The organism is Streptomyces sp. NPDC002265 (assembly GCF_040296125.1).
Taxonomy (GTDB): domain Bacteria; phylum Actinomycetota; class Actinomycetes; order Streptomycetales; family Streptomycetaceae; genus Streptomyces.
The window spans coordinates 1-47,432 of sequence record NZ_JBEOWS010000028.1 but is presented as its reverse complement, the minus strand read 5'-3'; the positions used below and the strand labels follow the sequence as shown (position 1 = coordinate 47,432).

Genomic DNA, 47,432 nt, shown 5'->3' with positions numbered 1-47,432 from the left:
GCCAGCCTCCCCCTCCCCCCGGGCCCCCCCACCCGCGCCCCCCCGGGTTGCCGCCCCCGCCGGACCGCACCTCACGCCCCCCCCGCGAGAGCCGCGGGGGCGGCTTCTGGTGCAGCCGCGTGCATGTCGCCGACATCTGAACTAGCGTGGTTGACGGAGAACTTTCATGCGCTGCAATCTCTGCGGAAACGAAACCCTGGCTGGCACCGCCTACTGCAACACGTGTCGGACGGAACTGACTCGTCTGTGTGAGATCTGCGGCGCGTCGATGCCGGCCACCGCCGTCAAATGCGAACGGTGCGGCACAAAAGCAAGTGCGCCTCCATCGGGCATCACCCCGCCACCTCACAGGATGCCTGAAAGAGAACCGCCTCAAAATGAGTCACCCCCTGTCGGGAGCCAGCAAGGAACGGTGTACGGAACACCGCGGGGGAACACCGAAAACGAATACACTGGCACAGTAACAGGATTTCAGGAGCGGCAAGAGTACTGGTCCAACGGTGCGTCAGAAGACATATGGAATTTCCGGGTCGAGCGTCACGATGGGAGCGGGAAAGCGCTCAAGCCGATAGCGGTGGAGATGCGTGGATTTTCCATTGCCGGCTCAGTTGCCAACGGAGACCTGGTACGACTCCGCGGACGTTGGCACAATGGAACATTGCGTGCCGATGAACTGATGAACCTCACGACACATGCCCGTGTGGGAACCAAGGCCTACCGAGGCCTTCGCATACTGGCCGTGGTCCTCATTGTCATCATCGGCTTGGCGATCCTCGTAGGATTCGTGAGCCTGGGGATATCCGCCTGCAACGATACGGGGGGACCACCACCGGGATGGCCGCCTGAGCCCTGAGCCGGACGGCTCTGCCGGTGCGGACACGGTCGCCCAACCCCACACCGCCTCTCCTCAGGAGTTCGCTCCCTCTTGCGGCAGGAAGCATGGTCTCGTCACAAGGAGCGGACAACCGTTTCGCGCATCCACACCCACGGCCACCTCGGAAAGCGCCACCCGACCGAACGAAACGGGAGGTTTCTCCGTGTCCGCCCGACATGAGGAGGTGATGGAGTGAGCAGGGGTGTTTCACGCCCGGAGGCGCCGTCCCGGCGCCCAGAAAGAGCAGTCCGTACGGTTTCATGGCGGCCGACGACACCCGCTCGACCGCAGTCCGGCTGTGCCGCGGGGCGGTCCTGCGCCTGCCTCGGCGCCGGGTCATCGCGGCGGTCTGACCCTCGTACCGGTGCGGCACCAGGCATGGACTTCACGCGGGTTGACACCCACGGCGGCAGATCCGGTACCGCGGCGCTCGCCTCGCGAAGCCCAGTGGCGCCCAGCGGCGGCGTGGGAGTGCAGGTGCTCCGGAGTCCGCCGCCGAGTTCCCTTTCCGCGCCGGGGACCGCCGCGCCACCCGTCGTGGCAGAGGTGCTGGCGTCGGCCGGACAGCCTTTGGAGGGAGGCGTCCGGGCGCGGATGGAGGAAGGATTCGCTCACGATTTCAGCGGTGTCCGGGTCCACACCGACGTCAAGGCCACGGATTCGGCGCGCGCGCTGGGCGCACTCGCCTACACGGTCGGCCGGCACATCGTCTTCGCCGCCGACCGGTACGAGCCTGGCAAGCGCGGCGGAGAGCTGGTCCTCGCCCACGAGCTGGCCCACGTGGTCCAACAGCAGACCGGTTCCGGCGAGGTCCAGGAGCTGACACCTCAGGTCGTCACTGCCGACCCGCTGGAACGGGAGGCGCACGCCGGCGCCGTCGCAGTCTCACTCGGCGGCCGGGCCAGAATCTCCGGCCGCATGAAGCCGGCGGCCCAGCGGCAGACACAACCACCGGTCGACAAAGGCGTGATAGGTGATCTCGGAGAGCAGTACCTCGCGCAGGCTCTGGATCGCAAGGGCTACATCGTCTTCCAGGACTGGGCCAAGAACGTGCACGGAAACGGCTTCGACCTTGTGGTGTGGGATCCAGGCTCGCGGCAGGTGTGGCTGATGGACAACAAAGCCTGGACACGAGGGATCGACGAGGCGCCGGCACTGACGGGCCCCCAGTTCTCGACCAACTTGAACCAGGTCAAAGCGTTCCTGAAGTCCAACTGGTCCAGCAGGGAAGCCGCCGTGGCCTACCGCGCGCTGGAGTCCGGCAAGTACCTCAAGGTCGTCTCGAACTTCAACGCGGAGGGAGCCAGACGTTTCACCCCGGCACTGTTCGACAGCGGGGTGTCTGTCTTCGACGTCCGCATGATGCGGCTGTTCAGCAACCGCGCCGAATGGCTGACGGCGTTCCGGCTGGTGCCCATCCAACGAGGCGTCCGGCTGACCGGTGCGCGCGGCGCCGCGACCGTCGGGACGCTGCTGATCGTGGTGGCACTCATTGCGGGATCGGTGTACCTCTACCGCAGCGAGGGTGCCAGACGGATCACCAGTCAGATCGTCGCCGAGGCCCTGCTCGGCGGAGCGCTCATCCGTATCGCCGGACGATCCGTCGGCAGCATCGCCTCGTTGACGCTCAGCCTGGGCACCTGCGAGCCGGAGTCGGTCGTCGAGCGCCGCGAGCAGATCGACATGATCATCGCTGGGATTCCTGAGCTGGACTACGGCCTGCTCAACGAGAAGGAACAGCAGGACGTCCGCAGGGACATCGGAGTGCTCGTCGACAATCCGCTGGAGGTTCCGTCTCCGCAGCCACCGACCTACCCGGCGGCACCGGCCCCGGGAGCCTCCCGGCCCAATCCCAACCCTCCTCCGCCCCCACCCCCGCATGCGACAGCAGCTCCGTGAACGGGGCTTGCCGTCCGAAGGGCCCGGGTGTGTCCTGGAAACAGAGGCGCTTTGGCAGGAGAGGCGAGTACAGAGGAGCCGATTCGCATGGAAACACAGCCAAAGTGCCAGAACTGCGGTAGCGGTGAACCTCCCCAGGACGGCAGATGCAGTCGCTGTGGCAGCCGTTTCTTCCTCTCGGACTCCTTTGACGATACCGAGCCGGTAAGGTCAGACCCTCCACCGCGCTTGGAGAGGGAAGAACCTCGCACTGATCCCGAAGTTTTCGAAGACAGGGTGACCATTCCCGCGACACGCGATGTCGTGGAGGGAATCGTGCGCGACCTGCAGACCCGGACCGAGGGACGTAGAGATGCGGCGTCCACGGTCGTCATGAATTTCCGGGTGGAGGAGTCCGGTGATTCCGGACATCGCAGAGTGCTCGTTCCGGTGGAAATGCGTGGTTATTCCTTCGAGGGGGCGGTCACCAACGGTGACCTAATTCATGCACGTGGCCGCCTTCGGTCCGGGACGCTGCGCGTGAAGCAGGTGCACAACCTGTCGACCGGAGCGGTCGTCTCCGTAAAACAGACACCGAAGATCGTCATCGCCCTTGTCGTCATGTTTTTCGTGGGCTGGTTCATTTTTCTACTCGTTCTGGGTCTGAAGGGCTGAGCCGGCCGAGGGACTGCTGCCGAGGAAGCGGGCTCAGGAACGATTGCGAAGATGAGGGATGGGCTGCCGCACGTCCACCATCTGGTATTCGTGGGGACCGTCCGGCACGACCACGGCCAACGGCGCGTAGTGGTAGTTGACTCCCTGGGGAGGTTTCGACTGCGGTCGGCCATCGGGTTCGCAGGGCCACAGGACGTCGCCGGTGACGACCCGCACGGGGATCAGCCAATAATCACCACGGCGGTACTGCGGCGGCCGCTCGTCGTCCCCCTCGAACCAGACTTCGAGGCCCTCTTCGAGAGGCAGCCATGCATCTTCCATAACGGGCTGTGTACCCTCCGCGCCCGGCACGTCGAACCCACGAGGGTCGGCACCAGGCTTCGCTCCGCCGTGGTCCCAGCGCCGTAGCAAAGGGTGGCGCCCGACATCCGTTCCCACGGTCGGCTGGTACGGGTCGTCGGCTGGTGCGGAGTCCAGAACGACGCGGTTCCCCGTGTAGTCGATGTCTGTGATGGTGTAGAGGCGAGGGCAACCCTCCTCCAGGGTGTCGGAGGCGGCTCGGCAGACGATCAGGTCGTCGACGAGCTCGACGATGTCACCGATCTCGACACCGAGACGGTCGTCCCGCCCCAAGGTCTCCACCATGACGGAGGTACCGGCGATCGCCCTGACAGGGAGCGTCACCGAGCCGTTCTCCCGTGACCACTTGAAGGTTGCCGTCTCCGCGGTGCCGCCGCGGTGGATCTCGACCCGGTAGAGCTGGTTCTCCGGTCCCCGATAGCCGGAGTCGGGCGGGAGGTCGCAGGGCTCGGCGTCGGTTTCGGGATGCCGGACGCGGGCCGAGAGCAGGGCGCGAGGTCTGAACCTCCCGCTGATCCGGTCACGCAGGAACTTCGGCGCCGTCTGCATGTCGGGAGCGACGGGTTCAGACCCCAGGGGCAACCAGCAGAGCTGCCAGACCACTTGGGTCCGCACCGTGGTGTCGGGGCCATGCAGGCCCAGGGCGACCTCGCGGATGCCGGGTGCCTCGATGGCCGTGACCAAACGTTCCCAGACCCGCAGATAAACCATGAACGGGCTCGTCGGCAGCCTGTCGCGCTCCTGTTCCCGGTCCAGGAATCCATGGGACTGGCTCCAGTAGTCGGTGCCGTCGCATTCGCAGAGGATGCCGTCGACGTAGATCCGCCCGGGTGTCACGGTGAAGTTGTCGCCGTCGAATGTGTCGACGCAGAAACCACCGACGCTGTGTCCACCCGCGCCAGGGGGAAAAGCCGCCGGTCCGAGTAGGTCGGCGGCCAGAGTGCGCACATAGTGCAGGAGGATAGCCGTCTGTTCGTTGATCTCGGAGTCGAGCTGTACCCGGCCCTGCTGGGACAGGACGGCTGAGAATCGTTGGGACGGGTCGAAGGTGACCCGCGAGAAATCGCCTTGCATGATCGTACGCTCCCTGTTGAACCACGAGTGGAACGAATTCCGAACGGTGCGGGAAGACCTGTTCGCCGCTCGAGCGGCGGGTCAGGTGGCGAAGAAAACCCCGGCGTCGCATCCAGCCGGAATGTATTCGGTGAGGCGAGTGCGCAGATTGTCCTCCCGCTGCGGAGAGAACAGGTGGTGCATCGCCCCCGGCTCCGACCCGTCGCCGGCGCCACGACGGATCTCGTCGGCGCAGGTGTCGGCGAGTCGGGCGTAGTCGGGTGTGCCGTACCGGGTGCTGGCGAACCTGAGCCTGACACGGTCAGGGGCACCGGAATGCTCCGGCTCGCAGTGGAATCGGCGCGGGGTGCTCGAACCAGGGGGCAACCAGCAGAACCTCACTTGGCCTTCGGCGCGCCGAAGGACCTGAACCTCTCCGTCCAGCAGACAGTTCTCCAACAGGTCCACGGCACGGGTGTGCACCGATCCGATGACGGTCGTACGCCGCGCGGTCAGGACCGCGTGGGCGTGCCGGCCCTGTGGGCCGGTCAGGGCCGCGGTTTCGCGGTGGGTGGCGTCGAGCACGGTGTCGGACAGGTCGAGCCGGTTCGGTTCGGTGGCGGACTCGTCCTGAAGGACCAGAATGCTGCCCAGGATGCTGTGCTCGACTCTCACCCGAACCGATGTGTGGACGAGTTCGAGTGCCGGTGCGCCGGGTGCCTGGGGCAGGCATCGTGCGTCGAGCCCCCTGCCGGGGAGGAGGGTGCAATGGCGGATCGTGAGGTGCCCCACGGCACCGCACACCTGGACGCTGCGCCCGGTGAGCGTGAGGCCGTCGAGCACGAGGCGCGGCGGGGGCCCCTCTCCTCTCGCGGTGCCGGTGACGCGCAAGGACTCCGGGCGGTCGGCGGACCAGTCGTCCATGCGCAGTACCGGTCGCGCTCCGTCCGCCGCACGCAGGGTCAGGTTGTCCCCTGGGCCAAGAGGGATGCTGGTCAGGTCCTCGTAGACGTCGGTCCCCGTGATCTCGACGATCGCCTCGGCGCCGGCGTGCCCGGACGCCTTCTCGGTGCGCCAGCGTTTGATCGCGTCGGTGATCCGGTGCTGTTCCTCGCGCGGGCCCACGCGGTAGTGAGCAGCGTCGGGACCGTCGGAAGCGGTCTGGAGGCGCGGGTACTCACCGCCGCCGAAGTCACCGGCGAACGCGTGGTGATAGGTAACCCGGACACCCTGTTGCGGCGCGGTGCGCTCCGAGAAGGCGATACGTCCGAGGACCGGGTCGAGGGCGACCTGCCCGGGACGTGGACGGTAGGCCCACCCGGACAGATCCGCGGACACGATCCGGTCGATGGCCACCGCATCGTGACCGGCGTCGGTCTCGGTCCACAGACAGACGCTTTTGAGGGGGCCGTAGTAGTCGTGCATCCGCTCGGTGAACGCCCTCCTTCTGATCGGGGCAGGGACGTTCATCTCATCCGCGACATGGCTGGCGGACGGTTCGGGAACCGGTCTGGTGAACAGCCTTGTGTCGTTGCCCAGAAGACTGATGGAGTAGCGCGACCGAGCGGCGTCGAGGCAGAGCGCCGGGGCTCGGGTCACCCGGTGGATTCTCAGCCGCCACACGTGGAGGCCGACGCTCGGGATGTTGTAGCGGCCGGCGCGGCCGGAGCCGGGCCGGGCCACTTCGACGGTGCGCGCCAGCTCGTCGAACGGCCCGTCGATCCGGTCCAGGATGTCGGCGCGGCGCAGGTCGGCCAGACGGCCGTGATTCTGTCGCCGGCGCATCTCCTGGTCCTGCGCGGAGTAACGCCGGATGGGCTGGGTGACGGCCAGAAGGCGGCGGTACTCGACCGCCCTGCTGGGCCAGTCCGCCACGTCGGCGGCCAGATCTTCGAGCAGGGGGAGAGTTCCCTTGCGGCGACGGTTGGCGATGCAGTCCGCGACCTCCCTGCGGGGCGCGACGGCGGCGAGCAGGCCGCGGGTCGGCGACTCGCAGGCCGACAGCGCCGCGGCGGCCCCGGGCGGCAGGCTGTAGCCGACGAGGTCGCCGAGGTAGGGCACGACCCAGTCCTCGCACGTCTCGATGAACCAGTTGTCGTACAGCTGCTTGATGTCGTCCTGGACAATGTCTGCCTGTTCGGCGATGACCGAGAGCAACGCGTAGAGCTGGCCGCCGTTCTGCGCGTCGAGCCTGCGGTGCACGGACGGCAGGAGCGCGTACAACTGATCGGGAGTCATGACATCCTCCGCAGGATGAGGGTCTCGGGCAGCGCGGCATCGAGGAAGGCGAGCTGGGCGGGCCGTAGCGCCCCCCGCACCGCCGTCGTGGGACCGGGCTTCGATGAGCGCCCGCCAGTACTTGCGTTCACCGCGACAGCGCCGGTTGTCATGTCCGTGTTACTGATGGGCCCTGTCTCGCGGTACCCGGCAGGCAGGACGGCCACGAACGGGGAGGGGCCGAGCTGTTGCGCGATGCGGACGATCCCGGCCGCGTCGGTGTCGTTCGGGACTCCGCCGAAGGCGTCGACATCCACGTAGTCGACGCCTGGGACAGCCTGCGCGGCGGCGATGGCGACGCTGAGGAAGACGGGCCGCGCGATCTCTGACGCGGCGAAACCCAGCCTGGCCGACAGGGCTTGCTGCACCGCCCTTTCGACCTTGTCCCGCGCATGGTCGGTCAGTGTCCGGACACCGATGGACAGGACGAGCCGTACTCGTTCGCAGACCTCGACGCGAACCGGCAGGGCCGGGTCTCCGTACCGGCCGAGAGCCGCCTGAAGGGCCGCGACAAGCGGGGATGCCGACTCCAGGGGGGTCTCTCCGGCAGCATCGATGGTGACATGTACGAGCTGGCGGGACCCTTCGCGACAACGGCGAGCGACCGCCTTCCCGACGCCCGCGAACGCCAGGGCGAAGTCCTGATAGTCACGGACCGAGACAAGCCGGTCGAGTGCGCTGAGCCGCAGCGGGACACCACGCCGGGTCCCGGCAAGCCCGTCGGCGTCGGTGCCGCCGGTGGCCGGCAGCGGATTGGTGACGCTTTTGACCCCGAAGGGCCTGCTGACCACCTGGTTGATCTGATCGGATCTGACATTGCCTGCGCTACCGCCGCCGACACGGTAGGTGACCGAGACATTCTCCACACCCGTGCTGAGCCGTGCACCGTGCCTGCCGTCGCCGAACTCGACAGCCGCTCCTCCGTCGTCGCGGACTCGCATCTGGTAGGCACGAGCGTTCGGACCGGTTTCCGAGAGGTCGTCGGTCGGGGACCAGATGCTGTCGTCCACCTGCACGGTGAACGTTTCCCTGACGCCATCATGAGTGCGGGCGGGAAGCCAGGCGAGCGGTCCCTGACGCAGCGAGAAGACTTGCCCGCCCCGGGTGGCGTCACCGTTGCCGAGAATCTCACGGTGGGTCTCACCCGCGGTGGCGAAGACGACGTTGCCATGGATCACAAGCGTGTCGCGGCGGTACCGGTAGGCGAGTCCGGTTGTCAGGAGGAGTGTGCTCCGTACCCGGTCATCAAAGGGACCGCCGTCGAATTCCTGTCGCACGCCCGCCAGCATGACGAGTTCGGTGCCCAAAACCCCGGAGACATTCGGGATGTCGGTGCGTTCTCCGGAGACGATCAGCCAGCGGCCGGGAATCAGTCCCTCATAGGTTCCAGCAAGCTGGATCTTGTCGCCGGTGACTTCGGAAGCGTCGGGCGGAGCGGCGAGAGCAAGCGCCTGCCCTGCGGCCCAGACCGTGGTGGCGCGCCGCCGGGGGATGTCGTGGGGATCGTCCGTCCACGGACCGGCGAGTCGCAGGCTTGTGACACGGACGGCGTAGCTCTCATCGGCGACTGCCAGTTGCGTGACGCCGGTCACCTGAATGATCCGAGGCCCGGCCTCGTCCGACTGCTGCACGGCGATCCAACTGCCGGGCAGGATCGTGTCGTACACCGCGTCCAGCAGAAGAACGTCGGTCTCCGAGGCACCGCCGGCCCTCCGTGCGCGGCGGGCTGAACCGACCTCTCGGAGCAGTGCCGCCACGCGTCGGTCGTCGGGGATGGTGGCTCCGAAAGGAGCCGCCTTGACCCGCAGGCACTGCACTCCAGGCGACGCCCCGGCACTGACGGAGAAGGTGCCCAGAGCCTGGTAGAAGGATGCGCCGTGACGCGGGCTGTTCGCGGCGAGCAGCCGGGAGACCGAATCCGACTCCGCGCTGAACAGGTCGGCAACAGAAGCGGCGGCATCACTGGGGTTACGCGGAGGCCGTGACGGCGGCCGGTTGATCACATGCAGGAGCGGGCCGAGGGCCTGCAGAGGCTGCCTGCCGGAGCCGCGTCGATCGGTGACCGGCTCGCTTCCGAAGGGCGAACCCGTACCCGGCTCGGGCTCCGCTTCGTCGGCGACCCGCCGGGCCGCGTCCTGGACCGCGGTGACCCGGGCGGTGACATGGCCGAGAATATCGGCGGCGTGGGCGGGGTCCGTCTCTCCTTCGGAGATCCGCTCGCGGAATCTACGTACCTTGTCGTCGAGAGCGGCCGCCAGCAAATCCGGGTCGCGCAGGACGTCGGCACTGTGCAGCACTTCACGCAGCACGTGCAGCAGGTCTTCGAACGGGGTGTCCGACGGAGTTTTCCGTGACGCTCTGTCCACGTCGTCGCGCAAGACCTGGACGGCCTGGTCGAGCTGCTCAGTCGGTTGGGGGACCTTCAGAAAGACAGTGGTCCGGCCGTGGTGCGGATCCGGGACCACGCTCTCCACGATGCGCACGACGTTGAGGACGGGGTCGCCGAAAGTGAAGAGAAGACAGCTCCCGGCGCCGAGGCTGGGCTGCATTCCTTCCAGGTCGACCGAAGGCACGTGCCCGGCGGCGTCAGAAGTGATCGATGCAGGACCGTGCAGACAAACCGGGAGCTGGTTCCATTCGGCCCGAGCGCTCAGATCCTCCGAAGTCTCGAAGGTCTGGGGCATTCCGCCAGGTGATGGCGTGCTTTTCACCTGAGAGCCTGCGGGAATGAGGGTGCGCGTCCCCGGATCGAGGGTGTACGCGAGGAAGGCGCCGGCCGCCAGGGCCGGACGCGGCCGGTGTCCGACCAGCCGGCCCAACCGGACGAGGGACTCCTGCTCGGTCGCGGTACGCAGATATCCCTCGTTGGCGATGCGCTCCTGATAGAAGGTCAGGATGTCGGCGACCACAGCCCAGGCATCCAGCAGGGCCAGGGACGGATCGTCCGGCTCACGGCTGGTCAGCGCTGCCAGCGGCGCGTGTTCGGTGCCGGACAGCCGGGCGAGCATGGCGGCCAGGAACTGGTCGTGGGTACCGGCGCGGTACTCCAGTGCGGGCAGGGCGGGGCGGTTCCAGACCCGGCTCGGGGTGGGTGCCCCGTGAGCGGTACAGCAGTCACAACGGGAGGGCGGCGGGCTCATCGCCCTCCTCTCAGGTCGAGGGTCAGCCAGCCGTGTTCCGGGCGGGTGGAGTCGCCGTCGAGCCGGGCGATCTCCCAAGGCCGCAGCCTGAGCACCCCGGAGGGTGGCAGGTCTCGGGCCGTGCTCGCGTCGCTGATCGGCAAGCGGTGCAGTCTGCGCAGCCGGGTCACCTCGGCGTGCCGGACGCCGGGAACCGCGATCACCGCGGCGATCAGGGCACTCACTCGTACCGGTGTGCCGAAGGTGAGGACGTCGGGATCGAAGAAGCCTCGTCCGCCGCCGGGTTGCGGACCGGGCCTCAAGGTCCGCAGCAGAGCCCGCCGGACATGACCGGCGAGATGGTCGGGTTCGACGAGGACCGTGAGCGCCACGTCCAGTGGGACCTGAACAGCGGGCCCGGTGACGACATCGTGGCCGATGCGGCGGTACCGGTCCAGGGCCAGCCTGACGTCATCGGCGACCTTGCGCGGCACGTCGGACGTGCCGACCGTGTCCAGTGCGACAGCCGCCTCGTACCAGCTTCCCGTCCAGCGCAGGGCCGCGGCGGCACGCTGCACCTGGGGATGGCCGGCGGCGAGGGTCTGATAGTCCTCGGCGGTGACGGCTCGCCGCAGTGTGCGCAACAGCTGGCGCGGTGCGGCGATGCGTACGTCGGCGACGGGTTCGGGGTCCGTGCCACCGGTGGCGGGCAGCGGATTGCGGACCCGCTGCACGGCGTCCAGCCGGGTGGTGAGGGACGCGATCCGGTTGATGGCTTCGCTGCCGACGTTGCCGGCCCGGCCGTTGCCGGTGCGGTAGGCGGCCAGCAGCTCGACTCCGGGTGGTGGAGCGGTGCCGCACCGGCCGTCTCCGAACCTGAGATTGAGTGCTGCCTGCTCGTCGCTCTCTCCCACCATGTGGCGATCGCGGGGTCCACTGGCCAGCAGGTCGCGGCGGGCCGTCCAGTCGTCCGTTCCGCTTTCGGTGCCGAACGCCCAGACTCGTACGGCGGGAAGGGCCTCGCGCGGGTCGGGGTGCAGAGCTGCGGACGCCGGGCCGTGGAGCGCGGGGTGGTCCGGATCGATCAACCGAGCGGCCTCCTGGCCCCAGGTCTGGGCGAGTTCCCAGCCGATGTCGGCAGGGTCGAGCACGTAGCCGCACCGGGCTCGTCCGGCCAGCACGTCGAGACGGCGCAGTTCGGGTTCGAGGTATTCGTCGAACCTGGCGAGCAGCGAGGCAAGGACGTGATCGGGGTCCTGGCCCTCGTGTGTCCCCGCGAGGTGTCCCGCTTTGAACAGCGTGCGCAGGAATTCCTGGTCGCCGGCGGACGGCGCGGCACCGGAACGCTGTATCGCCGCCAGGCGCCGTCGGGCGCGGTCGGCCAGTTGCGAGAGTGCCTCGGCCTGTGCGGCGGCGACATCCGCCGGGCGCGGATGTGGTGGGGACCATGTGACGTGGGGGGCGCGCAACGTCGGGCTGAACCGTCGCGCTGCGCGGGTGGGGGCCGCTCCTGTGGAGGGGACGGAACCGGCGCATCCGGCTCCCGACGGTCCGGAGGTGTCCGGCGCGTGCACGCGCGCGGTCGGCCCCGCCAGCGTTTCTGGGTGGCGGCCCGGGCCCCAGGTGTTCTCGATGCCGTGTTCGACGAGGATGGTGTTGGCGCAGGCGACGACGCTCGCCGGTCGGGGGTCCGGCTCCGGCCCGCGGTGGGTGGTGACGCACAGCGGGAATGCGAGCGCGTCCGCTTCGGCCCATGCGACGTCGAGCACTTTGGTGTCGTAGAGCGCGTCGACCCTCGGGGTGACCCGGGTGAGGCGCACGGCCTGCCGGTGCGTTGGATCCCGGTCGGCCGCCAGGCCGGTCGCGCAGCCGCGGAGCTCTTCGAACACGATCACGTCCCCGGGTACGAGCCGCAGCGGCCGGTCGCCTCCCTCGTCGGCGGGCCGCTGGTCCAGCAGCGTGGCCCGGGTGGTTCCGACGGGCAGGCTGCACTCCTGGTCACCCCACGTCCACAGCTCGATGCGGTTGTGTTCGGGTCGCAGCACGATGTCGCGGCGTTCCAGCGGCCGGTAGACGGGGTTGCCGCCGGTCAGCAGCTCCGCGGCGATGAGTGGTCCGGTCTGCGCGATACGGCCCGGAGGGAAGGCCGTGAAGGCGAGGTCGTCCGGTTTCAGCGTCAGTTGCTCGCTTGTCTCGACACACACGAAAGTGCGGGCCGCACAGCCCTCGTGCATCGGATAGTCGACCAGTCGGACGTGACGTCGTACCGACGTGCGCAGCCGGGCCGTGTCGAGGTATGCCTCGGTGGCGACGGCGTCCTGCTGATAGCTGAGCTGGTCGCCGATGTAGGAGAGCAGTTCAACAAGCGTGACCCCGATGTCGGGTGCGTGCCGTTCGACCCAGGCGGGCATGGTGAGGGCCAGACGTTCCAGCAGCAGACGGCGGAAGCTCGCGTAGTCCTTGGCCAGGTAGTCGATGGTCGGTGAGGGACCGTCAGGCAGCGGGCCCGCGCCGTGGGCCGGGGCGAGGCCGGGGTCGTCCACGCTGGGCTCAAAGGTGAACTCCATGCGGTCGTACCGCGCGTCGAAGTGCTCTCCGAGCGCGCGCAGCCGGTAGGTGGACCCGTCGCCCGGTCGGTCGAGCCTCAGTGTCAGGTGGTTCGCCTGGGCGCTCTCGGGATCGGCACTGCCGGTGACTGAGACGACCTGGATGCCGGTGACGCGGCGTCCGCCCTCGATACGGAAGCTGTGACGGTCCAGTCGGTCGGGCAGTCGGCCGAAGAAGAGGACAGAGAGGTTCCGCCGGTCGGCATCGGCCGACACACTCTCGATGCCCGCCAGGCCGGCGGCTCGCACGGCGGCGCGGCGCCGCTGGTCCTCGCAGGTCGAATCGATGGTCATGACGATGTTCCCCCGCGCGATACCACCGTGCCCCTCTCCCCGGTGGCTGTGAGGATGTAGTCGACGGCCACCGTCAGTGCCGACTCCTCGGCTCTGACGGTCAGGGACTCGACGGTGAGCAGGTCGCCGAGCCAGCGCTGGAGACCGGCCTGCGCGGTCATCTCGACGGTGGCCGCCAGTTCCGGGCCGTTCTGGGCGAAGACCAGGTCGAGCAGGCCACAACCGAAATCCGGTCGATTCACTCGCTCACCCGGAGTGGTGAAAAGCACCTGTTCGACCATGTCGCGGACATGGTCGGCGTAGTCCGTGGTCGCGGTGCGACCGCGCGCGTCGACGCGGTACGGAAAGGCGATGTCCATCGTCCTCACATCCCCCATACCCGGCACTGCATGATCTGGACCATTGGCGGGTTGGGCGGGGGCGTGCCCACCCCGACACCCGATCCGAAACCGGGCGGTGGCGTCGGTTGCAGCAACGCCGGCAGCCCGTTGACGAGCACCCGGGTGGAGGTCAGGCTCCACTGGATGCTCGTGCAGGGCGGTGCTCCCAGACTCATCGCCGGAAACCCGCAACCAGTGACGACCAAGGTGTCCGCCGTGGTCACGACGGGCCGCCCGTCGACGAACACCCGCTGCTGAGCCGGTGCCGAAACGTCGACCCGCCCCGGAGGATGTGCGCACATCATCGAGGCACCGGCATGGAGAATCAGTCCGGGCATGGCGCCCTCCTCACTGCACCACTAGGGCGCCGCTGTTGACGGTCACCTTGTCCCCTGCGAGCTGGATGGTGGCGAGCCCCGGACCGCAGGAAATCTCGATGGAGGATCTGCTGATCTTGATGTACGGCCCGCCGGGGCCGCCGAGCTGCAGCTCGATGGCGGCGCCCTGTGGACCGGCCGCATCACTGATGACAAGGGCGTTCTGGGCCGGAGTCGCGAGCACGATCTGCGGGGTTCCGGGCGGAGTGGACTTCGCGGCGAGCGGGACATCGCCCGCGCCTCCGCGCCAGAATCCCGCCCACACCGCCTTGTTGGGGTCGCCGTTGAGGAACTGCACCCATACACCGGAGTTGTTCAGCGGCACGACGTACATACCGCTGGCCGTTCCCGCCACCGGGGACAACGGCGAGGCCCAGATGCACGGATCGTCGCCGAGAACCTCCGGCACCCGCACCAACAGCCGCCCCATACCCTGCGAATCCACGTTCTGCACGACCACGCCCTGGTAGAGGCCGTGCCATTTCTTCACGGTCTCGGCCGTCATGGGATCACCGCCGGAATATTGGCAACGAGACCGTCCCGAGTGAGGGTGAAGCTCTGCTTGTAGCGGCCGCGGGCGATGTCGTGCGTGACACTGCGTACGTAGTAGAGGCCGTCGTAGGCCAAACCCGCGCCGCGCACGCCCACCAGGCGGCGAGCACTCAGTACGTGCCCGTAACGCAGCACGTCGAGTTGGCCGTGGCCGGTGACGGCGTCCGCAGCCTCGGAGGTGCGGCTCAACCCCCACAGCATGGTCTCCGTCGCCGACCTGCCGGTCTGCGCGTCCAATGGTTGTTCGCGCAGAGCGACGGCCGGCCGCAGAGCGAGGGGCGGGTGAAGGAGGCTGACATCGGGAATGGGGACGTCCAATTCGGCCTTGGTGACAGGTTCGATGAGCCGTGCCGTGTACTGCTTGCGGGACAGACCGTCGAAACCGAAGCTGAGTGACTCAACGTTTGTGGCTGTTCCGGAGTCGACGGTGAGTGCCGGTTGCGGCAGTCCCGCGCGGACCTCCGGACCCCAGTACGCGATGCTGGCTCCAGGTGCCGGGCCGGGCTCGATGAAGAAGACGTAGCCGACATCGGTGGCCATCGATCGCAGATACGCCAGATCCGTGGCCGACTGGACCGGAATCGTCACAGCCGGGTTCGGCAGGTCGCTGATCACCGGTGGGACGGCCAACGGCACGACCCCGTACTGTGCGTAACCGGCACACACGAGCACCGCCCGCAGGTGGTGGGGCACTCCCGGGTAGCAGCGCTCGACGTGCTTGAGGTCCATGAGGAGCGACAGGTCCTCACCTGTCAGCGTGAGAGTGGAACTGCCCGGGTTCTGCCCGGGATTCATCTCCTGTCGGGTGATCACTCCGTCCATGAGGACGTGCGGCGTCCCGGCGACCACAGCCACCACGACCACTCGGGTCTTGGGATCCAGCAGCCCAGTGGGCAGGAGCACCTGGTTCAGGGGGGAACGCTTGGCCGTGGTGAAGGTCAGCTGGAAGCCACTGGCCAAGCCGCTGGAAGAGGTGACGTGAACGGACTGCAGGGAGTCGACGAGAACGGCAGGCGCGGGCACGGGAATCACCTTTCCCATGAGCAGCATCAGCTGCAGGCTGCGTGTCACGACGGGGTCGGCCCCAAGCTGCCCTGCGGACCGGCCGAGAGGGCGATCCGCAGCCGCCGTCCCGGCACGGCCGTCAGGTCGTCCGGGCGCATCGCCCCATTGGCATCGGCGATGCGCCAGGCCTGCTCCGGATCGCCGTACTGCCGGGCCGCGATCCGGTCCAGCCGGTCGCCGGATACGACGACCTGTTCGCCGATCGGCATCAGATCCCCCGGCCGGGGCAGGAAGCGACGCCGCACGTAGGTGACGGTCCGTCCGTCCTTCATGGTCAGGTTCGCCGTGGCGATGCCGTGGTACCTGCTGGTGGGCTCGAACATGCCTGCCTCCCTCGAGGTCGTCCCGCACCATCAGATCCTGGTGTAACCGACTGTCGTCGGCCCGTAGCCGATCAGTGCCGCGAACTGCTCCTTGCTCTGCTGATACCTGAGATACAGCGCGCCGGCCTTGTGGGAGTGCCCGACGTCGTCGACTGTGAGGGTCCGGACGGACAGCCCTGCTTTGGCCCTGATCGGGTTGAGTTCTCCGTCGTAGGCTTCCTCTGTGACGGTGAGGTCCGTGATGCGCACGGGAAGGACCCGGCGCCGGCCGAGTACCAGGACCAGCAGCGGGGCTTCCACCGGCGTGATCTCCAGCATGCCGTTCGAGGCCATGCGGTTCTCCTCCACCAGTTGTGCACTGGTCGGATACACGGCCGTCTCCAGGGCCGACAGGGCCCCGAACAATCCGGCACCCGCCATGGGCGCAGCGCCGGCCACCGGTTCGAGCTGATCTGCCGCGTCGAGTTCCACGTCGAATCTCCACGTCTCTCGCGGCGGCCCCTTCAGCCGGAGCGCCTCGAGCCGGTCCTCGCCTGCACCGCCCGCTCCCTGTGCTTGCAGGGTGCGTGTGACGGTGTCGGGGTTGTACTGAAAGGGGATCACGCGCAGGACACGTCCCTGCTCTGGGTCGAGAAACACGAATCCGCCACGGGGCGGGGCGGGCGTCGGGAACGGCATGAAGCACTTCCGTGGGACGAGAAGGTGGTAGGAGTTCTGCCGCCGCGGTCCGGGCAGGAGTTGCCGGCGCGGGAAGATGTGACGGAAGGCGTCCGAGGCGCCTTTCGGTGCCTGCGGTCGCACTCTTGGCGTCCGCCGCAGCGTCACGTGCTCGGCGCACCCGGCACTATCGCTCCCTCTTCTTGCCTGCGGAGGCTGCTGTGAACGGCGCGGGCAATGTCGCGTCCGAAACCGACTGGGTCGGATGCGAAGGGGATTGTCGGGGTGACGGCGTGGTGCAGGTGACAGTCCCGACGCACGGTGAGCGGGGCGCGGAGCAACAGGGAGCAGAGCTCGGCTTCCAAAGCCGCCCGCACGGTCCGGCCGTCGCGTGGCATGACACCGTCCAGAACGAGCCGTCCCACGTGCAGCTCGATTCTCACGGGTTCACCAGTCCTTGGTCGTTCCACACAAAGTCCCTCTCGTTCACCGGCATCTCCATCTTGCGCAGTTCTGTCCGGGCGGCCGTGAGAAGCTCTGCCATCCCGATCGCGGTACCGGCCGATGCGGCGGCGAAGGCGGCGTTGACCGCGGTGTTGCGGATCATCCCGCCGCTGAGCGGCAGCCCGGCCAGACGGTCGAGGTCGAGAGGTTCCGTCGGTGCGGCGGCTGGCAGGGCCCGCGCCCAGATCTCGCGGCGTTCCCTGGCATCGGGGAAGGCGAAGGGAACGATGAACCGCAGTCGACGCAGGAAGGCGGTGTCCAGCGACCGGCGGAGGTTCGTGGCAAGAATCGCCAAGCCCTGGTACGCCTCCATCCGCTGCAGCAGATAGCTCACCTCGATGTTGGCGTACCGGTCATGGGAGTCATTGACCTGGCTGCGTTTGCCGAACAACGAGTCCGCCTCATCGAAGAAGAGGATGGCACCGCCAGGTTCGGCGGCGTCGAACAACCGGCGCAGATTCTTCTCGGTCTCACCGATGTACTTACTGACCGTTGCGGACAGATCGACCCGGTACAGATCGATTTCCAAGTGTCGCGCGAGGACCTCGGCGGCCATGGTCTTGCCCGTGCCGCTTGGACCTGTGAACAGTGCGCTGATGCCGAGTCCTCGGTTCTCGCGTTCCCCGAAGCCCCAGTTCCGGTAGACCGTGCACCGCTGCGCGACCTGGTCGCCGATCTGCCGCAGCAGGGCCGACTCCTCGGGCGGCAGCACGATATCGTCCCAGCCGGCTCTGGGTTCCATACGTTGAGCCAGCGCACCCAGACGTGGTCGGGTGCGGGCCAGGCAGGAACGCCAAGCCGCAGTGGGGTCAGCGCCCGAGGACGCCACCACCTCCTCGATCGTGGACAGGCTCAATGCGAACTGACCGGCCAGCCGATCCGCCTCTCCGGGAGCGAACGTTCTTCCCCAGACGGAAGTTCGTTCGCCCATAGGAGGCGGCGCAATGTCCATTCCGTGCGTCGGAGCCGGAACCTCGGGCCGATGTTCTCGGGTGGCGACGAAACAGGGCCCACCGCTACGGCGGAGGAACTGTCCGATCCTCCGGGCATTCTCTCTCTCCTCCCCACCGATCAATTCGCCGTCGTCGGCATCGAGATAGAGAGCGACGGGAAGCAGCAGCGCCTCCCGGTGCCAGAGTTTGGCCATGGCATCGAGTTCCGCGCCGGGCTCGGGCAACAGGCCGGCCGGCAGCGTATACAAGAGCAGTCCCAGTTCACCGGCAGCACGGGCGGCGACCGACTCTTTGCTCTCCCGGTCCGTTCCGATGAGTTGAATGACCGGTGCTCGTTCACTCTTCCCGGTCGGCGACATCCGCCAGCAGGATGTGATCTCCCGCACTGCGCACTGATGGGACGGTGGGAGGCCGTCGGGGTCGTTGTTCGACGGCAGGGGCGTCAGGAGGAGTTCGAGACGATCGTCGACGTAGTCGAGTCCTTTGACATGGTTGACGATCCGCTCGTCGGCCCGCAACGGGCTGCTCACAAGCGCCTGTTCAGCCGACCGCCCGATCTCCACGAGTCGCCAGAAGCGCAGCCCGCGATACGGGGACAGGATGTCCCAGGCGGGATCGGAAAAGAGAACGAATGCAAGCGCGAAGGTCGGGCCGGACGCTGCACCGCGCCCCTGCGCTCGCGTGCACAATTCGGCGAGTGAGGAGTCCAGTTCCTGACCGACGCAGAGCAGCAGTGTGTTCCGTTCGAAGGGAGAGAGCCCGAGCACACGGCTGAGCCGCATCAGAGCAGGGGGTGGCTGGCTCTGCGCAGCCTGCTTCATTTCCTGCTCGGCGGCCTCGAGTTGTGCCGCGGTGACGCTCGGCGCCGCGGGATCGGTGGCGGCGACGCCGTCGGTGGATTCGCACGTCGTTTCGATGTACCGCCGAAGCAGCAGACGTAGCCAGTGGAGCGCGGCGGTCAGGTATCGGTCGTTGTCGGCGTACCAGCTCTCCTCGACGTCTGCGGTCGATGCCGGAGACTCCGCCGTTCGGCCTTGATGCCCCTCCCCCGCCGCCAAGGGGGCCATCACGTCACCACCACCGCAGTGTCGGGGTCGAACCGGGGCTGCTCGGACGCGGTGTCCAGCACCGGACTGTCGACGCCGTCGACCCTCAAGCGCAGCGTATGCCGCCCGGGTTGGACGCCATCCAGGCGGAAGCGAAGCGTGCGCGACGCTTGCAGGAACGGCTCGGCGGCCACAGGCACTTCCCCGACCAGCAATTCGGTACGTTGCTCCGGACATACCGGCGTCTCACACGTCACCTCCAGCGACGCCATGCCCATGGCGTCACGCCGTACGGACAACGGCAGCTCGCCCGTGATCCGGGGGGCAACCCTCACCGGCAGAGTCGTGGTTGTGTGTTCCGTACCGTCGAGCGCTGTGAACACGAGCGTTGCCGACCAGAGGCCGGGACCCAGCCCGTCGGGAAGAGTGGCGTGCACTTCGGTGTTGCTGACCGGCTGGAGGTCGTGGACGAGGTGGCTTCCGTGCAGGGGATGGGTGAGACGCAGTGCGGGGATGCCGAGGTCGAAACGATGGCCTGTGAGGATCAAACCGACACCGGAGGTCGTTACCGGCTCGGTGATCGCGTGCAGCGTCGGCCAGCGGCCGACGGCGCTGGCGGCGGCTTCGGGTCCCCGGCCGCCGTCTCCGTGGCGCAGCACCGGCAGGGGCGCGCGCCCCGGGACAGCACTGTCGATGAGAACAACGCGCGCCTCGTATGCGGCTGTCAGGCGGTAGGGACTCTGGAAGGCGGTCCACAGTTTGGAAGGGTCATCCGCGCCCAGTCCCAGAAGCGTCACTCGGACCGGCTCGCACTGGTGCTGAAGGTTGCTGAAGGGAGCCGCGGACCTCAGATCGGCCGACCTGAGTTCAGGATGGTCGTACAGCGCCGACATGGCGGCACCGAGGATGCGATGAGCTGTCGAACCGTGGGCTTCGCCACTCGCATACGGTGTGAGCAGGTAATGCAGAACCAGGGGAAGTGCGGGCCGACGGCTCTCACCGGGGTGTACGCCGTCCGGGTCGGCGTTCAGCCACCCGCCGTCGATCGACGCACGGTAGAGAAAAATGTTGAGTGCGGCAGGGGGACGCTCAGCCGCCACCTCGTCCGGCGGTCGGGTGGTCACCACAGCTCCGGGCACCGTGCGGCCCACGGCGCCCTGCAGGATGGCGCTGAGGGTCTCCGTCACAGCGGCCACTGCCAGCATGTCGCTCACGATCGCCCCCGTAGGTACTCGTCGAGACTGAGCCGGGGCCGCCGTCGCCCCGACGACCGTGGGTCGGCGGCAGTCGGTGACGGCGGTGCGGCACGAACCTCCAACCGGTCGATCGTGACGCGTACGACCGGTTGCACGGCCGACGACGTGCCGGGGGTCCGCCGGTCCGCCGGAGGTGCGGAAGCAGCCTTGTCGGGGAGAACAGCCTCTGTGCGCACAGGATGACTGATTCGCGTGCGGCGGCTTGGACGTGGCTCCGGCGGGTTCGGCGGTACCGGTGCTGCGGTCGGCCGGCCGCCCTCTGCGGTGGGAACCTCATCGACTGCACCGATGGAACCGGGCGGCGACTCGGGACTGGGCGTCAGCACGTCGTTGTCGGTGACGTCGGCGGGACGGAGCGTGGGGGGATGGCTCCACGCGCCCGAGGGCGTCGCCGTCCGGCGGAGACCTCCGGCCTCCGGTTCACCGACAGACCGCTTTTCCAGCGGTGGCTGAGTGCGGTCGGGACCCAGGTCGGCGCGATGCCTCCCGGCGGCTGCGAGTGCTACTGGGCTGCCCGACATGCGAGGGGAGGACTGCCGGGACATGACGTCCGTGCCCGGCCCGACGAGCGGTTCCCGGGCGGGAGTGGTCAGTGATTCACGTCCTGCCTCGGGGCTGTGACCGTGCAGTTCATCGCGCTCAGCACTCCGGCCGGTGTCCGGTGCGAGGGTGGAGTCGGGCTGCTGGACTGGCATACACGGCAGATGCCCGTCGTCGCCGAGGCCCTCGCCGCCACCGCGGCCGGGAGCCGGATCGATCTCGGTGACGTCCTTTCTGTGCAACACACCTGGTGGATTGGGCTGGTGTGCGCCGGCACTGTCTGTCGCAGGCACCGACCATGGATCCCGCTTAGGCTCCACCACTGTCCCGGGTCGCCGTCCCGTGTCAGGACCAGGCTCCGGTGGCTCGGTCCTTGGGCCGTGCTCCTGTTCCAAGCCTGTTGCTGCGGACGGCGGTCGTGCGTCGCCGCCTTGTGGCCCTGATAGCGAAGTGAGGACATCGGCCGGCAGAACGGCGGGGGCCCATGTCATGTCCTCCTCGTATGTCGGCATGCCCTGATCGTCATGTGTCCCAAGGCGCGGCACCGCCGTGTCGAAGACGTTGGGCAGGAGCGGTCGCAGCCTGGGGCCTGGCTGGTGCAGCAACCGTCCCACGAAGTCGCTCATCCGGTTGCCGCCCCGAGGTAGAACTGGCGCCGAAGGGGACTCACCGCGAGGACGTCGGCCTCCGACCAACCGTATGCCCGGGCCAGCGCGTGCACTTCGTAGAGGAGTCGTCGTGCATACGCTTCGACCTCGGCCCACAGGTGCTCGGCCACGTCGAGGGCGGCCGTCCAGGCATGACGGCAGTGTGGACACGTGAGCGACAGGACTGTGTCGGCGCCCGGATCGTGGTCAGCCAACCGCTCCGCGAGCGCTTCCAGGACCACGTCCGGCAGATCACTGTCAGCAGGCTCGCTACCGACCACACAGCGCCGGAGCAGCGTGCGCCGCACCTTCCCTGACGCGCCGTGCACCGCCAGCAGATCACGCCCGGTGAGCGCCCGATAGGTGACCTTGCAGCCCTCGGCGTGCAGCGTCCCCAGCTCAGGCCCGTCGCCCGGCGCCTTTCGCTGTCCGGGCGCCCGCAGTTCGTCTGTCATGACCGAGACCTCGAGAGACTCGCCGCAGCCGGGGCAGTCGGTGACACAGGGCAAGACGGTGCCGAAGGAACGCTCACGCAGGTCCAGTTGAAGCGCCTTCAGTTCCGCCAGCGGAAGGTCGGCAACCGTCGCGCCGGACGGTGCCACCGCCGCCGCGAGCAGAAGAGCCCGGGCAGGCGGTGCCTGCCGGTGGCCTGCCTCCCACATGTCGAGCAGTTGCCATTCGGTCAGCTCCCGCCTCATCGGGTCAGCCTGCCGTATCACTGAACTGGGTCGGCTGCGGCGGGTTGGTGTGCTCCCGCACCCAGCCGTGATGTTCGAGTTTGATGTGTTCGAATGCGACACCGTTGGCGTTGGCGTCCAGGTCCGGCAGACCCTGATACTCCGAAACCCAGCAGTCGTGTACGGAGTACGAGATCACCTGCTGACCGCCCTCGTCGAACACGTCGATGATCAGATCTCGGCGGAAGTCCTTGAGAGACGTCTCCAAGCCTCCCACCGAGTTGCGCAGGCTCCACACTCTGTTGGCCCACTCCTCGAACACGGTGTCGGTGGTACAGCCCCGCTCCAGCGTGATGGCTTCGTACTCGGTCCGGCCGGGGAGTTTGTGACTGCTGCCCGGATGACCGCCGTCACGATGCTTGATGACCTCGGTGGTCCGCTTCAAGCCGCTGACCTTGCTGATCCCTGCGATATATTCCGTGGATCCACTGAACTTCACCCGGAAACGGAAGTTCTTGAATGGGTCCCGGCGCGTGACTTCCGGCATCAGTCCTCCTATACCTGGGTCTGGCCGGCAAGCTGCTGAATATGCACGATCACAAATTCCGCAGGTTTGAGCGGAGCGAACCCGACCTGGACGTTGACGATCCCGCGATCGATGTCGTTCTGCGGATTGTTCTCCCGGTCACACTTCACGAGGTATGCCTCTTGCGGGGTTCGCCCCTGAAAGGCACCCGCGCGGAACAGCGAATTCATGAACGCCCCGATATTCAACCGGATGGAGGCCCACAGCGGCTCATCGTTGGGCTCGAACACGACCCATTGCGTCCCACGGAAGAGACTTTCCTCCACAAAGAGGGCAAGTCGACGTACCGGCAGGTACTTCCACTCGTCGGCCAGCCGGTCGGCTCCGCGCATGGTCCGCGCCCCCCAGACCACCGGTCCCACAGCCGGCAGTCGGCGCAGACAATTGATGCCGAGTGGGTTGAGTCGGCCATTGTCCAGATCGCTGAGCAGCACCTCCAGGTCGCTGACACCGTTGAGCGAGGCATCCGTGCCGGCCGCGGCCTTCCACACGCCTCGTTGCAGGTCGGTCCGCGCGAGGACGCCGGCCATCACGCCGCAGGGTGGAAACGCCCTGAGGGCGCCTTCCCGCAGCGGGTCCGGCGCGATGACACGTGGGAAGTACAACGCCGCGTTCTTCGTGTCGTCCCCCGCAGCGAGGAGCCCCTCGGGAGGTACAGGCGGGTTCGCAACCATGTCGACGGACAAGGGGCCGCCCCCCTCCGGCCGACACCATGCAGGAGGCGGATCAACCAGGAGAACAGCACGCCGTTCGATACAGAGCCGCAACGCCTGCGCCTGAAGCTCTTGCGCCGCCGATCCGTCAAGTTCGTCATGACAGCCCGGGAGACACAGCAGGTTGAAGATATCGGACTTCCGCAGTTGAAAAATTCCCTCCTTTTCCACCTCGCCGCTCGTATAACTCGCAAGTGTCGGCTTTACGTCGTCCTGTCCACCACCGTCTTCCGGCTTGCTGTACGTCGCAGGGGGCTGTCCGTCGCGCGTCGGCTCAGGGTCGGCGAATGGGTCGGCTCCCTGTGTCTTCGGCTCGTCATTCTTGCCAGGCAGTTCCTGCACAGGCCGAATCGGTGCCTGAACCAGTCGCGACGCGGTAAGCAGGTGGGAGAGGTTCCGCGGACTGTCCTTGTCGATGCTGACGTTGAGATATCTTTCCTCGGCACCGGTGCCCGTGTCCCGGATGGTCAGGTTGTACAGCGTGCGTTCGTGGTCCGACGTGGTCTTTTCTTCCGAGGTGTCATAGTCGACCCGGGTCCGCAGGCTTCTCGCCCACGAGCCCGGATTGGCGGCCTTCAAGGAAAGCGGCCCCGGGGAGGCGGTGCGGGTGTCGGCGACCGCCGGAGACTCACCGGGCTCCTCGCCGGACTCCGGGGTGGGGCCGAGGGCGCGAACTCTGCCGCCTGCCCCCTGCGAGCGGCCGACGGGTACGTCCACGAGAGGTGAGTCGCCAACCACTCTGACGATCTCGGCCTCGCTGCCGCCGTTGAGATAGAACTGATAGACGGCGTAACTCATGGCGCTTTCTGGATGCAAACCACCAAAATTGCTCTGATAGTCAGCCCAACCGGTGATGTGCACAGGGCGGTCGACAGGTCCGCGTGGGGCATAGCCCACAAACGCGGCGATCGAGGTCGGAACACCAGTGATGGTCCGGACCCCGCTCTTCACCTCGTCAATATAGACGCCGGGATAGGTGGTGTTTACAGGCATGAGCGCCCCTCTCCTCCTGCCCGGATACGTCCTCCCGGGTCATTCATCGACCGATCCGCTCGCATACCCGTGCAGCCGTCACGGATGCAAACAACAATTGACACCACTCGGCGATCAGATCACGGCGTTGACCGCCGATGCGGTCCACCGGTTCGCTCTGCGAGGACTTCCACTCGCCAGTGTCATGTTCCTAGGCCGACCAGCCGCCATCCTCGAGACGCCGCCCCGCCCCGCCAGGACTCGGGCAGTCCACGGGCTGCGGCAACTCCGCTGCCGAGCAGGGCGACCCAGACGGCGAACGAAAAGGTCGCCACCGCCGCCCACGATCGAAAGCCGTGTTCGCCGAAGGTGTCGTCGCGGGAGTCGAGCCGCCCGGAAATCCCCAGACCATTGAAGACCAGGGCTGCAAGGAGCACGAACATCATGCTGCGCGACGCCGGAGACACCGACCACCGGCAAATGTCGTCCATGTGCCGGCGCACAGCCCGACGTGCACAGGTAGACACGGCTGAACGTGCACAGCGCCCGCAGCGGTCCGGCCGATGGGGCGAGAGGCCCAGCCGAGCGATTTGCGTGGACGGCTGTTGAGCTCGGTGTCGACGGCCTGCAGGTGCTCAGGAGTATGCGTGGACAGGTCGGATCCGGGGCCGCACGTCACTGCAGGCCGCGTCCGGCTGGATGCTGCTCGGCTGGCAGCCGAGAGGGGGACGGGTCGGTGGGCGGGCTGCCCGTGACCGCGCAGGGAAAGGCAGCCTGCAGCAAGATCCGCGGCCCGGCCAAGAAGTACTGCGAGCGCGGCTAGCGCGAAGGCGGCATCGGCGCGGGCGACGCAGCAGACAGTCTTCCGACCGGGGGCAGGAGGATTGCGTGCGCTCGGGCGCCATCCCTGTCTCGCGGCTGCTGTTCGTGCTGGACGACACCAACCTCCGGTGCGGCATGTCCGCTGTCGGGTACCGTCACCTCTCGCATGGGGGTGAGGTGGGGCATGGAAACGGTCCGGCGTATTCAGGTCGTTGTCGGGGCTACTGTCGTGCTGGCGGGGTGGTGGGCGGCGACCGGTCTCAGCCGGCTGCCGGTGTTGATCGTGGTGTTGCCGACAGTTGTCGCGGCATGGCTGCTGGTGCTCCTGCACCACGGGTACCTGCTGGGTCGTGCATGCGCGCACCGGCGACGGCGTCGTGACAGTCGAAGCCGGCGGGAGCAGTGGGCTCCTGCCGCCGACATACGCCGGCCGATCGACTACACGAATGTCGTGCCGCGACCGGCGGCCGAGAGTCCGGTCGACCAACAGGGGCGGTTTCGGGCGATCGGCATCCGGCTGGCCACGCTGCCCCTGCTGGCAGTCCTGTTTCTGACCGCTCAAACGGTGTTCCTGCAGCACAGTGACGACTTGGGTCTCGGGTTGGTGCTGGCCGAATGTCTGCTTCTGGGGTGGCTGGTCTGGACGGTGTGGTCCGAGCAGCAGCCCTCCCAAGCATGGGTCGCGAGCCGGATCCGGGCCGAGCTGTTCCGCAGGGAGATGTTCCTCCTGCTTGCCGGGGTGGGCCCCTACCTGGGACGGTCCACGCAGCAGACCGGACGTATTCGCGATGCCCGGACCGGACTGCTAGCTGCGGCCGGTGCCGCGGAGCTGGATGATTTCGCCCGCCTTGCCGAGCGGGATACGGACGGCGCGGAGCGGTACTGGCAGGACGAGGTCTGGCGTCGGGCGAGCGACGGCGTCGCCGGATCCTGCGACGACCTCGGTGAGCGGATGCGGACGTATCTCGCCTACCGGATCAGGCGCCAGCGTCTGTACATGGAACTGGCCGCGGAGAAGAGCGAGGGCACCGAGAGCGTGCTCGGCAAGGTCGCGAAGGGCGTGGCACTTGGCGCTGTCGCGGTGGCCGTCTCGTACGCCGTGGTGCTCGGCGTGGTCCGGGACGGGCGTGCGCCGTCGACCGCAGCGGCCGTTATCGCCGTCCTCGCCGCCGGTCTCGCGCCCCTGTGCAACTCGGTGCTGGCCGTGCAGAACCTCCTCGCCGGCCAGCGGTTGGCCGCGTCCTATCACGAGGCCCGACAGGAGCTGCTGGGGCACGAGAACACGCTCCGCAGGCTGATGGAGGAGCCGGAGGGACCCGACCTCGCCGTCGCCTTCCGCGCGTTGGTCGTGCGGACCGAGGCGACACTCACCGAGGAGCTCCGCAGGTGGCGGATCACGGTCGCCAAGCCTGAGTTCGACGCCGGTTTGTGAGAGTGGCTTTCACCAGAGCTGACTTTGGATCACAATCTGTCCGTGGGGGACGTGTTCATCAGCCATAGCGCCAAGGGCGACACCTTGGCCGCTGCCGTGCTGTGCAGCATCGAGAAGGGACTGCGGGAAAGGGGGCACACACCCCGCCTCGACCAGACAGGGCTCCCGCCCGGCACCGAGTGGCATCCCGAGATCGTCGATTGGCTGGCGCGCTGCGACGCTGCGGTCGTCCTGCTCAATGACAAGGCGCTGAAGTCTCATTGGGTACGACGCGAGGTCAACATCCTGATGTGGCGCAGGGCGCTCGGGGCTCCGTTGCTCATCGTTCCTGTCCTGGTGGGCGATCTGGGCACCGGCGCCGTCAAACAGGCCGGACTGGAGGAACTGCGGCCGATCCAGTTCGCCCGCACCGGACAGGGCGAGCCGCATGACGCCCAGGCGCTCGCCGATCAAGTTCTGGATCAGTTCACCCACTTACCCGAACAGGCGACACGCGAAGACCCGATGAGCGCGTGGCTGGAACAGCTGGGTCAGTATCTGGCGGAGGCACGAAATAACCCGGGCATGCTGGCGAAAGCGGCCAGGATACTCCAGATCGACAGCGTGCATCTGCCGGAGATCGACTCGGGTTCCGGCGGCTGCCTCTTCCTGGCCCATCAGTTCCTCGTCGCTCCTCCCGCGCGGATGGAGCAGGCGCTCAAGGCGCTCGCCCCCTCGTTGCAGGACCAGACGATCCGCCGGCTCGTCGCGGCCTTGACGGCCACCTGGGTGAGCGAGGAGGCCGCCCGCAAGGTGCTCCCCTCCCCCGGCGAGCGGCCGCACGAAATGACGTTGCTGCTCAATGCCCGTAAACGAGAGACCGCCGAGGACTACATACGGCGGGCCACGTGTGACGACCATCTGGGGTTCGAGACGCGGTCGGTCGAGACCCTGCCCACCGGGGAGGACCGGGTCGGCGAGCGGTTTCGGTCCTGGGAGGACGCGGTGTGGAAGGAGTTCTTCGACGCGGACACCGTCGAGGACCGCTGGTACCCGGACGATCTCGAGACGCGGACGCACTACTTGGTCATCAAGGACCGGCATCCGCCCGACATGGCTGTCGCGGAGGCCGTCGGGCTGTTGCACGGGGAGTTCTCCTGGCTGATCGTGCTGGTGCTGACCGGCGTCGCACCACCTGATCCGCAGGTGCAAGCCCGCTTCTCCAACGCTGTGCTGCTGCAGCCGCTGCTGACCGCCTCCGACGAGCAGACGGCCCGACTGCGCAATCTGCGCCTGCGGAAACTGCCCGAACTTCTCGCCGGTACGTCCTAGGAGCCTTCGTGGCAGAACTTCCCTCACACGGTCCCGACTCGAGGGACGGCACGGTCTACGACATGCCGGCCGACCTCACTCTGGCGATCAAGGTGGCCGTGGCCACCAACCGGCCGTTGCTCCTGAGCGGGGATCCCGGATCGGGCAAGTCCTCCTTGGCCCCCTACTGGGCTCGCGAGAACGATCTGCGATATTACGAATACGTGGTCACTTCTCGGACCCAGGCCACTGATCTGCTGTGGACGTTCGACAGCGTACGCAGGCTCGCCGATGCCCAAGCGCATCGCGGCCGGCTCAACGACGCCGACTACATCGTGCCCGGTGTGCTCTGGTGGTCGCTCGCGCCCGAGTCGGCGCGTACCCGTGGCGGCCTGCTCAGTGCACGCCACCACCACGATCCGATGGAGCGGTTCTACCGACGGGAACTGACGAAAGGCGCCGTCGTTCTCATCGACGAGATCGACAAGGCCGATCCCGACGTGCCCAACAGTCTGCTCGTCCCCCTCGGGTCGCACGAGTTCACCGTCTGGGAGACCGGCACACTGGTGCGTCGCGAGACCGACACCGAGGCACCTCTGATCGTCATCACGACGAACGGCGAACGCGACCTGCCGCCGGCGTTCGTGCGACGCTGCGTCACATTCACCCTTCCCAGCCCGACGCCCGACAGCCTGGTGCACATTGCTCAACTGCACCTGCAACACGAGGGTGTCGAGATCGACGACGCAATGATGGAGGTCGCCATCGCGCTCGCCGACGAACTGATGCAGGTACGAACAAGCGGCGTCGGCGACTGTCAGCGACTGCCCAGCACCGCCGAGTACTTGGACGCACTGCGTGCCTGTCGCACGCTGGGCATCGCACCAGGGCATCCGCACTGGCAGCTGCTGCGCAGTCTGACGCTGGCCAAGCCGACGGAACGGTGACCCTGTGCGTCCTGGAATCTGGATCGGCGACGTCGCCCGTGCACTGACGGTGGCTGAGACCGACGACGAACGTGTGAAAGTCGCCAGACTGCTGGGTTTCGATGTGCCGATGCCAGCGCACCACGACGCTTTCCCGCAGCCGGCACAGCCCCTGCCACGGACTCCCGCTCCGCAACCCTTCCCAGGGGACTCCCACGCCGACGACGCATCACTTGACTGGAGCGCGCCGCAGGAGCAGGAGCAGTCGGCCGACCTGCTGGCGGAGCTGCCGCTGCTGCTGCCGGTACAGAGCGAGCCCACCGCAGCCCTGCAGGAACCACCCGAGCCGCTGGCCAGACCGACGCCCGCACGGGTTCCACTGCCGCACCTGCCCCTGCTCGTCCCGCAGTGGACGAGTGCCATCATCCGTGCCCTGCTCTCCCGCCAGGTGTGCGAGGGCGAGGTGGACATCCCTGCGCTCATCGCCACCCTCGCCCACGGGCGCCCGGTCACCACGCTGCCCCGCCACCCGGTGCCCACCCTCCGCCACGGCGTCCAGGTCCTGATCGACCGCGGCGCAGGCATGCAGCTCTTTCGCCGCGACCAGGATGCGATCCTGGCACGCGTCCGCGCCGTGGTCGGCTCCGCCCTGGTCGAAGTGGGCTACTTCTCCGACGCCCCCCAGCGAGGTACGGGACCAGGTGCACGCTGGACCCGCACCACGTACCGGGTTCCGCAAAAGGGCAGGCGCATTCTCCTGCTGTCGGATCTGGGACTCGGCGGTCCCGCCCGGCACACCCGACGAGGCACCCGAGAGGAATGGGAGAAATTCGCCCTTCTGGTCGAACGAGCCGGGTGCAGCGCCGTCGCCCTCTCGCCCTACCCGGCCGATCGCTGGGCAGCATGGATGCCCAATACACTGCCGCTGGTCAGTTGGGACCGCAGCAGCCGACCGGGCCGGCTCGGGGTGAGGCTGCCGTGAGTGAGCCGCCACCCGACCTGCCGCCGCCACCGCCTGCCGGCGCACTGGAACTGGCCAGGCTGCTCAGCTTCGCCACCCGCATCGAGCCCGAACTGATCCGCGCCGTGCGGCTGAAGCTCCGGCCGCACCTGGATGTCGGAGCAGAGGCCGATCTGTGGTTCTGTGACTGGGTGGGCGCCCGCACGCCGGAAGCGATCGCGCTCCTGCCCGAATGCCTTCCCTATCTCCGGGTGGGCCTGGTGGAGACCTTGCACGCCGAGCCGGCGCTGGACGAAGTCTTCGGCATCGTCGAGACCTACCATCGCGACCTGTCCCCCGCGCTCCTCCTGGAGGAGCAGGTCACCTGGCACAGTCTGACCGGCGACACCGACACAGCCACGCGCGAGCTCAATCGCGCCCTGCACGCCCTCGTACAGGAGAACCGGTCCGGGCTGGCCGGCTGGTTCGCCGAAGCCTGGCATCGTCTGCCTGCCGAGACTCGATCGACCCCTACGGCATGGCGTCTCGCCAACGCGTCCCGATCCCACGTCCCGTCGCTCGATGTCGGTGCGTCACCGCAACTGACCCTCACCGACATCGCGTCGATCGCCGCCGCCGTGGGCCGTGCCCGGCTCGGAGTCCTGCGCGAGGGCACACAGCTGTTGCTGGGAGACGTGCGGGGAGCACGCGCCGTGGCAGTGCACGTCCCTGACACGCATCCGCGCCTCATCGAAGTTGTCACCTCCTTCCGATCCGACCTCGTGCAGGTCGACAACGGCGCCGTGGTGCGCCTCGAGGTGGGCAGTGGACCGCTTCGCCTGCACACCGGCTCCGGAGACGTCTACGCGATCGAGGGCCCCCTCCCTCCCGCCCCGGAGTTCCCCGCTTCCAGCGCCGAGTCACTCACCGATCTCCTCGGCCTCGGCGTCCGGGAGGAGCACGTTCCGCGACTGGCGGCTGCGCTGCAGGACCTCCTCGACCGCTTCCGCCAGGAAGGCAGGAGGGAGTCGTTGCGCGAGGCCGTCGACCTGGCCCGGCAACTGGAGACGGCCGGCTACGAACCGCAGGGCTTCCCCGGCCTCGGATCCCTCATGGCGGAGGCCCACTATCTCCACGGGCTCCGTTTCGGCATCCGTCGATCGCTCGAACAGGCCCTGCACATCAGCGAGGACATGTACGAGGTGTCCAGCCCGGACATCGCGATCCGCGTCCCGATCGTCCACGGCGCCACGCTACGCGCTCTCTTCTCCCACACCGGTGACCTCGCCCAACTGCACCGGGCGGTGGAGACTCTCTCCAACGCCCTGAGTCGACATGCGCGGACCGGGCCCGACTTTCGCCGTCTCGTCGCCGAGCTGTTGTCCGCCTATGCGGATCTCCACAGCGCGACATCGGAGCCCGGTGCTCTGCGCAAGGCGATGGCTCTCGCCGACGAGACCGTGGTCGAGCAGGCCGCTGAAGAGGTCTGCGCCCTGCCGCTGGCGCGGATCCTGGTGACCTGGTACGAAGCGTCCGGTGATCCCAGCGCCCTGCGCCGCGCCGAGCACCTGTCCCAGCTCACCCAGTCGTCCCGGGAAGCCCAGGACGTCCAGGCCGAGCGGGCGTCCGTACTCGCACAGGTAAGTCTGGCGCAGTTCTGGACGGACGGATCGCGCGAGGCTTTCGACAGCGCTCTGATGCATGCCCGCTCGGCGGTCTCCGTCACTCCTCGCGGCGACCGCATCCACCGTGCCCGCCTGCAGCTGGCCTTGGCCGATCTACAGGGCCTGCGCTTCGTCCTGACACGGGAAATCGACATCTTCTTCGAGGCCGTCACCAGCGCTGAGCAAGCCGTTGAATCCCTGCCGATGGACTCTCCATGGCGCGTGCAGGCACTGACCAGTCTGGCTCGCAGTCGCCTCGACTGCTTCCGGATCTTCGATGCTCGAAGCGACCTCGACGAGGCCTTCAGCACCCTGGCCGACATTCGGGACGGCGCGGCGGACCTCGCTTTCCGGCACATCGCACTTCTCCTGGAGAACGAGTGCCATTTGCTGGTCTATCGGGCAACAGGGAACCCCGACGAGCTGACATGGGCTGTCGAGAGGTACAAGGAAGCCTGGCAACGGCCCCGCTTCCGCAACCTCCCCTCCTGGCAGGACCACCTCGTCGCCGGATACGCCTCCGCCCTGCTCGAACTACACCGACACCGGAGCAGCACAGCAGAGCGCAACGACGACGTGCTCGAACAGCTCGACTCCCTCCTCAGGGAGAGCGAGGAGCTCCATGCCGCCTCCGAAGCGTCCGCCCTCGTGGATGTGCTGCTGGCTCGGGCCACCGTTGTCGCGACCACGCCCGAAGCGTCGCGGGCGCTTCTGCGTACCGCCTCGGCGGACGCCCAGAGAGCCGCGGACAGGGCCACCCAGCCGCTGCAACAACTCCAGGCCCTCCTCGTCTGGGGCAGCCTGGCCACTCGGCTCGACGCGAACGACGACGTCCTCCGGAGTCACGAACTGGCCACAGAGGCACTGGCACCCGTACTGCTGCTGTCCGGCAGGGAACACGACGAGCTGATCACATCGTGGGAACAGCTCACCCGGGAGACCGCAGCTTCTGCCCTTCACGCCGACCGTCCGGAGCATGCGCTCGATCTCCTGGAACAGCGCGGCATGGTCCTGGCCGCGTGGCACCCGGACTCCCCGGCCGGATGGGAACGACTCCATGACGCCGCGCCCGACCTCGTCGCGGAACTCCAGTGGCAGTGGGCGTTCCTCCACCTGCCCACGGCAATCCGGCAGTACTTGCCGCCGAAGGCTGGTCTCCGCGCCCGAATGTTGCGTCTCGTGGAAGCCGTCCGCGCCGTGTCGGGCTTCGCCGACTTCTTCATGCATGAGCCCGTCCATCAATTGACCACGGCGGCAAGCGAGGGGCCCCTGGTCGTTCTCAACGTGTCCTCTCGTCGCTGCGATGCCATCCTGGTGACGCGGCTGGGTGTGTCGGTGGTGCCCTTGAACACAAACCCCTCGGAGTTGAGGGACGCCGCTCACCAGTACCGGGGGCTGTCACTGCGGGAGCCGTCGGAGGCCTGGCGTGTACTGCGATGGCTCTGGGACAGCACCGTGGGCCCTGTTCTGCACGCCATGGGGCTGGCCGACCGGTCGAGCCGCAGACCCGCACGGGAGCTGGACGGCACCGGTCCGGACATCCTTGCGGCTGAAGACGCCCTGCCCCGGATCTGGTGGTGCCCCACCGGCCCGTTCACCGGGCTCCCCCTGCACGCAGCCGGGCACCCCGGCCGCTTGGCCATGGACTACGCGGTCCATTCGTACACGCCGAGCCTTCGCGCGTTGACGACCGCGCGGCACAGACAACGGCGCCCGCACGACGACTCCGAGCAGCGCATGCTTGTCGTGCTCGCGGCCGACGACGTGCCATCGGCGCACGTGGAGGTGGATCGGATTCAACAACTCGTTCCGACCGCTGCACTCCTCCAGGGGGCCGCGGTGACCGCCGAACAGATCACGTCACGCCTCGCCGATCACGCGTTCTTCCATTTCGCCGGGCACGCCGGGGTACGCGGCGCGACCCCCGTGCTCCATCTGCCGCACGAGAGCTTCGGACGGCGACAGCTCGCACCGAACGCCGTCCCCGACGGAGCGTTGGCCTATCTCTCCGCGTGCGAGACAGCCGGTGACGAACTGGCGCTCCACAGCGGCGGCCGGACGATCGCCGCGACGTTCCAGACCGCGGGCTATCGTCATGTGATCGCCATGTCGGGCCAGGTCGAGGACGTGGTGACGGTGCGGATCGCGACATCCTTCTACAAGGTGCTCCAGGATTCCACCGGGCGGCTGCGTCCGGAGCACGCGGCGCGTGCCCTGCATCGGGTTCTGCAGGAAATCCGTGCCGGCGACCCTCAAGACCTGCACAGATACGCCGCAGCGGTACACCTGGGCCCTTGACCGCTCGCCCGCCACGGAGTGGAGGACTTGTCCTACACGATGAGCGCGGCGGTGTCCCCGTGCGCCACCTGCACCTTGACCGAGGGGAAGCGGGCCTCGTAGAACTTGATGTTGGTCATGCCTCCCTGCGGCACCGTCAGGGTGATCGCATCGAGATTCGGAAAGAGAACCTGCTTGATCAGGTCTCTGTCCTCTTTGCTCGGCTCTCCGACCAGGCGCAGGGACCGTACGGACGGTAGAGCACGTGCTTCGTCGACAGCGCACAGCGTACTTTCGTGCAGGGTCAGCTCCGACAGCTCCGGCAGCCTCGCCACCTCGTCCCAGCCTTCCCGGGTGATATCGCCCGGGCCGATGCTGAGGCTCAACGCGGTCAGAGTCGGCCAGGCACTGATTCCGAGCAGGCCGGTCCTCCGGGTCGCATCACCCTGCAACGACAGGGCGAGCAACCCCGCATCGGTGGGCAGCGACTCGGTGAGCTCAGAACCCGGAAGGCGGCTGGCGACGGTGAGATGACGCAAAGTGTTCAGGTGGTTCAGACCAGACGCGTCATAGAGGCCTGGCAGGTCGCACAGATACAGCCGATCCAGGCCCACCACCTCCAGAGGCGTCAGATCGGTGACGGAGGGGCAGTCCTCCAGGCTCAACGTCGTGAGCCGTCGGTACGGTTGCAGGAAGTCCAGACTGCGCAATGCCGGGTTGTCGCGCAGGGACAACCACGTCAAGCAACTGGGATCGAGCACATCCGTCAGAAGCTCCGGATGGCAACGGCACGAGATCTGCACACGCTCTCGGGGGCCGAGCTCGCCCAGCGCGCGGATCTGCGGCTCGGAGGTGACAGTGAAGACGACATCTTCTTGCACATGGGCTATGACCTCTTCGGCATACCGGTGGGGGTCGAACTCCGCCCATGCCTGCACGAGTTGCTCGCAGACCGCGGCATCTCGACTCCCGCGGAACCGGGAAAGCACGGGAAGCGCGGCGTCCGTACCGATGAGAGCCGCAGCAGCGACGACGTTGCGTGCTTCTTCATCGGTGAGGCCGTCGCTGGGCGGCAGTAGTTCGAGGGCCAGCGAACCGGCCTCGGCAAGTGCATGAGCCTCGTCCAGACTGGCGGGTGAAATCAGGGCGGACGCACGTGATTCCACCCGGGTGCGGACCTCGGGAGCGATCTCCGTGGCATGCTCCAAGGCAGCCATGGCCAGGAGGTGGATGCGCGCGCGAGCGGCGTGGCCCTCTGCCCGATCACCTTGCTTGATGAGCTCGTCGAGAAGTTCGGCCCGCTCCTTGGGCCGGGCGTGAGCGACCGCCATTCTGATGACGTCCTCCCATTGGGAATCCGCGGCGTTGCTCACCAGAAGACCGATGTCCCAGGCTTCGACGGCCGCACGGGCACCCAGATAGTCCTGGAAGGTCCGATGGATGAAGTCGACCGCCTCCTGGACGGGTTCACGCAGTAGTCCGCTGCGCAGCAGCAGGTGTTTGAAGATCTGTCCGGCGTCGCCCTGGGCCTGTGCCGCAGGTACGTGTGGCAGGCCCTGAGCGACGACGTTCGTCGCGGTGACGTGATCCATTTCGTTTCGGCCGTTGCGGATGAGCCAATAGGCGAGACGCTGCAACAGCTGGATCTTGGGCTCCACATCCAGCTCGATGCCATCGGGCAGACCCATGTCACGCTCGCGGTCGCGACGGGCGAGCAGCATGGTGAGGGCAGCGTCGTACAGTGCCTTCCTGCTGAGGGGCAGGAAGCCCTTGCGGTCGCGATGCAGGGCGCACATCAACCCGCACATCAGCGGGTTGGTCGCCAGACTTCCCAGGTCCTTCTTCGCCCGGACAGCGGTGAGCAGCGACTCCTCGTATTCGGGCGCCGCCGCGGCGGCGTGCCAGCGCCGGATGAAGGTCCGCACGTTCGCATGGCTCATCGGCGACAGCGTCAGATCCCTGAACCCGTCCTCGGCAAGCCAGTTGTCGCGCACTGCCGACAGGCGTGACGTGACGAGCCACTGATTGCCGGGAAACGCCCGCACCAGTTCATGGATCCACTCTCGGGTGCGGGATCGATCACGCTGGGGAATCTCGTCGACGCCGTCGACCAGCAGAAGACCGCGTTGCATGGTCAGCACACGTTCTGCCCAACCTGCCGGGGCCGAGAGCGGACAACGCACGGCGGTCAGGAATTCCTCGGGTGTCGGCAGTCCGTCCATGCTCCGGATAAGCGTGCGCAGCGGCAGCACGAACGGCACCCGTCCCGGGCGGGGGCCATGTGCCGCCTGCACGGCCAGCCACTGCACGAGCGTTGTCTTCCCGGAGCCGGCCACACCGCGGAGCAGTACCCGGTTGCTGTGGGCGAAGGCCTTCTCAGCCGGAACATGGGTGGTGTTCGGCAACTGAAGCCGTCCGGTGAGGCCGGAGGCCCCGCCATCGGACCAGGTCGCCTGCAGGCTCAGATAGGCGACGTCGAGAGGCCAGCGGTCCGGTGAGTCGTAGAGATCGATGCCATAGATCACCAGCCTGCAATGCTTGTCCGCGATGTAGGCGAGATAGCGCTGCTCGAACTCGCTGTCCCCCGCATCGAGCCGCGGGATGCTGCGGGCCGACTCGTCCTGCCGGGCGATGAGCTGAGCCAGGTTCCGAGAGCGCGCGGTCTCGGTGCGCGCGATGAACGCCGAGCGCCGGGCGAAGTGGTACAGAACATGCAGACACGCCGCATCCAGAAGGTTCTCGTATACGTGTGCTGCTCTTGCGGGAAGGTGACGATCGGGGGAATACGCGGCATAGCGCAGGCTCTGGGCCAGTTGCTGATGCCCCATCTGCACGGCTTGAGCGTCCGAGATTTTCAGCCGGCCCAGCGCCAGCAGTGTGGTCGTCAGAGCACCGGTGACCGCTTCCTGCTCATCATCGCGAAGCGGACGCTCCACACCCTCCATCGCGTGCTTGACGAGAGTGGCGCTGATCTGCCGCAGGTCCGCAGGCTTCGAAGTGCGCTGCTGTCCGCTGAAGGAGACCAGCCGCGAAACCCGCACCGGCTTGTCCTCCGAACCGGCACCAGGCTCCTCCTGCACGAAGAGCCTTCGGACCAACGGGCCGATCTCGTCCGACGCGAGTCGGAATCCGAAGGTCTCTGAGTCCATATGCCAGGCCCCCCACAAGCGTCCGTCGAGCACGTTCAGCCTAATGTGCGCGACGACCGACCATGCGCCGAATGGCCGGTGAAGCTGGCCGACCCGGCCGGGGCACCGCGAAGCGCCGTGCCCGCGCCCTGCAGCCGCCGGCCGTTCAGGCGGTACCGGTCCGTTCGCCTTCCGGCGTCCGAGCGGCGGACGCGCCGTAGTGCACATCCCACACCCAGACTCCGCCGACCTGCGTGCCGTCCCGGCCCAGGAGCTGTTTCAGGGTCTCGTACAGAGGTGGAGCGTTGAACCCGGGCGCGAGCACGACGACCCCTGCCTTCCAGTACGTCAGGTCCTCCTCGGCTTCGGCCTTCTGCTGCGGGCCGATCTCCGGGACTCTCCCGCTCGTGTACACGGCCCCGAGCAGGAGGTAGGTGGGGCGGGGATCCGGGTTGTAACCACCGGTGTGTTCGGGGCCGTTGGGCGCCATGAAGTAACCGCCCGGCATGGTGAAGGCCATGCGGGTCGCGGACTGCCAGTGCTGCGACTCGGAGGTGTACGCGTGGGCGAGCGGTACGGGGACGAGGGTCTGGCCCTCGTCGACGTACTGGCGCCATGTCCCGTGGGCGATGAAGTCGGGCACGGACGGCCGGACGCTCGTGGGGTACGGGGTGGGCACGATCGGCAGCAGGGCCGCGGCGACGGCGGCGAGCCCCCACATCTTCAGCCGGAGATCGGACGTGACCGCGAGGCGGTCCACCGCCAACGCCACGAGCACGCCCAGCGCGGGTGCACAGACCATGCCGAACCGGCTCTCGATGACCGACCCGAACAGGGGCAGGTCGGCCATCAGCCGCCACGGTCCGGACACGACGACGCCGGTGCCGGGGATCTCGATGCGTGACCCCATGGAGAGCACCGCCCCACCGATCGCGGTGCACACCAGTGCCTTGACCAGGGGCCGCCGCCACAGGCGGACGGCGATGGCGAGGGCAAGCGCGACGAGCGGCCAGCCGTAGAAGGCGTTCTGTTCCATGCGGTTCACAGCGAACTGGTCTGCGATCCCCTGGTCACCGGCCAGCGCTCGTCCGGAGAACTCCAGGAAAGACAGCGGGCTGTTGACGACGGGGCCGTGCGGCACGTCCGTGTAGCTGCCCGGCCCGAAGAACTGGAAGTACAAGGGCCCTGCGACCAGCGGCAGGGACACGGCGAGCGCGATCGGCAGACCCTTCCGGAGGGACTTCACGGCGTCCCGCACACGACCGCGGTCTGCGAGGGCGTACGCGATGGCGAACAGCAGCATTCCCACCGCGGCGAGCAGCAGCACCTCCTCGCCGATGAAGATCTGGTAGGCGGTGAACAGGCCGAGCAGCACTCCGTCCCGTACGACCCGGTCACCCCGGCACAGACAGAACACCCGGTCGGCGATCAGCGGGATCAGGAAGAGCGCCGTGAAGTTGGGGTGCGCGTTGCTGTGACTGATCATCGGCGGGGCGAAGGCGGCGACTGCCGCGCCGACCGCGGCCGCGGGACGGCTGCGCACCGCCCACCGGCGTAGCACCCAGTACCACGCGATGCCCGTCGCCGCGAGGCCGTAGGTCAGCAAGAGCGCGTAGGTCACGGTCGGCCCGAACGCCAGCGTGATCGGTGTGAGCGGCGCGGTCAGGCCGAGCATGACGGTGTTGGCCATCAGGTTCACCCCATCGGGGAACCCCTGGACGGTGGTGAAGAACGGGTTGTGGAGGTGTGCAAGGTTCTCGGCGGTGATCGCGATGAACCACTCGGCCTGGTTCTGGTCTGGCCCCGAGTCGGTCAGGTACTGGTGGGCCAGGTCGCGCCACAGGTTCACGTAGAGGAGTTGGGCGGCGATGAGGAAAAACGTGACGACGGCGATGTCGAAGGGCCGGACGGCACGGGTGATCGGCCCGGCGATGCGTCGCAGCCGGCCCGGTGGTCGTTGCCCGGCGGTGGTGGCGGGTTCGGCGGTCACCACGGCGGTCTGGTCCGGCTGTCGTTCAACGGTGGCCATCGGCTCCTGCCTCTGAGTCAGTTCGCCCCGCCATAGGCGGTTTAGTCCCCCACGTCCGGCGTCGGAAACCATAGGCGGCGACTGGCGCCGGATTGGCGAAGCGCGCCGTGGCGGTTACATCGTGTGCGCAGCACGGCCACGCTGTGCCCGACGCTGCACTGGCTGAAGACCGAGGGGCCGCTCAGCTCCGAGCCGCCCATGGTCAACGGGCACACGAGGCGGGTCCCCAAGGCAACGGATGCAGGGAGGCGGGCGATGAAGAAGAACCAGCAGGCGTTGCGGGAACTGGCCCGAAAAGTCCTCGGCGACGACGCCCCGTATGAGACTGCCACCGACAGGCACCGGCCGGCCTGCAACGGTCTCGAGATCCTCCACCCGCTGCGGGAGCGTGGATACAAACCCGGCCACCTTGCCGACCACTCCGCCCGCAACACCTCCGAGCCCGAAGATTGAGAGCTCCCCGTCTGTGCCATGGGCTATAAGCCCGTCTACGACTACCGGGCAGACCAACTCGGCAAGCAGGCCGGCACTCAGGGGCAGTCGGCCGCTTGTCGGTTGACCTGGCTGACCTGCGGGCCGTGTCAGTCAGGGGCGGCAGACTGCACGCATGGATGTTTCTCACGACACCGATCGCTGTGCCCGTGCCGAGCCGGCCTGGGTCCGGTCGATGGGCGGCCCGTTGATCGTCGTTCCGGAGTCCTCGGTGAACACCTGGGGCGGGTGCACGGAGGACGGATCCGTCCTGGGCGATGCCGATGGGCGGGATGACTACGACCGCGCCTGCGAGGTGGAGGGCTGGGCCGGGGTGATCACCGTGGGCGCGGAGGCTGCCACTGTGCTCGTTCTGGCCGATGAACCTGCAACGACATGCTTCCAGCCCGAGAAGTTGCTGTTCGTGCGGTGGCTGGCTGCGGACTCGGAGGCCGAGTTGTTCGCGACGGCCGAGGCAGTCGTGGCAGATCCGGACACCGCATGGGACGACGGCGGGCTGTGGGTCACCGATGGCCCGGCGGTATTGATGGACTCGGCCGAAGCGGGCGCCGATCTGGGAGTGGATTATCCCGGTGGGGGTCGACCGGACCAGGCTCTTGTGGCGCTTCCGGCCGGCCGGTGGAGAGTGCGTGCGGTCCATGCGACAGACGAGTTCCCGTGGGTGGGCCTGGTGCAGCTCGTCGCCGAGGGTGGCCCGGCCTGACGACCAGCAGCCCGGGTCCATCAGTCTTAGGTGGCGCCGATCTGATGATCGTCAAGGTCCGACGGCAACGATCAAGGCCTGTGCCACCCTGTCCGCCCTCCCCCGCGGCAGACAGGGCTCCCATCCCCGCCTGGTAGCTGCGGCCGAGCGTGTCGCTGAACTCCTCCTGCATGCAGCCGGCCGGCACTGTTAGTGCGGGCTCAGTCGTCGTGGTGGCCGTACATGCCGCGGATTTCCGCCTCGCTCTCGCCGCGGTAGGTGACGTGCCAGTGCATGTGCTTCGACTCCTGATACAGGCCCAGGTTCGTTGTGACCGAGCACGACCCGTGCTCCTTCTCCACCTCGGCGGCCACCTCCCGCACCACCGCGACGACGTCGTGCAGCAGGTCCTCATCTGCGCTTCCCAGGTCGCTCAGCGAGGGGACGTGCTCCTTGGGGATCACCACGATGTGCACCGGGTAGGACGGGTTGGTGTGGTGGAAGGCCAGCACCCGATCGGTCTCCCTCACCTTCTTGATGGGAACCGTGCCGGCCAGCGCCTGGTGGCAGTAGAAGTCGGAGACTGTCGGGGTACCGGTCACAGGTGCGCACCTTCGCTGGGCAGCAATGTCGCAAGAGCAGCTGCCCGATGAAATCGCCGGGCAGGCCCCAACGCCAACATAGTGACCCGCCGTTTTGTATCCGAATTCCTCAACAGCATCTCCAGGAAGCGCCATTCGGCGAGAGCACGCATGCACGACGCCCTCCCCGTCGACGCAGAGGTGATCCGCCCCATTGCGCAGGCATGGCGGGCTCGAGTGTCTCCTCCCCGCCGGTGCGGTATGGGCTGTGGCTTCCCCGGTGTTCGCCGGGCCGCATCCGAGTAGCTATCTTGCAGGCCGGTGTGGGTTCGGTGTGCCGTCGTCGCTCATGTGTGCCCGCTGCCAGATCTCCTTCCAGCCGTACGGGATCTCCGGCGTGAGCCGGTGCCGCTGCCCGCACGGACACGGCGACGGCGCCCACGCGCATCCACGGCACAGCTCGACCCAGCCGTGCCCGGTCGAGTGCGGCTCCAGCGGTCCCTCGTCCCCGCAAGCCGGGCAGCCGGACAGATCGGCGCCGTCCAAAAGCGCGTTCTGCCGCCGGACGTACTCGGACAGTCGCAGCGACGGGTGGCGAAACGGGTCGTCGGACCAGGCACGCTCCGGGCTCTGCCACCGGCTGCGCAGCCACCACGGCCGAGGGTTCGGTACAGCCCGCCGCCCGGCCTGCTTCTCCGCGCGACGCTGTACGGCGTACTCCTCTGCCCGCTCGAGCCACAGCACCCGCGCCTCGTGCAGTTCCTCCACCGCCCGCGCCGGCGCGTCCGGGTCCGCCTCCAGCCGCCGGGGGATCGCGGCGAGCGTGAGGTGGTGGTACGTCGCCCGCAGGCCGTAAGGAGCAAAGACGGTGAGGCAGGTACGCAGCGCGCTGTGCCGTCGGTGGAGGGGGAGCCGGGCGTCGTGCACGTATGCCCGGTGGGTCAGGAAGCTGGTCACTCTGTGAACTCCAGGTCCAGTGCCCGGGCCAGGGCGGCCGTGACGGCGGCGGCGTGTGTCGGCAGGTGCTGTTCGGCCCAGGTTCCGACGAGGCAGAGGAAGTCCCGCAAGTCCGCCTCGGCACCGGCGACGAGCGCGCGCACCTGGTCCACCGGCAGCTCGATCACCGGGCTGCCGTCCTTCGCGTAGACGTCGAGAGTCAGCCGGACGATGTCGCCGACACGTTCGGCCGCCGAGGACGGGTCGTGGCCGAAGTAATTACAGCCGGTGCCGTCAAGCACCTCCTGCCAGTCCCGCCAGGTCTCCAGGCCGTTGCAGCAGCCCGGCTCGATGAAGACAGCGCCGGTGGCTGTGTCGGTCACCCGGAACCCGCCGGCGGCGAACAGGTCCGGCATGGTGAGCAGCCCGTGCAGGAACGCGCCGAGCGGGTCGGTCGGGCACGGCCCGTGCTCCTCCTCCGGCTCGAAGTCGTTGGAGTCGGCAATCCGCATGACTGCCGTGCCGACCTCCGCCGGAGTCAGCTCTCCGTCCAGCACGAGGTAGCCGTACGATCCGTGCTCGCCAACCGGCCAGAGCCCGAAGTCGTCGGCAGCAAAGATCTCCAGAACGGGTTGCATCACAATCACAAAAGGATGATGCCGGACCCACTCTCACACTGCCACGGGCTTTAGCTGCGGCATCAGGCTCAGCGGATGCCCGCCACCTGGGCAGTTTCACGGTTCGCTCCGGCCAGAGGGTGCCGAGTAGCGCATGCCGGTCTGTTCAGTGATGCCGAAGAGGCTCTGACCGAAGCCGTCGGCCACCCACCTGACCACGACCTGCGCAGTCTCCTGGACACGATCCTCCACGTGAACCGCACCGGGAGCCCCTGGCGTTTCCTCCCGCACAACTATCCGCACCAAAACATCGTCTACGCCTGCTTCGCCCGCTGACAGGAGGAAGGCGTCTTCGACCAACTCAACAGCCCCCTCCGCCGCCAAGTCCACAGGCAGGCAGGCCGAGAGACCGAACTGAGCGCCTGTTTCCTCGGCTCCCAGTGATCCGCACCAGCAGCTGCCCTGACGAAGGAGGGTCCGCGACATCTGTCGCGCGCCCGAAGAGCCACCGCGGCATGTAGCTGAGCTGAGCGGCCATCACCCTGTCGGCAGCCTGACCCACGTCAGCTCGAGGTATCGAGGGACCACCGGCCCAGGTGGCGCAGGCGAGGACTCGCCTGTGTGGGGTTCCGTCCGCGACACCCGGCGTGACGGATTCCTGTCCGCCTGGAGTGCCCCCGACAGGCAGGTTCCGCCTCACCGGCATCCTGCACTCCCCGCGCCGCTAGGTATGTTGCTTGGATCTTGCCCGGTCCTGCGGTGAAAAAGGAAAGGTCACCTCGTTGGCGGCCGTGGCAGAGTCTTCCCATGTCGAACGACGTTGCTTACCCCATCTTTCGGACACCGGACCTTGATCTGGCCCTGCATGTCGCTCGCCAGATGGTGGCCTTCGGCGCCCAGCCCTACTCCGAGGTGTCGGTGGAGGGCGAGGTGCCCACCGTGGCCGAGGTGAAACGGCTGCGTGACGCTCTGCCGGAATCGTGGTTCACGTGCTGGGGCATGGACGCGCCTGCCGTTCCCCCGCCCGGCATCCCGGACCTGACCTGTTCAGCTCCCGCCCATGCGCTTCCCGACAACCTGGCTGGCACACAGGCGTACCTCCCCTTGACGCTCTCGATGCTTGACCAGCCCCTGGGGAGCATCGAGGATCATTTCGCCGCGGTGATAGGCCCCCACCCGGGTGAGATCCACTGGTCCTCACTGTCGTGGCCTGAGGCACCCCAACGTGACTTGTATGGCGAGAGCAAGCACGCCGAGGTCACGCTCCTGCTGAACTCCGACTCTCGTGAACGCGACGCCCGCGCCGACACACACCTGGTGCTCGTCCACGTTCGGCGCCAAAACGGCGATGGCTACGAGGACCGCTTCGCTCAGTGGCTTGCCGAACAGATCGGACAGAAGGTCATCGGCCCCCCGCAGCACGCATGAGGCCAGCGAGCCTTCTCGTCATCTGACCGTTGCTCCAGGAGAGGTGCCCATGGAAGAGCCAGCGTTCACCGTACTGGTGACGGAATTCGGGAACGTGGGGCAGAAAGCCTTGCAGGCAGTCAGAGCGGTGACCGGACTGAGCCTGTGGCGGAGCAAGCTTCTACTGGACAGCGCCCCTGCGGTGGTTCTGGAGGAAGCGCCGCTCGACACGGCCGTCGTCGCGGCCCGGTAACTGCAGGAGTCCGGTGTGCCTGCAGCCGTCCGCTGCACCTGGTGCAACAGGACAGTGCCCCGCGACGAGACGCTGCTCGACCCAGCCCCCTGCGCATCCCGCTACTGGCCAACCGCCCATTGCCAGGCGAATTCCCTGACCAGCTGCCATTGCGAGTTCTGCAGCGCCTATGGGTCCACTGGCCTCACCCTCTGAGGCCGCATCGACGTCATCGTGCAGTGCAACGAGCCCGTAGGGATGTCGCCGACCACTCTGACGGACCTCCGTACGCAGGCAGGGCAGCTGGAGACGTTCGGCGAGGCAGATCCGTATCCCGATGTACGCGACACGCCTGCCGCGTCGCGGGCCGACGCGCTGTGGCTGGACATCGCGGGAACCAGACGGTGCGCGTGGGCCGCATCCTGCGCGAGCTGCTCAGCACAGAGGTCGACCTGATAGGCACGTCGGAGGACTGGAAACGTCCAAGCCAGTGCCGGAATTCATCCACCGCGTCGCCGAGCCGGTCCCCCAGCCCAGGTGAATGAGACCCTGTAGTGTGTCGCGGCGTTTCTACGAGAGACTCCGCCCATGGCGACACCCCTGCCCGACCTGCTGCCCCGTCGGACCCTCGGCACCCATATGAACCGCGCTGCGCTGGCTGGCATCCTCTTCGCGTGTCGGCGTACTCGTGAAAGTGGCCCTGACACTCCAGCCGTAGATCGTCATATGCCCTGATCTTGGGGCTGTCTGCCGCTGGCGGAAACTCAGGTGGCCTCAGCGCACGATCTGGGTAGAGTCGGGCAATGCCCGAGCTGAAGCGGCTGCATGCCAGCCACGCCGCGGCGGTTTTGGCCTTCGAACTGGCGAACCGCACCTACTTCGCTGCCTCGATCTCCGACCGCGGCGACGACTTCTTCGACCAGTTCACCGACGGGTACAACGCCTTGCTGGCCGAACAGGAGGCCGGCACCTGCGCCTTCTACGTGCTCGTCGACGACAACGGCTCGGCACTCGGCAGGTTCAACCTGTACGACCTGGAGGACGGCACTGCCAGACTCGGCTACCGGGTCGCGGAGCGGGTCGCCGGCCGCGGCGTGGCGACCGCGACCGTCCGGGAACTGTGCCGGATTGCGGCAGCGCGGTACGGGATACGCACACTGCGTGCGGCCACCTCCCACGACAACGCCGCATCCCAAAAAGTTTTGACCAAGGCCGGGTTCGTCCCGATTGGCCCTGCCACCCCGGCTGATCTAGGCGGCAAGTCAGGCACCTGGTACCAGCGCGACCTCCAGCCATAGACCTTGATCTCGCTCGTGGGTCGGCTGCGAGAAGACTGCGGCAAGCGCCGATCATCGGTGCCTGATCGCCGTCACCGAGCGCCGCATCATCACGGCCAGGAGGAACGCATTCCTTGAACAGGCCGAGAGCGCACGCCTGACGCTTCGTCCTCATCACGCGCGACGAATACATCCGGTGGCTCTTCCACACGGCCATCGACAACACGCACGTGGACGCGCTCGCCGCCGTCCTTGCCGAGTCCATGACGATCCCGGACTCCGAACGCGACGAACTCCAACGGCAACGCCACACCCCCACCGGCAGGACGTGTACCGAACCGACCGGATCCCAGGCCACGACCGGCGATGCCGGGGGGCGCCGAGCCGATCGACCCGTTCGTGGCCATGGCCGCCAGCAGGGAAGCCGCCGCCGCGTGAACGTCAGAGGCTCCGTGGCCTGGTGATGACGGCGCGGTGACCACTGGCCAGTGCGCCGTGCGGCAGCCGGTGCACGCCGTGGCCCAGACCCACCCGTGCTCACGGTCTACGAGGGCTGTCCTGCCGGAGAAGTAGAGGCGTTGGACTCGGGGTGGCCCTCGTGACCACGACGGTTGGCGATGCGTGATGTCCCCTCAGCAACGCCGGTGCGAGGACGAACGCTGCCTCGGCCGTCGGGGCTCTTGTGTGAGACTTCGGCGCGAACCCACGATCGCCCTGGCCGTCGCAGGCAACACGGTGACGACCATGCTCGCCGGGCCCGTCACAAACGTCGTGTCGGATGACTCGCAGTGGCCCGTCAGGGTGCACGTCTGGGGCCGCCTGGTTGGCTCAAGAGCGGGCATCCCTGGTGCAGTCCTCGGCACGGCGGACGGAGCGTGGTTGAGGTCCCCGGACATGCAAACTGAGCTCGCGTGTCTGACAGTTCGGCGTCCAGATGGCCGGTTCGCCGGACCCGGTGGAGATCCGCCTGTCTCCCCGACGGGCCGCCTGGCCGGCACGGCCCACTTCACCGGCACGTCGTCACCGTACGACTACACGACGGTTTCGACGGACCTCGCGAGCACGACGAAGGGACGCACCGACATGTACCTGGTCCTGTCGAAGAACCTGCGGCTGTCAACGTTCAGCCTGCGCTGCCACTCCGACCGCTCTACGCAAAACAGCGCTCCTCCCCGGGAACGGTCCCGGGGAGGAACGCCGTGCGTGCGGGCTCGGATCTGCCGGGCCTGGCGCCTTCAACCCCGCGGCCGATCCCCCGAGTTGTCCGGCCGGACGAGTTGCTCCACCTCGTAGACGTGGTACTCCCCATAGCCGAACCGTTCGCCGAGCGCCACGTACCGTTCGTACTGTTCCCGCGTGATCCGTGCGGACAGCGCCCGCAGGACCCGCAGGAGCATTCGGAACCCGAGGTCCGGATCGACCCGGCCGACGACCTGTTCCAGCGCCGCCATGGCCTCCTCGGCCGGGACCGGCTGCCAGTAGGAGCTGACGGCGCTGCCCGCAACCGTGTGTGCCGCCTCCCGGACCTCCCGCATCACGGGTTCCGCCCCCTCCGTACGCGCGGGCGGCACTACGGCGGTGTACTCGGGGGCGACCTCCGTCAGCCGCTCCTCGCAGACGTCGGCGACCAGCCGCAGCCGGTCCCGGCCGTCGCCGCGCAGTGCTGCATCCGAGGCAACAAGCCACAGTGTGGTGATCGTTGCGTCGGACAGCGGTGAGTGCAGCAGTCGCAGCGCGTCCTCGAGCAGCAGTGCCGCCGCCGTGCCCGGGGACTGGCCTGGCTCGTCCGCGTCGGCCACTCGGCGGACCTCGCGCCGGGCGGTGCTCTCCAGCCAGTCCTGGTGCGCGTTCCCCGCCAGCCGAGAGAGACCGAAGTCCCATTCGGTTTCGCGGCGCATCGTGTCGATGGGCGGCCTATCGACGGTGAGACCGGCACGGACGACCGCGACCGGGTACCCGAGCCGCTCGCCGAGCTCACGGAACCTGTCGTACCGCGCCTTCGGGACCCGTACCGAGTACGCCTTCAGGGCCCGCAGGAGCAGCCGGAAGCCGAGATCGGCGTCGGCCTTCGTGACCACCCGCTCCAGCCCCGCGGCGAGGTCCGGCAGCCCGGTGGCACCGGTCAGTTCCGCGGCGAACCCCCGGATCTCCGCCACGATCTCCCCGCACAGGCCTTCGTCCCGTACCGGCCGGACAGGCGGCGGGACGTAGGAGCGCCTGTTCTGCCGGAGGCGGTCCGTGGCCAGGTCGGAGACAGCCCGCAGCCAGGTGCGGATGTCCATGCCGTGACCGGCCGGATCGAATGTCCGGCCGGTC

Annotated in this window: 34 protein-coding genes and 1 pseudogene; 13 read left to right on the top strand and 22 right to left on the bottom strand. The window is 67.7% G+C overall.

Annotated elements, in window-relative coordinates; genetic code table 11:
* Positions 1–1,252 precede the first annotated feature (1,252 nt).
* Together ABT085_RS07945 and ABT085_RS07940 are read left to right on the top strand one after the other, a co-directional pair.
* A complete protein-coding gene (locus tag ABT085_RS07945; protein WP_351603372.1) occupies positions 1,253–2,773 on the top strand; it encodes an eCIS core domain-containing protein in 1,521 nt (506 codons plus the stop codon).
* A gap of 315 nt (positions 2,774–3,088) precedes the next feature.
* Positions 3,089–3,427 carry a hypothetical protein gene (locus ABT085_RS07940; RefSeq protein ID WP_351603371.1) on the top strand — a complete coding sequence of 113 codons (339 nt, stop codon included), beginning with the start codon at positions 3,089–3,091 and terminating at the stop codon, positions 3,425–3,427.
* Between the two features lie 33 nt (positions 3,428–3,460).
* On the opposite strand, the gene ABT085_RS07935 is transcribed toward ABT085_RS07940, so the two are convergent.
* The 16 genes from ABT085_RS07935 to ABT085_RS07860 all read right to left on the bottom strand — a co-directional run bounded on the left by ABT085_RS07935 (position 3,461) and on the right by ABT085_RS07860 (position 24,821).
* Entirely contained in the window at positions 3,461–4,861 is a 1,401-nt protein-coding gene (locus ABT085_RS07935) for a DUF6519 domain-containing protein (RefSeq protein WP_351603369.1), read from the bottom strand.
* Positions 4,862–4,942: 81 nt separating this feature from the next.
* Entirely contained in the window at positions 4,943–7,078 is a 2,136-nt protein-coding gene (locus ABT085_RS07930; RefSeq protein ID WP_351603367.1) for a hypothetical protein, read from the bottom strand.
* The gene (locus tag ABT085_RS07925) at positions 7,075–10,257 is read right to left on the bottom strand and encodes a putative baseplate assembly protein (protein WP_502982675.1); all 3,183 of its coding nucleotides are present in this window, start codon (positions 10,255–10,257) and stop codon (positions 7,075–7,077) included. Before ABT085_RS07925 ends, ABT085_RS07930 begins: the two co-directional genes overlap by 4 nt.
* Positions 10,254–13,136 (bottom strand): putative baseplate assembly protein, encoded by a 2,883-nt coding sequence (locus ABT085_RS07920; protein WP_351603363.1) that lies wholly within the window; start codon positions 13,134–13,136, stop codon positions 10,254–10,256. Before ABT085_RS07920 ends, ABT085_RS07925 begins: the two co-directional genes overlap by 4 nt.
* Positions 13,133–13,513 (bottom strand): GPW/gp25 family protein, encoded by a 381-nt coding sequence (locus ABT085_RS07915; protein WP_351603361.1) that lies wholly within the window; start codon positions 13,511–13,513, stop codon positions 13,133–13,135. Before ABT085_RS07915 ends, ABT085_RS07920 begins: the two co-directional genes overlap by 4 nt.
* Positions 13,501–13,854 carry a hypothetical protein gene (locus tag ABT085_RS07910; RefSeq protein ID WP_351603359.1) on the bottom strand — a complete coding sequence of 118 codons (354 nt, stop codon included), beginning with the start codon at positions 13,852–13,854 and terminating at the stop codon, positions 13,501–13,503. The genes ABT085_RS07915 and ABT085_RS07910 overlap by 13 nt, the downstream gene beginning before the upstream one ends.
* 10 nt (positions 13,855–13,864) lie before the next feature.
* Positions 13,865–14,398, bottom strand: coding sequence for a phage baseplate assembly protein V (locus ABT085_RS07905; protein WP_351603357.1), 534 nt, complete (start codon positions 14,396–14,398; stop codon positions 13,865–13,867).
* Positions 14,395–15,468 carry a hypothetical protein gene (locus tag ABT085_RS07900; protein ID WP_351603355.1) on the bottom strand — a complete coding sequence of 358 codons (1,074 nt, stop codon included), beginning with the start codon at positions 15,466–15,468 and terminating at the stop codon, positions 14,395–14,397. Before ABT085_RS07900 ends, ABT085_RS07905 begins: the two co-directional genes overlap by 4 nt.
* Before the next feature lie 44 nt (positions 15,469–15,512).
* Complete coding sequence (locus ABT085_RS07895; RefSeq protein ID WP_351603351.1) at positions 15,513–15,833, bottom strand: LysM peptidoglycan-binding domain-containing protein; 321 nt, start codon at positions 15,831–15,833, stop codon at positions 15,513–15,515.
* Positions 15,834–15,863: 30 nt separating this feature from the next.
* Positions 15,864–16,436 (bottom strand): hypothetical protein, encoded by a 573-nt coding sequence (locus ABT085_RS07890; RefSeq protein ID WP_351603349.1) that lies wholly within the window; start codon positions 16,434–16,436, stop codon positions 15,864–15,866.
* A 493-nt stretch (positions 16,437–16,929) separates the two neighbouring features.
* Positions 16,930–19,014 carry an ATP-binding protein gene (locus ABT085_RS07885; RefSeq protein ID WP_351603347.1) on the bottom strand — a complete coding sequence of 695 codons (2,085 nt, stop codon included), beginning with the start codon at positions 19,012–19,014 and terminating at the stop codon, positions 16,930–16,932.
* The gene (locus ABT085_RS07880) at positions 19,014–20,198 is read right to left on the bottom strand and encodes a Pvc16 family protein (protein ID WP_351603374.1); all 1,185 of its coding nucleotides are present in this window, start codon (positions 20,196–20,198) and stop codon (positions 19,014–19,016) included. Before ABT085_RS07880 ends, ABT085_RS07885 begins: the two co-directional genes overlap by 1 nt.
* Before the next feature lie 1,213 nt (positions 20,199–21,411).
* On the bottom strand, positions 21,412–22,134 hold the full coding sequence (locus ABT085_RS07875; protein WP_351603345.1) for a hypothetical protein: 723 nt from the start codon (positions 22,132–22,134) through the stop codon (positions 21,412–21,414).
* Positions 22,135–22,138: 4 nt separating this feature from the next.
* Positions 22,139–22,660, bottom strand: a complete 522-nt coding sequence (locus tag ABT085_RS07870; RefSeq protein ID WP_351603343.1) for a phage tail protein — start codon at positions 22,658–22,660, stop codon at positions 22,139–22,141.
* An 8-nt stretch (positions 22,661–22,668) separates the two neighbouring features.
* On the bottom strand, positions 22,669–24,405 hold the full coding sequence (locus ABT085_RS07865) for a phage tail sheath family protein (protein WP_351603341.1): 1,737 nt from the start codon (positions 24,403–24,405) through the stop codon (positions 22,669–22,671).
* A gap of 182 nt (positions 24,406–24,587) precedes the next feature.
* Complete coding sequence (locus tag ABT085_RS07860; protein WP_351603340.1) at positions 24,588–24,821, bottom strand: hypothetical protein; 234 nt, start codon at positions 24,819–24,821, stop codon at positions 24,588–24,590.
* A 569-nt stretch (positions 24,822–25,390) separates the two neighbouring features.
* On the opposite strand from ABT085_RS07860, the gene ABT085_RS07855 reads away from it, so the two are divergent.
* From ABT085_RS07855 to ABT085_RS07835, 5 genes are all read left to right on the top strand, one after another.
* On the top strand, positions 25,391–26,638 hold the full coding sequence (locus tag ABT085_RS07855; RefSeq protein WP_351603338.1) for a hypothetical protein: 1,248 nt from the start codon (positions 25,391–25,393) through the stop codon (positions 26,636–26,638).
* Positions 26,639–26,680: 42 nt separating this feature from the next.
* Entirely contained in the window at positions 26,681–27,949 is a 1,269-nt protein-coding gene (locus ABT085_RS07850) for a toll/interleukin-1 receptor domain-containing protein (RefSeq protein ID WP_351603336.1), read from the top strand.
* A gap of 8 nt (positions 27,950–27,957) precedes the next feature.
* Positions 27,958–28,875 (top strand): AAA family ATPase, encoded by a 918-nt coding sequence (locus tag ABT085_RS07845; protein WP_351603334.1) that lies wholly within the window; start codon positions 27,958–27,960, stop codon positions 28,873–28,875.
* Between the two features lie 109 nt (positions 28,876–28,984).
* Complete coding sequence (locus tag ABT085_RS07840; RefSeq protein WP_351603332.1) at positions 28,985–29,836, top strand: hypothetical protein; 852 nt, start codon at positions 28,985–28,987, stop codon at positions 29,834–29,836.
* Entirely contained in the window at positions 29,833–33,756 is a 3,924-nt protein-coding gene (locus ABT085_RS07835; RefSeq protein ID WP_351603330.1) for a CHAT domain-containing protein, read from the top strand. The genes ABT085_RS07840 and ABT085_RS07835 overlap by 4 nt, the downstream gene beginning before the upstream one ends.
* 32 nt (positions 33,757–33,788) lie before the next feature.
* On the opposite strand, the gene ABT085_RS07830 is transcribed toward ABT085_RS07835, so the two are convergent.
* Both ABT085_RS07830 and ABT085_RS07825 read right to left on the bottom strand, forming a co-directional pair.
* A complete protein-coding gene (locus tag ABT085_RS07830; protein ID WP_351603329.1) occupies positions 33,789–36,884 on the bottom strand; it encodes an NACHT domain-containing protein in 3,096 nt (1,031 codons plus the stop codon).
* A 145-nt stretch (positions 36,885–37,029) separates the two neighbouring features.
* Positions 37,030–38,892: a glycosyltransferase family 2 protein gene (locus ABT085_RS07825; RefSeq protein WP_351603328.1), complete on the bottom strand. Its 1,863-nt coding sequence runs from the start codon at positions 38,890–38,892 to the stop codon at positions 37,030–37,032.
* Between the two features lie 123 nt (positions 38,893–39,015).
* Between ABT085_RS07825 and ABT085_RS07820 the strand changes: the two genes are divergently transcribed.
* Positions 39,016–39,345, top strand: coding sequence for a hypothetical protein (locus ABT085_RS07820; RefSeq protein WP_351603327.1), 330 nt, complete (start codon positions 39,016–39,018; stop codon positions 39,343–39,345).
* Between the two features lie 154 nt (positions 39,346–39,499).
* On the top strand, positions 39,500–40,087 hold the full coding sequence (locus ABT085_RS07815) for an Imm21 family immunity protein (RefSeq protein WP_351603325.1): 588 nt from the start codon (positions 39,500–39,502) through the stop codon (positions 40,085–40,087).
* 200 nt (positions 40,088–40,287) lie between these two features.
* Here ABT085_RS07815 and ABT085_RS07810 read toward each other — a convergent pair whose 3' ends face one another.
* From ABT085_RS07810 to ABT085_RS07800, 3 genes are all read right to left on the bottom strand, one after another.
* On the bottom strand, positions 40,288–40,668 hold the full coding sequence (locus ABT085_RS07810; protein ID WP_351603323.1) for an HIT domain-containing protein: 381 nt from the start codon (positions 40,666–40,668) through the stop codon (positions 40,288–40,290).
* Between the two features lie 285 nt (positions 40,669–40,953).
* Complete coding sequence (locus tag ABT085_RS07805) at positions 40,954–41,604, bottom strand: hypothetical protein (protein WP_351603321.1); 651 nt, start codon at positions 41,602–41,604, stop codon at positions 40,954–40,956.
* On the bottom strand, positions 41,601–42,221 hold the full coding sequence (locus tag ABT085_RS07800; protein WP_351603319.1) for a hypothetical protein: 621 nt from the start codon (positions 42,219–42,221) through the stop codon (positions 41,601–41,603). Before ABT085_RS07800 ends, ABT085_RS07805 begins: the two co-directional genes overlap by 4 nt.
* Positions 42,222–42,398: 177 nt before the next feature.
* Here ABT085_RS07800 and ABT085_RS07795 point away from each other — a divergent pair.
* The 4 genes and pseudogenes from ABT085_RS07795 to ABT085_RS07775 all read left to right on the top strand — a co-directional run.
* Positions 42,399–42,641: pseudogene (locus tag ABT085_RS07795) on the top strand (transposase); the annotation flags it as partial.
* Between the two features lie 366 nt (positions 42,642–43,007).
* Entirely contained in the window at positions 43,008–43,628 is a 621-nt protein-coding gene (locus ABT085_RS07790; RefSeq protein ID WP_351603317.1) for a hypothetical protein, read from the top strand.
* A 49-nt stretch (positions 43,629–43,677) separates the two neighbouring features.
* Positions 43,678–43,860, top strand: coding sequence for a ribosomal protein L7/L12 (locus tag ABT085_RS07785; protein ID WP_351603315.1), 183 nt, complete (start codon positions 43,678–43,680; stop codon positions 43,858–43,860).
* 782 nt (positions 43,861–44,642) lie between these two features.
* Positions 44,643–45,137 carry a GNAT family N-acetyltransferase gene (locus tag ABT085_RS07775; protein ID WP_351603313.1) on the top strand — a complete coding sequence of 165 codons (495 nt, stop codon included), beginning with the start codon at positions 44,643–44,645 and terminating at the stop codon, positions 45,135–45,137.
* A 1,214-nt stretch (positions 45,138–46,351) separates the two neighbouring features.
* Here the strand turns inward: ABT085_RS07775 and ABT085_RS07770 are convergent.
* Positions 46,352–47,432 (bottom strand): hypothetical protein (locus tag ABT085_RS07770; RefSeq protein WP_351603311.1); only part of this gene is annotated, 1,081 nt, incomplete at its 5' end.

Excerpts from the sequence above, each read along its gene's own strand:
- ABT085_RS07945 (WP_351603372.1), top strand. The coding sequence starts at position 1,253 with ATGGACTTCACGCGGGTTGACACCCACGGCGGCAGATCCGGTACCGCG.
- ABT085_RS07935 (WP_351603369.1), bottom strand. The coding sequence starts at position 4,861 with ATGCAAGGCGATTTCTCGCGGGTCACCTTCGACCCGTCCCAACGATTC.
- ABT085_RS07930 (WP_351603367.1), bottom strand. The coding sequence starts at position 7,078 with ATGACTCCCGATCAGTTGTACGCGCTCCTGCCGTCCGTGCACCGCAGG.
- ABT085_RS07925 (WP_502982675.1), bottom strand. The coding sequence starts at position 10,257 with ATGAGCCCGCCGCCCTCCCGTTGTGACTGCTGTACCGCTCACGGGGCA.
- ABT085_RS07920 (WP_351603363.1), bottom strand. The coding sequence starts at position 13,136 with ATGACCATCGATTCGACCTGCGAGGACCAGCGGCGCCGCGCCGCCGTG.
- ABT085_RS07915 (WP_351603361.1), bottom strand. The coding sequence starts at position 13,513 with ATGGGGGATGTGAGGACGATGGACATCGCCTTTCCGTACCGCGTCGAC.
- ABT085_RS07910 (WP_351603359.1), bottom strand. The coding sequence starts at position 13,854 with ATGCCCGGACTGATTCTCCATGCCGGTGCCTCGATGATGTGCGCACAT.
- ABT085_RS07905 (WP_351603357.1), bottom strand. The coding sequence starts at position 14,398 with ATGACGGCCGAGACCGTGAAGAAATGGCACGGCCTCTACCAGGGCGTG.
- ABT085_RS07895 (WP_351603351.1), bottom strand. The coding sequence starts at position 15,833 with ATGTTCGAGCCCACCAGCAGGTACCACGGCATCGCCACGGCGAACCTG.
- ABT085_RS07885 (WP_351603347.1), bottom strand. The coding sequence starts at position 19,014 with ATGGCCCCCTTGGCGGCGGGGGAGGGGCATCAAGGCCGAACGGCGGAG.
- ABT085_RS07880 (WP_351603374.1), bottom strand. The coding sequence starts at position 20,198 with ATGCTGGCAGTGGCCGCTGTGACGGAGACCCTCAGCGCCATCCTGCAG.
- ABT085_RS07875 (WP_351603345.1), bottom strand. The coding sequence starts at position 22,134 with ATGAGGCGGGAGCTGACCGAATGGCAACTGCTCGACATGTGGGAGGCA.
- ABT085_RS07870 (WP_351603343.1), bottom strand. The coding sequence starts at position 22,660 with ATGCCGGAAGTCACGCGCCGGGACCCATTCAAGAACTTCCGTTTCCGG.
- ABT085_RS07865 (WP_351603341.1), bottom strand. The coding sequence starts at position 24,405 with ATGCCTGTAAACACCACCTATCCCGGCGTCTATATTGACGAGGTGAAG.
- ABT085_RS07855 (WP_351603338.1), top strand. The coding sequence starts at position 25,391 with ATGGAAACGGTCCGGCGTATTCAGGTCGTTGTCGGGGCTACTGTCGTG.
- ABT085_RS07840 (WP_351603332.1), top strand. The coding sequence starts at position 28,985 with ATGCCAGCGCACCACGACGCTTTCCCGCAGCCGGCACAGCCCCTGCCA.
- ABT085_RS07830 (WP_351603329.1), bottom strand. The coding sequence starts at position 36,884 with ATGGACTCAGAGACCTTCGGATTCCGACTCGCGTCGGACGAGATCGGC.
- ABT085_RS07825 (WP_351603328.1), bottom strand. The coding sequence starts at position 38,892 with ATGGCCACCGTTGAACGACAGCCGGACCAGACCGCCGTGGTGACCGCC.
- ABT085_RS07815 (WP_351603325.1), top strand. The coding sequence starts at position 39,500 with ATGGATGTTTCTCACGACACCGATCGCTGTGCCCGTGCCGAGCCGGCC.
- ABT085_RS07800 (WP_351603319.1), bottom strand. The coding sequence starts at position 42,221 with ATGCAACCCGTTCTGGAGATCTTTGCTGCCGACGACTTCGGGCTCTGG.
- ABT085_RS07790 (WP_351603317.1), top strand. The coding sequence starts at position 43,008 with ATGTCGAACGACGTTGCTTACCCCATCTTTCGGACACCGGACCTTGAT.
- ABT085_RS07785 (WP_351603315.1), top strand. The coding sequence starts at position 43,678 with ATGGAAGAGCCAGCGTTCACCGTACTGGTGACGGAATTCGGGAACGTG.
- ABT085_RS07775 (WP_351603313.1), top strand. The coding sequence starts at position 44,643 with ATGCCCGAGCTGAAGCGGCTGCATGCCAGCCACGCCGCGGCGGTTTTG.